General features: G+C 59.5%; 43 protein-coding genes and 1 tRNA gene (2 of these 44 cut by a window edge). 26 read left to right on the top strand and 18 right to left on the bottom strand.

Features of this window, described 5'->3' with window-relative positions:
• The 3 genes in view from ACW9HX_RS07585 to ACW9HX_RS07575 are tightly spaced (at most 10 nt apart) and all read left to right on the top strand, a layout consistent with a single transcriptional unit that may run on beyond the window.
• Positions 1-72: the 3' end of a VRR-NUC domain-containing protein gene (locus ACW9HX_RS07585; RefSeq protein ID WP_457380115.1), read on the top strand. 1,581 nt of this gene lie to the left of the window's left edge; 72 of the gene's 1,653 nt are visible here — the last part of the coding sequence; its start codon lies off the left edge, out of view; the stop codon is at positions 70-72.
• On the top strand, positions 69-2,387 hold the full coding sequence (locus tag ACW9HX_RS07580; RefSeq protein ID WP_457380114.1) for an ATP-dependent DNA helicase: 2,319 nt from the start codon (positions 69-71) through the stop codon (positions 2,385-2,387). Before ACW9HX_RS07585 ends, ACW9HX_RS07580 begins: the two co-directional genes overlap by 4 nt.
• A gap of 10 nt (positions 2,388-2,397) precedes the next feature.
• Positions 2,398-4,317: a PAS domain S-box protein gene (locus tag ACW9HX_RS07575; RefSeq protein ID WP_457380113.1), complete on the top strand. Its 1,920-nt coding sequence runs from the start codon at positions 2,398-2,400 to the stop codon at positions 4,315-4,317.
• Between the two features lie 48 nt (positions 4,318-4,365).
• Here the strand turns inward: ACW9HX_RS07575 and ACW9HX_RS07570 are convergent, their stop codons facing one another.
• Positions 4,366-5,520 carry a MalY/PatB family protein gene (locus tag ACW9HX_RS07570; RefSeq protein ID WP_457380112.1) on the bottom strand — a complete coding sequence of 385 codons (1,155 nt, stop codon included), beginning with the start codon at positions 5,518-5,520 and terminating at the stop codon, positions 4,366-4,368.
• A 220-nt stretch (positions 5,521-5,740) separates the two neighbouring features.
• Here ACW9HX_RS07570 and fdnG point away from each other — a divergent pair, with 220 nt between their 5' ends.
• The 8 genes from fdnG (at position 5,741) to ACW9HX_RS07530 (ending at position 18,514) form a co-directional block, all read left to right on the top strand.
• Positions 5,741-8,806, top strand: coding sequence for a formate dehydrogenase-N subunit alpha (gene fdnG, locus ACW9HX_RS07565; RefSeq protein ID WP_457380111.1), 3,066 nt, complete (start codon positions 5,741-5,743; stop codon positions 8,804-8,806).
• Positions 8,807-9,742, top strand: coding sequence for a formate dehydrogenase subunit beta (gene fdxH, locus ACW9HX_RS07560; RefSeq protein ID WP_457380110.1), 936 nt, complete (start codon positions 8,807-8,809; stop codon positions 9,740-9,742).
• The gene (locus ACW9HX_RS07555; RefSeq protein WP_457380109.1) at positions 9,739-10,392 is read left to right on the top strand and encodes a formate dehydrogenase subunit gamma; all 654 of its coding nucleotides are present in this window, start codon (positions 9,739-9,741) and stop codon (positions 10,390-10,392) included. Before fdxH ends, ACW9HX_RS07555 begins: the two co-directional genes overlap by 4 nt.
• Positions 10,393-10,395: 3 nt before the next feature.
• Positions 10,396-11,322: a formate dehydrogenase accessory protein FdhE gene (gene fdhE, locus ACW9HX_RS07550; RefSeq protein ID WP_457380108.1), complete on the top strand. Its 927-nt coding sequence runs from the start codon at positions 10,396-10,398 to the stop codon at positions 11,320-11,322.
• 47 nt (positions 11,323-11,369) lie between these two features.
• A complete protein-coding gene (selA, locus tag ACW9HX_RS07545; protein WP_457380107.1) occupies positions 11,370-12,776 on the top strand; it encodes an L-seryl-tRNA(Sec) selenium transferase in 1,407 nt (468 codons plus the stop codon).
• Positions 12,773-14,692, top strand: a complete 1,920-nt coding sequence (gene selB / locus ACW9HX_RS07540; RefSeq protein WP_457380106.1) for a selenocysteine-specific translation elongation factor — start codon at positions 12,773-12,775, stop codon at positions 14,690-14,692. Before selA ends, selB begins: the two co-directional genes overlap by 4 nt.
• Positions 14,693-14,698: 6 nt before the next feature.
• Positions 14,699-14,794 (top strand) — tRNA-Sec (locus tag ACW9HX_RS07535).
• A 90-nt stretch (positions 14,795-14,884) separates the two neighbouring features.
• Positions 14,885-18,514 carry an AAA domain-containing protein gene (locus tag ACW9HX_RS07530; RefSeq protein ID WP_457380105.1) on the top strand — a complete coding sequence of 1,210 codons (3,630 nt, stop codon included), beginning with the start codon at positions 14,885-14,887 and terminating at the stop codon, positions 18,512-18,514.
• Here the strand turns inward: ACW9HX_RS07530 and ACW9HX_RS07525 are convergent, their stop codons facing one another.
• A complete protein-coding gene (locus ACW9HX_RS07525; protein ID WP_457380104.1) occupies positions 18,515-19,810 on the bottom strand; it encodes an OprD family porin in 1,296 nt (431 codons plus the stop codon).
• 316 nt (positions 19,811-20,126) lie between these two features.
• Between ACW9HX_RS07525 and ACW9HX_RS07520 the strand changes: the two genes are divergently transcribed.
• Positions 20,127-22,061, top strand: coding sequence for a hypothetical protein (locus ACW9HX_RS07520; RefSeq protein WP_457380103.1), 1,935 nt, complete (start codon positions 20,127-20,129; stop codon positions 22,059-22,061).
• A gap of 121 nt (positions 22,062-22,182) precedes the next feature.
• Here the strand turns inward: ACW9HX_RS07520 and ACW9HX_RS07515 are convergent, their stop codons facing one another.
• The 3 genes from ACW9HX_RS07515 to ACW9HX_RS07505 form a co-directional block, all read right to left on the bottom strand.
• Positions 22,183-23,469, bottom strand: coding sequence for a carbohydrate porin (locus ACW9HX_RS07515; RefSeq protein WP_457380102.1), 1,287 nt, complete (start codon positions 23,467-23,469; stop codon positions 22,183-22,185).
• 84 nt (positions 23,470-23,553) lie between these two features.
• The gene (locus ACW9HX_RS07510) at positions 23,554-25,959 is read right to left on the bottom strand and encodes a glucose/quinate/shikimate family membrane-bound PQQ-dependent dehydrogenase (RefSeq protein WP_457380101.1); all 2,406 of its coding nucleotides are present in this window, start codon (positions 25,957-25,959) and stop codon (positions 23,554-23,556) included.
• A gap of 271 nt (positions 25,960-26,230) precedes the next feature.
• Positions 26,231-27,364, bottom strand: a complete 1,134-nt coding sequence (locus tag ACW9HX_RS07505; RefSeq protein WP_457380100.1) for an aminotransferase class V-fold PLP-dependent enzyme — start codon at positions 27,362-27,364, stop codon at positions 26,231-26,233.
• A gap of 148 nt (positions 27,365-27,512) precedes the next feature.
• On the opposite strand from ACW9HX_RS07505, the gene ACW9HX_RS07500 reads away from it, so the two are divergent.
• Complete coding sequence (locus ACW9HX_RS07500; protein ID WP_457380099.1) at positions 27,513-28,124, top strand: dTMP kinase; 612 nt, start codon at positions 27,513-27,515, stop codon at positions 28,122-28,124.
• A 202-nt stretch (positions 28,125-28,326) separates the two neighbouring features.
• On the top strand, positions 28,327-28,986 hold the full coding sequence (locus ACW9HX_RS07495) for a carbonic anhydrase (protein ID WP_265814443.1): 660 nt from the start codon (positions 28,327-28,329) through the stop codon (positions 28,984-28,986).
• A 324-nt stretch (positions 28,987-29,310) separates the two neighbouring features.
• On the opposite strand, the gene ACW9HX_RS07490 is transcribed toward ACW9HX_RS07495, so the two are convergent.
• The 13 genes from ACW9HX_RS07490 to ACW9HX_RS07430 form a co-directional block, all read right to left on the bottom strand.
• The gene (locus tag ACW9HX_RS07490; protein WP_457380098.1) at positions 29,311-29,826 is read right to left on the bottom strand and encodes a cupin domain-containing protein; all 516 of its coding nucleotides are present in this window, start codon (positions 29,824-29,826) and stop codon (positions 29,311-29,313) included.
• A 131-nt stretch (positions 29,827-29,957) separates the two neighbouring features.
• Complete coding sequence (locus ACW9HX_RS07485) at positions 29,958-31,568, bottom strand: gamma-glutamyltransferase family protein (RefSeq protein WP_457380097.1); 1,611 nt, start codon at positions 31,566-31,568, stop codon at positions 29,958-29,960.
• A gap of 60 nt (positions 31,569-31,628) precedes the next feature.
• Complete coding sequence (locus ACW9HX_RS07480; protein WP_457380096.1) at positions 31,629-32,408, bottom strand: amino acid ABC transporter ATP-binding protein; 780 nt, start codon at positions 32,406-32,408, stop codon at positions 31,629-31,631.
• A 2-nt stretch (positions 32,409-32,410) separates the two neighbouring features.
• Positions 32,411-33,187 (bottom strand): amino acid ABC transporter permease, encoded by a 777-nt coding sequence (locus ACW9HX_RS07475; protein ID WP_457380095.1) that lies wholly within the window; start codon positions 33,185-33,187, stop codon positions 32,411-32,413.
• Between the two features lie 11 nt (positions 33,188-33,198).
• A complete protein-coding gene (locus tag ACW9HX_RS07470; RefSeq protein WP_457380094.1) occupies positions 33,199-34,005 on the bottom strand; it encodes an ABC transporter substrate-binding protein in 807 nt (268 codons plus the stop codon).
• Positions 34,006-34,084: 79 nt separating this feature from the next.
• Positions 34,085-34,753, bottom strand: coding sequence for a GntR family transcriptional regulator (locus ACW9HX_RS07465; protein WP_457380093.1), 669 nt, complete (start codon positions 34,751-34,753; stop codon positions 34,085-34,087).
• A 299-nt stretch (positions 34,754-35,052) separates the two neighbouring features.
• Positions 35,053-35,877, bottom strand: coding sequence for a 3-methyl-2-oxobutanoate hydroxymethyltransferase (panB, locus tag ACW9HX_RS07460; RefSeq protein WP_457380092.1), 825 nt, complete (start codon positions 35,875-35,877; stop codon positions 35,053-35,055).
• 42 nt (positions 35,878-35,919) lie between these two features.
• Positions 35,920-36,714, bottom strand: a complete 795-nt coding sequence (locus ACW9HX_RS07455; protein ID WP_457380091.1) for an alpha/beta fold hydrolase — start codon at positions 36,712-36,714, stop codon at positions 35,920-35,922.
• Positions 36,714-37,916 carry an MFS transporter gene (locus ACW9HX_RS07450; protein WP_457380090.1) on the bottom strand — a complete coding sequence of 401 codons (1,203 nt, stop codon included), beginning with the start codon at positions 37,914-37,916 and terminating at the stop codon, positions 36,714-36,716. The genes ACW9HX_RS07455 and ACW9HX_RS07450 overlap by 1 nt, the downstream gene beginning before the upstream one ends.
• A gap of 6 nt (positions 37,917-37,922) precedes the next feature.
• The gene (locus tag ACW9HX_RS07445) at positions 37,923-39,104 is read right to left on the bottom strand and encodes an acyl-CoA dehydrogenase family protein (protein WP_457380089.1); all 1,182 of its coding nucleotides are present in this window, start codon (positions 39,102-39,104) and stop codon (positions 37,923-37,925) included.
• 39 nt (positions 39,105-39,143) lie between these two features.
• Positions 39,144-40,271, bottom strand: coding sequence for an acyl-CoA dehydrogenase family protein (locus tag ACW9HX_RS07440; RefSeq protein WP_457380088.1), 1,128 nt, complete (start codon positions 40,269-40,271; stop codon positions 39,144-39,146).
• 29 nt (positions 40,272-40,300) lie between these two features.
• Positions 40,301-40,561: an acyl carrier protein gene (locus tag ACW9HX_RS07435; RefSeq protein WP_457380087.1), complete on the bottom strand. Its 261-nt coding sequence runs from the start codon at positions 40,559-40,561 to the stop codon at positions 40,301-40,303.
• On the bottom strand, positions 40,548-42,089 hold the full coding sequence (locus ACW9HX_RS07430) for an AMP-binding protein (protein ID WP_457380086.1): 1,542 nt from the start codon (positions 42,087-42,089) through the stop codon (positions 40,548-40,550). Before ACW9HX_RS07430 ends, ACW9HX_RS07435 begins: the two co-directional genes overlap by 14 nt.
• Before the next feature lie 136 nt (positions 42,090-42,225).
• Between ACW9HX_RS07430 and ACW9HX_RS07425 the strand changes: the two genes are divergently transcribed.
• From ACW9HX_RS07425 to ACW9HX_RS07370, 12 genes are all read left to right on the top strand, one after another.
• The gene (locus ACW9HX_RS07425; RefSeq protein WP_457380085.1) at positions 42,226-43,113 is read left to right on the top strand and encodes a LysR family transcriptional regulator; all 888 of its coding nucleotides are present in this window, start codon (positions 42,226-42,228) and stop codon (positions 43,111-43,113) included.
• Between the two features lie 157 nt (positions 43,114-43,270).
• Complete coding sequence (locus ACW9HX_RS07420; protein WP_457380084.1) at positions 43,271-44,659, top strand: amidase; 1,389 nt, start codon at positions 43,271-43,273, stop codon at positions 44,657-44,659.
• A gap of 83 nt (positions 44,660-44,742) precedes the next feature.
• A complete protein-coding gene (locus ACW9HX_RS07415) occupies positions 44,743-46,080 on the top strand; it encodes a citrate-proton symporter (RefSeq protein ID WP_457380083.1) in 1,338 nt (445 codons plus the stop codon).
• 62 nt (positions 46,081-46,142) lie between these two features.
• Positions 46,143-47,501: an OprD family outer membrane porin gene (locus tag ACW9HX_RS07410; RefSeq protein ID WP_457380082.1), complete on the top strand. Its 1,359-nt coding sequence runs from the start codon at positions 46,143-46,145 to the stop codon at positions 47,499-47,501.
• A 542-nt stretch (positions 47,502-48,043) separates the two neighbouring features.
• Positions 48,044-49,918, top strand: a complete 1,875-nt coding sequence (locus ACW9HX_RS07405; RefSeq protein WP_457380081.1) for a 3-dehydroquinate synthase — start codon at positions 48,044-48,046, stop codon at positions 49,916-49,918.
• Positions 49,915-50,805, top strand: a complete 891-nt coding sequence (locus tag ACW9HX_RS07400; protein WP_457380080.1) for a UbiA family prenyltransferase — start codon at positions 49,915-49,917, stop codon at positions 50,803-50,805. The genes ACW9HX_RS07405 and ACW9HX_RS07400 overlap by 4 nt, the downstream gene beginning before the upstream one ends.
• Positions 50,802-51,557, top strand: a complete 756-nt coding sequence (locus ACW9HX_RS07395; protein WP_457380079.1) for an EboA domain-containing protein — start codon at positions 50,802-50,804, stop codon at positions 51,555-51,557. The genes ACW9HX_RS07400 and ACW9HX_RS07395 overlap by 4 nt, the downstream gene beginning before the upstream one ends.
• A gap of 38 nt (positions 51,558-51,595) precedes the next feature.
• On the top strand, positions 51,596-52,480 hold the full coding sequence (locus ACW9HX_RS07390) for a TatD family hydrolase (protein WP_457380078.1): 885 nt from the start codon (positions 51,596-51,598) through the stop codon (positions 52,478-52,480).
• A complete protein-coding gene (gene eboE, locus ACW9HX_RS07385; protein ID WP_457380077.1) occupies positions 52,477-53,709 on the top strand; it encodes a metabolite traffic protein EboE in 1,233 nt (410 codons plus the stop codon). Before ACW9HX_RS07390 ends, eboE begins: the two co-directional genes overlap by 4 nt.
• Complete coding sequence (locus ACW9HX_RS07380) at positions 53,699-55,144, top strand: alkaline phosphatase family protein (RefSeq protein WP_457380076.1); 1,446 nt, start codon at positions 53,699-53,701, stop codon at positions 55,142-55,144. The genes eboE and ACW9HX_RS07380 overlap by 11 nt, the downstream gene beginning before the upstream one ends.
• The gene (locus tag ACW9HX_RS07375; protein ID WP_457380075.1) at positions 55,123-56,265 is read left to right on the top strand and encodes a hypothetical protein; all 1,143 of its coding nucleotides are present in this window, start codon (positions 55,123-55,125) and stop codon (positions 56,263-56,265) included. The genes ACW9HX_RS07380 and ACW9HX_RS07375 overlap by 22 nt, the downstream gene beginning before the upstream one ends.
• A gap of 10 nt (positions 56,266-56,275) precedes the next feature.
• Positions 56,276-57,671 carry the 5' portion of a hypothetical protein gene (locus tag ACW9HX_RS07370; protein ID WP_457380074.1) on the top strand. It continues 974 nt past the right edge of the window, so the window shows 1,396 of its 2,370 coding nt (coding positions 1-1,396); the start codon lies at positions 56,276-56,278; its stop codon lies beyond the right edge, outside the window.

The raw sequence follows: 57,671 nt of genomic DNA, 5'->3' as shown, positions 1-57,671 counted from the left end.
CTGGACTTCTGTCATACGCATCAGATGCCGGTGGCCGTGTGTTACGTGCAATGGGCGGAGCAGGGCGCTTGAGCTACAGCATTGCGGTGCGGGCGCTGTGCGAATTCACCGCCAAGTGCGGCGACCTCGACCTGCGCTTCACACCGTCACCCACCGCCCTGGAGGGTATCGCCGGTCACCGCACTGTTGCGTCCCGACGCAGCGACACCTATCAGAGCGAAGTGGCGCTGGAAGGCGAATTCCGCACGTTGACGGTCAAGGGCAGGGCGGACGGCTACGATCCGGCGCAGAACTGCCTGGAAGAAGTCAAAACCTACCGTGGCGACCTGAGCAAACAACCGGCCAATCACCGAGCGCTGCACTGGGCGCAGGCAAAGATCTACGGCTGGCTGATGTGCTGCCGACTGCAGCTTGAGCAGATCAATCTGGCGCTGGTGTACTTCGACATCGTCAGTGAAAAGGAAACCTGTCTGGTCGAGGCTTTCAGCGCCGAGGCGCTGCGCGAGTTTTTCGAACAACGGTGCGGCTTGTTCCTGGCATGGGCCGAGCAGGAAATGGCCCACCGTGAAGCCCGCAACCACGCGGCGCAGCACCTGAGCTTTCCCCATGACAGCTTCCGCCCCGGTCAGCGTCATCTCGCAGAGTCGGTATTCAAGGCCGTCAGCACCGGCCGCTGCCTGATGGCCCAGGCGCCCACCGGCATCGGCAAGACCCTCGGTACTCTGTTCCCGATGCTCAAGGCGCTGGCGCCGCAGCAACTGGACAAGGTGTATTTCCTCACTGCCAAGACCCCGGGACGCAAACTGGCACTGGACGCCGCTCAAGTGTTGTTTGATCGCAGCGAAACCCTGCCACTGCGGGTGCTGGAGATGGTCGCCCGGGACAAGGCTTGCGAGCATCCCGACAAGGCTTGTCATGGTGAGTCCTGCCCGTTGGCCCAGGGTTTTTACGACCGGTTGCCGGCAGCACGTGAAGCCGCCAGTCGATTGCAATTGATGGATCAGGCGGCGATCCGCGATGTCGCCGCACAACACTCGGTGTGCCCGTATTACCTGAGCCAGGAAATGGCGCGCTGGGCCGATGTGGTGGTGGCGGACTACAACTATTACTTCGATTTCAGCGCGCTGCTGTTCGGCCTGGCCCAGCTCAATCAATGGAAGGTCGCTGTGCTGGTGGACGAGGCACACAACCTGGTCGAGCGCGGGCGGCAAATGTACAGCGCCACCCTCGATCAGGCGATCTTCAATGGTGTGCGCAAAACCGCGCCCGAAGCCTTGAAAAAGCCCTTGCAGCGGGTCAACCGTGAATGGAATGCCCTGCACAACGCGCAACTGGCGCCGTATCAGGCCTACGACAAGGCGCCGGAAAAACTGCTTCAGGCGATCACTTCGTGCAGCGCAAGCATCGGCGATTACCTCAACGATCACCCCCAAGGGCTGGACAGCGGCTTGCAGAATGTCTACTTCGAGATGCTGCAATTCGGCCGGGTTGCGGAGTTGTTCGACGCGCATTACCTGTTCGACATCAGCAAGCGCGACCTCGACCGCAAACGCCCGTTGTCGCAGCTGTGCCTGCGCAACGTAGTGCCGGCGGCGCTGCTCGGCCCGCGTCTGAAAGCGGCACGCAGTTGCGTGCTGTTCTCCGCGACCCTGAGCCCGCGTCACTATTACGCCGACTTGCTCGGCACCCCGGCCGACACGGTGTGGATCGACGTTGAATCGCCCTTCAGCCCTGAACAATTGCAGGTACGGATCATCAGCCGGATCTCCACCCGGTTCACCCATCGTCAGGCCTCGCTGGAGCCGATTGTCGAACTGATCACCCGCCAGTTCGGCGAGCGCCCCGGCAACTATCTGGCGTTCTTCAGCAGCTTCGACTACCTGCAACAGGTCGCACAATTGCTTGCCGAACGGCACCCGCACATCGCGCTCTGGCTGCAATCGCGGGGCATGGCCGAAGGGCAGCGACAGGCGTTTCTCGATCAGTTCACGGCGCACAGTCAGGGCATCGGGTTCGCCGTGCTCGGCGGCGCATTCGGCGAAGGCATCGATTTGCCCGGCGCCCGGCTGATCGGTGCCTTCGTCACCACGTTGGGTCTGGCGCAGCTCAATCCGGTCAATGAGCAGATGAAACGGCGCATGGCGGCAATCTTCGGTGCCGGCTACGACTACACCTACCTGTTCCCCGGCGTGCAGAAAGTGGTGCAGGCCGCCGGGCGGGTCATCCGTACCCAACAGGACCGAGGCGTGGTCATGCTGATCGACGACCGTTTCGCCGAGAGCCGCATCAAACAGCTGTTGCCGCGCTGGTGGCAGCTCGATCATGAAGACGCAGCTTTCCAATCCGCCGGTTTGACGCATACTCCTGTTATTGAAAATCTGCTTTGAGCCAAGCCTGATGAGCGAGAACAAGAAGTCCGCTGCGATCGAAGAAATGCGCTTTCGCCTGCTGATTGATGCCGTGGTCGATTACGCGATCTACATGATCGACCCCGACGGCATCATCACCAGCTGGAACTCCGGGGCCAAACGCTTCAAGGGTTATGAGGAAGCCGAGATTCTCGGCGAACATTTTTCCCGGTTCTACACCGACGAAGACCGCGCCGTCGGCATGCCGCAACGTGCACTGGATACGGCGATCCGCGAAGGCCGCTTCGAAGGCGAAGGCTGGCGGGTGCGCAAGGACGGCACGCACTTCTGGTGCCACGTGGTGATCGACCCGATTTTCAGCCCGAGCGGGCAATTGCTCGGGTTTGCCAAGATCACCCGCGACCTGACCGACCGCAAGATGGCCGAGGAAACCCTCAAGCAGAGCGAACAGCAGTTCCGCCTGCTGGTGCAGGGCGTCACCGACTACGCGATCTACATGCTCAGCCCGGAAGGCCGCGTGACCAACTGGAACCCCGGCGCGCAGCGGATCAAGGGCTATGCGCCGGACGAAGTCATCGGCAAGCATTTCTCGATGTTCTATACCCCGGAAGACCGTGAGACAGGGGAGCCGCAACGCGCGCTGGAAACGGCTGTGCGCGAAGGACGCTTCGAGAACAAGAGCTGGCGCCTGCGCAAGGACGGCACGCGGTTTCTGGCGCATGTGGTGGTCGATGCGATTCGTGGCGAAACCGGCACGCTGCTCGGTTTTGCCAAGATCACCCGGGACGTTACTGAAGCCCATCAGGCACAGCAAGCACTGGAGCAGACCCGCGAGGCGCTGTTCCAGGCGCAGAAGATGCAGGCCATCGGCCAACTCAGCGGCGGTATCGCCCATGATTTCAACAATCTGCTGACGGTGATCCTCGGCAACCTGGAGATCTTGCGCAAACGTGTCGGCGACGACCCAAAGGTCAGCCGTCTGCTGGAAAACGCCACCCAGGGCGCATTGCGTGGCGTGTCACTGACCCAGCGCATGCTGGCCTTTGCCCGACGCCAGGAGCTCAAGACCGAACCCGTGGACATTCCGAAACTGGTGCAAGGCATCACCGGCCTGCTGCGCAGTTCACTGGGGCCGGGGATTCGTATCGAAACGCAGTTTCCCGATGATCTTGAAGCGGTGCTGGCCGATACCAACCAGCTTGAACTGGCGGTGCTCAATCTGGCCACCAACGCGCGGGATGCGATGCCGGAGGGCGGCAGCGTGGTCATCGGCGCGCAGCCGCAAGTGGTTCAGGAACAGAGCCAGTCGAGCCTGGCCGCGGGGCGCTATGTCTGCCTGAGCGTGACCGATAACGGCGAAGGCATGGACGACGAGACACGGGCCTCGGCGACCGATCCGTTCTTCACCACCAAAGGGCTGGGCAAGGGCACGGGACTTGGGCTGTCGATGGTGCACGGATTCATCGAACAGTTGGGTGGTCGTTTCATTCTTAAAAGCGTGAAGGGGCAGGGGACTTGCGCAGAACTCTGGCTGCCGGTTACCGCCAACGGGACGATGACCGATCCTCCGATCCCACGGCCGTCGACAGCGTCGGTGCCGCGACTCAGCGTTCTGGTGGTGGACGATGACAGTCTGGTGCTGACCAGCACCAGTCTCCTGCTGGATGATCTAGGGCACCGCGTCATCAGCGCGACATCCGGTGCTCAGGCACTGAAGCTGTTCGACCAGGGTGAAGTCATCGACTTGATGATCACCGACATGGCCATGCCTCAGATGAGTGGTGCGCAACTGGCGCATGCCGTGCGCCTGCTCAAACCGGACCTGCCGATCATCCTGGCCACCGGTTACGCCGAGCGCATCGAAGGATTTGCAGCTGGATTGCCACGCCTGTCGAAACCGTTCAATCAGATGAATCTGGTGGAGATCATCGCCCAGTCGATGAAATGACAAAAAGAAGCCCGGCCATGAAGGCCGGGCTTCTTTTTTGCGTCGGTGTCAGGCCTTGCGTTCGGCCAGACTGCGCGCCATCCGAGCAATGCCTTCCTCAAGCAGCGAGCGCGGGCAACCGAAGTTCAGGCGCACGAATTGCTGGCTGTGGTCACCGAAATCCAGTCCCGGGCTGAGCCCGACGCGGGCCTGTTCGAGGAAGAACTGCTGCGGATTGTCCAGCCCAAGCGCCGAGCAATCGAGCCACGCCAGGTAAGTGCCCTGTGGCACGTTGATCTTCACGCCCGGCAAACGGCTGCGAACCGCTTCGACCAGATAATCGCGGTTGGCTTGCAGGTATTGCTTGAGTTCCTTCAGCCACGGGCCGGCTTCGCTGTAGGCCACGCGAGTGGCCTCCATGCCCAGCGGATTGACGCTGTCGACCATGCCGCAACGGGCGTGATTGACCCGTTCGCGCAGGGCAGTGTCCTGAATGATCATGAATGAGGTTTTGAGGCCGGCAATGTTGTAGGCCTTGCTCGCCGACATCAGGGTGATGGTGCGCCGGGCGATTTCCGGGCTCAGGGACGCGGTCGGAATGTGCACGCGACCGTCGTAGCACAGCTCGGCGTGGATTTCGTCGGAGATGATCCAGGCGTCCTGCGCCATGCAGATGTCCGCCACCGCTTGCAGTTCTTCACGGCCGAAGACCTTGCCGATCGGGTTGTGCGGGTTGCTCAGCAGCAGGGCGCCGCCACCGGTCAGGGACTCACGCAACGCTTCCAGCGGCGTTGCGTAGGTGCCGTCGGCCTGGGCGTTGAATTCCAGTTCGACCTTGTTCAGGCCCCAATGACCCGGCGCGTGCCGCAGAGGCGGGTAGTTCGGGGTTTGCACCACGACGTTCTGCTGCGGTTGCACCAGCGCCTTGAGCGCCATGTTGAAACCCGATTCGACGCCCGGCAGGAAGATCAGCTCCTGCGGCTTGACCCGCCAGGCGAATTTGTTCCAGAGGTCGGCGACGATGGCCTCGCGCAGGTTGTCCTGAGCGACGCTGTAGCCGACCAACGGGTGCAGCAGACGCTGTTGCAGTGCCTCGATGACCACCGGCGGTGCCGCGAAATCCATGTCAGCGACCCACATCGGCAACACGTCGGCCGAGTAGCGGCTCCACTTGGTGCTGCCGGTGTCGTGGCGGTCGAATACCTGATCAAAATCGAAAGTCATGCGCGGTCTCTGAAGGCGGAGATGGGTCGTGCCCGCGATGATAAACCTCCATCCCCTGTGGGCGCGAACTTGTGACCGATGAATGGCCGACGGTCGGTTTTCACACTGGGTTGCGAGGTGTTGTCTAGAGTTAGGGGATCGGCAGTTCCCCTGCCGCAACCGTGATTGTCCAGAAAAAACCCGGCATCAGTACCGGGTTCCACCTGATCAGGAGTGCACGATGGATCTCAGCCGTCGTCAGTTCTTCAAGGTCGCCGGTATCGGCCTTGCAGGCTCTAGCCTGGGCGCGTTGGGCATGGCCCCGACGCTCGCCTTCGCCGAGCAGGTGCGCCACTTCAAGCTTGCCCACACCCATGAAACCCGCAACACCTGCCCGTATTGCTCGGTCGGTTGCGGCTTGATCATGTACAGCCAGGGCGATGCCGCGAAGAACGTTGCGCAAAACATCATCCATATCGAGGGCGACGCCGACCATCCGGTCAATCGCGGCACCCTGTGCCCGAAAGGCGCCGGCCTGCTGGACTTCATTCACAGCCCCGGCCGCTTGCAGTACCCGCAGGTGCGCAAGCCCGGCAGCAGCGAATGGACCCGGATCACCTGGGACGAAGCCCTCGACCGCGTCGCGGACCTGATGAAGGCCGACCGCGACGCCAATTTCGTCGAGAAGAACGCCCAGGGGCAAACGGTGAATCGCTGGTTGACCACCGGGTTCCTCGCAGCGTCGGCGGCGTCCAACGAAGCGGGCTACATCACCCACAAGGTGGTTCGCAGTCTCGGCATGCTGGGGTTCGATAACCAGGCGCGTGTCTGACACGGCCCGACGGTGGCAAGTCTTGCCCCGACGTACGGCCGTGGAGCCATGACCAACACCTGGACCGATATCGCCAACGCGAATCTGATCCTGGTGATGGGCGGCAACTCCGCTGAAGCGCATCCGTGCGGCTTCAAATGGGTCACCGAAGCCAAGGCGCAAAACGCCGCGCGGCTGATTGTGGTCGACCCCAGGTTTACCCGGACCGCGTCCGTGGCCGATTACTACGCGCCGATTCGCACCGGCAGCGACATCGCGTTCATGGGCGGGCTGATCAATTACCTGCTGACCGAAGACAAGATCCAGCACGAGTACGTGCGCAACTACACCGACGTGTCGTTCATCGTCAAAGCCGGATTCGGCTTCGAGGACGGACTGTTCACCGGTTACGACGCGGCCAAGCGCAGCTATACCGACAAATCCAGCTGGGGTTACGAACTGGGCGAGGACGGCTTTGCCAAAGTCGATCCGACGCTGCAGGACCCGCGCTGCGTCTATCAGCTGATGAAGCAGCATTACAGCCGCTACAACATCGACCTGGCGAGCCAGATCTGCGGCATGCCGGTCGACGCGATGAAGAAAATCTGGGAGGAAATCGCCACTTGCTCGACGCCGGGCAAGACCATGACCATTCTCTACGCGCTGGGCTGGACCCAGCACTCGATCGGCTCGCAGATCATCCGTAGCGCAGCGATGGTGCAGTTGTTGCTGGGCAACGTCGGCATGCCCGGTGGCGGGGTCAACGCCTTGCGCGGGCACTCGAACATTCAGGGTCTTACCGATCTTGGTCTGTTGTCCAACTCGTTGCCGGGTTACTTGACGCTGCCGACCGACGCCGAACAGGACTACAGCGCCTACATCAAGAAACGCACGCAATTGCCGCTGCGGCCGGGGCAGTTGTCCTACTGGCAGAACTACAGCAAGTTCCACGTCAGCCTGATGAAAGCCTGGTACGGCGCCAACGCGACTGCCGAAAACCAGTGGGCCTACGATTACCTGCCGAAACTCGACATCCCCAACTACGACATCCTCAAGGTGTTCGACCTGATGGGGCAGGGCAAGGTCAACGGCTACATGTGCCAAGGCTTCAACCCGATTGCCGCGCTGCCGGACAAGAACCGGGTGATGGCCGCACTGGCCAAACTGAAATGGCTGGTGGTGATGGACCCTCTGGCCACCGAAACCTCGCAGTTCTGGGAGAACGTCGGGCCGTATAACGATGTGAAAAGCGCCGACATCCAGACCGAAGTCATTCGCCTGCCGACCACCTGTTTTGCCGAAGAGGACGGTTCGCTGGTCAATAGCAGCCGCTGGCTGCAATGGCACTGGAAAGGCGCCGATGGTCCGGGCGAGTCACGCACCGACGTGCGGATCATGACCGAGCTGTTCATGCGCCTGCGTCAGCGTTATCAGACCGAGGGCGGGGCTTATCCCGATCCGATCCTCAAACTCTCCTGGCCGTACAAGGTTCCCGAAGAGCCGTCGCCGGAAGAAATCGCCAAGGAGGTCAATGGCTACGCCACCACTGATTTCACTGACGCCACCGGCGCGGTGATCAAGGGCAACTCGCAACTGGCTGCATTTGCTCAGCTCAAGGATGACGGCAGCACCGCATCCGGCTGCTGGATCTTCTGCGGCAGCTGGACCGAGGCCGGCAACCAGATGGCCCGGCGCGACAATTCCGATCCTTATGGCATGCATCAGCATCAGGGCTGGGCGTGGGCCTGGCCGGCCAACCGGCGGATTCTCTACAACCGCGCCTCGGCGGACGTTTCGGGCAAACCGTGGGACCCGAAAAAACGCCTCGTGTGGTGGAACGGCAAGGCCTGGGGCGGCACCGACGTGCCGGACTACAAGGCCGACGTGCCGCCGGAAGCCGGGATGAACCCGTTCATCATGAACCCCGAAGGCGTGGCGCGGTTCTTCGCCGTCGACAAGATGAACGAAGGACCATTCCCCGAGCACTACGAGCCGTTCGAAACGCCGATCGGTATCAACCCGTTACACCCGGACAACAAGAAAGCCACCAGCAACCCGGCGGCACGGATCTTCGATTCGGTATGGGACAGCCTCGGCGTGGCCAAGGATTACCCGTACGCCGCCACCAGTTATCGGCTGACCGAGCATTTCCACTTCTGGAGCAAGCACTGCCGTCTGAATGCGATTGCCCAACCGGAGCAGTTCGTGGAAATCGGCGAAGTGCTGGCCAAAGAGAAGGGCATCGTTGCCGGCGACCGGGTGCGAGTGAGCTGCAAGCGCGGGTTCATTGAAGCGGTGGCAGTGGTGACCAAAAGGATCCGGCCGTTGCAGGTCAACAACCAGGTGGTTCACCAGATCGGCATCCCGCTGCACTGGGGTTTCACCGGCCTGACGCGCCACGGTTACCTGACCAACACCCTGGTGCCGTTCCTCGGGGATGGCAATACACAGACCCCGGAATCCAAGTCATTCCTGGTCAACGTGGAGAAACTATAAATGGCCAGCCAAGACATCATTGCCCGCTCGGCCACTACGACACCGGCCCCCTCGGTGCGCAATCAGGAGGAAGTCGCCAAGCTGATCGACACCACCAAGTGCATCGGCTGCAAGGCCTGCCAGGTCGCGTGCTCGGAATGGAACGAGTTGCGCGACGAGGTCGGCCACAATCACGGCACCTACGACAACCCGCAGGATCTGAGCGCAGAGTCATGGACCTTGATGCGCTTCACCGAGCATGAAACCGACGCCGGCAACCTCGAATGGCTGATCCGCAAGGACGGCTGCATGCACTGCGCCGAGCCCGGTTGCCTGGCGGCATGCCCGAGTCCCGGGGCGATCATCAAGCACGCCAATGGCATCGTCGATTTCGATCAGGATCACTGCATCGGTTGCGGTTATTGCATCACCGGGTGTCCATTCAACATCCCGCGCATTTCGCAGAAGGACCACAAGGCCTACAAATGCACGCTGTGTTCAGACCGGGTGGCCGTGGGGCTGGAGCCGGCCTGCGTGAAAACCTGCCCGACCGGGGCGATTGTCTTCGGCTCGAAAGAAGACATGAAGACCCACGCAGCCGAACGCATCGTTGACCTCAAGAGCCGTGGTTTCGACAACGCCGGGCTCTACGACCCCGAAGGCGTCGGCGGCACCCACGTCATGTACGTGCTGCACCATGCCGACACGCCGAAGATCTACGCCGGCTTGCCGGACAATCCGGCAATCAGTCCTTTGGTCAGTCTGTGGAAAGGCATCAGCAAACCATTGGGGCTGTTGGCCATGGGCGCGGCGGTGCTGGCCGGGTTCTTCCATTACGTGCGGATCGGCCCGAATCGCACCGAGGAGGATGACCATCCCGAGCCGCCCGACACGTCGGTGCACGTTGTCGACCCGGCGGTGCACACCTTCGATCCACGCGGGGAGGACCGGCCATGAGCAACAAGACGATCCTGCGCTACACCGCCAACCAGCGCACCAACCACTGGCTGGTGGCGATTCTGTTCTTTATGGCGGGGCTTTCGGGACTGGCACTGTTTCATCCTTCGATGTTCTGGCTGACCAACCTGTTCGGTGGCGGGCCGTGGACGCGGATTCTGCATCCGTTCATGGGCGTGCTGATGTTCGTGTTCTTCCTTGGTCTGGTGTTCCGTTTCTGGCGCTCCAACTTCTTTATCGACAACGACTGGAAATGGCTGCGGCGTATCGACCGGGTGCTGGTCAACGACGAGGAAACCGTGCCGCCGGTGGGCAAGTACAACGCCGGGCAGAAGATGCTGTTCTGGACTTTACTGCTGTGCATGCTCGGGTTGTTGTTCACCGGATTGGTGATCTGGCGCGCGTATTTCAGTCATTACTTCGGCATCAGCACAATTCGCTGGGCGATGTTGCTGCACGCGCTGGCCGGGTTTGTGCTGATTCTGAGCATCATCGTGCACATCTATGCCGGTATCTGGATCAAGGGCTCGGTGGACGCAATGCTGCATGGCTGGGTCAGCCGGGCCTGGGCGAAGAAACATCATTCACTCTGGTATCGCGAGGTGGTTTCCAAGGAAACACCGGAGCGACCGGTCACCAAAAAGGGCTGACATTTGCCAACCATTCTTGAACCCGGGGAAATCGAAGCGGCGGCCAGTGCGCCGCCGTTTCTGCATTTGCCGCCGCACAACATGTTCAGTCTGCGCGCCGAGCGTCTTGAACATTTGGCCGACGGGCATCCGCTGGCCGATTATCTGCGGCTGATCGCCGGATTGTGTCGCGTGCAACAGCAGATCCTCGACGATCCGCCCTCGACCGGGCCGATCGATGAGCAACGGATTGAGGTCTGCCGGCAACACGGCATGCCGCCATTCGCCGCCGACACCTTGATTCGTGAGGACGGCTGGCGGGCGTATCTCGATGCCTTGCTGCAACGCTACGGTGTACCGGAACAATCCGCCGTCGCCGAAGCGCTGACAACGTTGCGACTTGCCAGCACCGGTCAGTTGCGGGCCTGGGCCGTGGCGCTGGTCAGCGGCCAATATTCGCTGGTGCCGGCGGCGCTGGTGCCATTTCTCGGCGCGGCGCTGCAAACGGCCTGGAGCCATTGGCTGCTCAGCGCACCGCACCTGCAGCTGGCGCCCGGCAACAGCCTCGGCCAGTGCCCGGCCTGTGGTTCGCCGGCGATGGCCGGCGTGATCCGTCACCGTGGCAAGCACAACGGCTTGCGTTATCTGGTGTGTTCGCTTTGTGCCTGCGAATGGCATGTGGTCCGGGTCAAATGCGTGTACTGCGAGCAGAGCAAAGGGCTTGAGTACTTGAGCCTGGAAGACGATCGCCACGCCGCCAATCAGGCGCCGCTGCGGGCCGAGGTCTGCCCGAGTTGCAACAGCTATCTGAAATTGCTGTATCTGGAAAACGACGGGGAGGGCGAGGCGCTCTCGGCGGATCTGAGCAGTCTGCTGCTGGACATGCGCCTGGCTCAGGACGGCTATCAGCGGCTGGCACCGAATCTGTTGCTGGCACCCGGAGACGAATGAACCCAGCGTCTACACTCTGGCGCAAAGGCCTTTTTCCGGAGTGTCCGATGCCTGCCAGCGTTGCCCAGCGTTTACCTTCCATCGACAGTCTGTTGCGTCACAACGCCTTTCAACCCGTGGCCGAGCGGCACGGGCGCGAGGCGCTGCTGGCGGCTTTGCGTCAGTTGCTCGACGACTTGCGCGATTCGGTCGTGGCGGGGCAATTGTCCGCCGTTGAAATAAGTCCTGAAGCGCTGGCCGGCAGAGTCGCCGAACGTCTTTCGATACAGCAGCGCAGTCAGGTGCGGCGGGTGTTCAACCTGACGGGCACCGTGTTGCATACCAATCTGGGCCGTGCACTGTTGCCGGAAGAAGCCATCGACGCCGTGCAACTGGCGGCCCGTTATCCGCTGAATCTGGAGTTCGACCTGGCCAGCGGCAAGCGCGGTGACCGTGATGACCTGATCGAAGGCCTGATCCGCGAGCTGACCGGCGCCGAAGCCGTCACCGTGGTCAACAACAATGCCGCCGCCGTGCTGCTGACTCTCAACAGCCTCGGCGCACGCAAGGAAGGCATCATCTCTCGCGGTGAGCTGATCGAAATCGGCGGCGCCTTCCGCATTCCCGACATCATGGCCCGCGCCGGGGTGCGCCTGCATGAAGTCGGCACCACCAATCGCACCCATGCCCGCGACTACGAAGCGGCGATCAGCCCACGCAGTGGCCTTGTCATGCGCGTGCATGCCAGCAACTACAGCATCGAAGGATTTACCGCTCGCGTCCCAACGGCCGAACTGGCTGATCTGGCCCATCGTCATGGCTTGCCACTGCTCGAAGACCTTGGCAGCGGCAGTCTTCTGGACCTGACCCGCTGGGGACTGCCAGCGGAACCGACGGTGCGTCAGGCCTTGCTCGATGGCGCGGACATTGTCACCTTCAGCGGCGACAAACTGCTCGGAGGGCCACAGGCCGGGGTGATTGTCGGGCGCAAGGACTTGATCGCGAAGATCAAGAAGAACCCGCTGAAACGCGCGTTGCGTGTCGACAAGATGACGCTGGCCGCGCTGGAAGCGGTGCTCGGGCTCTATCGCGATCCGGATCGCCTGGCCGAGCGGTTGCCGACCTTGCGCCTGCTGACCCGCCCGCAAGATGACATTCTGGCTCAGGCTGAACGCCTGCAACCTTTGTTGGCCAGGGTTCTCGGTGAAGGCTGGACAGTTACTGCCGTCACTGCGCTGGGCATGATCGGCAGCGGCAGCCAACCGGTGGCGCGTCTGCCGAGTGCCGCGTTGTGCGTTCGACCGCAGGTTTCGAAACGCCTGCGTGGGCGCTCTCTGTTGAATCTGCAGACCGCGTTGCGCGAGTTACCGATACCGGTACTCGGTCGGATCGACGATGACGCGCTGTGGCTGGATCTGCGGCAACTCGACGACGAACCGGCTTGGCTGGCGCAGCTCGGGCAGTTGCAGACATGATCGTCGGCACTGCCGGGCACATTGACCACGGCAAGACTTCGCTGCTTCAGGCCCTGACAGGACAGGCCGGCGACCGCCGCCCGCAGGAGCGCGAGCGGGGCATGACCATCGACCTGGGTTATCTCTACGCCGAGCTGGCGCCCGGAGCAGGGCTGACCGGGTTCATCGATGTGCCGGGGCACGAGAAATTCACCCACAACATGCTAGCCGGCGCCCAAGGCATCGATCTGGTGTTGCTGGTGGTGGCGGCGGATGACGGCGTGATGCCGCAGACCCGTGAGCATCTGGCGATTGTCGAGTTGCTGGGGATTCCACGGGGTCTGGTGGCGATCACCAAGTGTGATCGGGTCGAGGCGGGCAGGGTGCAGGAGGTTCGCCGACAAATCGAAAGCCTGTTATCGCCCGGCCCGTTTGCCGGAGCGCCGATGCTGGCGGTTTCGAGTGTGACGGGAGAGGGCATTGATGAACTGCGCCAGGCATTGTTGCAGGCGCAAAGTGAAGTGTTGAAGCGTAGTCGCGAGGGTGGATTTCGTCTGGCCATCGACCGTGCATTCAACGTGGCCGGTGCCGGGATTGTCGTGACGGGCACGGCGCTGTCGGGAGTGGTCGCGGTGGGCGACAAACTGAGCCTCGGGCCGTCCGGCAAAACGGTACGGGTGAGGGGGCTGCACGCGCAGAATCAACCCGCAGAACTGGCGTTTGCCGGGCAACGTGTGGCCCTGAACATAAGCGCCGATCGCCTGGAACTCGGGCACATCCATCGCGGCCAGTGGCTACTCGCCGAAGCGCTGTTTGCGCCGACTCAACGTCTGGATATCGATTTCCAGTTGCTGCCCGATGAGACGCGCACCTTCGAACACTTTCAGCCCGTGCACCTGCACCTCGGCACGCAAGACGTAATTGCCCGTGTGGCGTTGCTCGAAGGCCCACGACTGCGTCCGGGCGAGCGCATGCTCGCGCAACTGCTGACCAATGTCCCGGTGCACGGCGTGAAGGGCGACCGACTGATCCTGCGCGATCCGAGTGCCCAGCGCACGCTCGGCGGCGGTCAATTGCTCGACCCTTTCGCCCCGGCCCGGCAACGGCGCAGCCCCGGGCGTCTGGCGCAATTGCGGGCGCTGGCGATCAGCTCAAACCTGGAGCAAGCGCTGCCAACGCTGCTGGAATACAGCGAAAGCGGCCTCGACCCGCAACGTCTGGAGCGTCACTTCAACCGTCCGCGTGAAGGCTGGTCCCTGCCGGACAACGTCCGTCTGATCGACACCCGTCAGGGGCAGAGGCTGTTCAATGCCCAGCGCTGGGGCATTCTGAAGTTCACGCTGCTGGAGCAACTGGCGCGTTTCCATGAGCTGGAGCCCGACCAGATGGGCCCTGATCGTGACCGTCTGCGGCGTTTCAGCGGTCTGAACATCGAGCACTCGACCTTCATCAGCCTGCTGGAAGAACTGCGCAGCGCCGGCTCGCTCACCGCCAGTGGCCCGTGGCTGCACTTGCCGGAACATCAGGTGCGGCTGAATGCTGACGACGAAACCCTGTGGCAAACATTGCAGCCGCTGTTCGAACAGGCCGGTTTCGACCCGCCATGGATACGCGACGTGGCCAAAACTGTGGGCCAGGACGACGCCACCGTCCGGCTGTTGCTGCGCAAACTGGCGCGGCTGGGCGTGATGCACCAAGTGGTGCGAGACCTGTTCTTCACCGACATCACCGTGCGGCAAATGGCGGCGGTGCTGCTGCGTCTGGGTGAAGAAAATCCGCCGATTCAAGTCACGGCGTTCCGCGATGCGCTAGGCTTGGGACGCAAGCGAAGTATCCAGATCCTCGAATACTTCGACCGCATCGGCCTGACCCGACGCCTAGGCACTGGCCGGCAAATTCGCTTCGACAACGCGCTGGCCAACCCTGGCGCCGATTGAGTTCAAGGAAGGCAATCGCGCCCGGTGGCGCGGCCGGGCTTCAAACCCGGTTGGGGACGGCATCCGTTCCCGGGCAGGTTCGACTCCGGCTGCCTTCCGCCAATTAACTGTTCGAATCAAGCTCGATGGGTGCCATCAATAAGCCACTGTCGTAGAATCGCCCTTCTTTTCGCTTCAGGTTCGGATGGATCAATGCAAGGCAATCAGCAAGACATGGACGTACTTCGCGGATGGTGTGCTTTTGTCGAAGCTATTGGCCTGGCCAAGAGCCGGGTGAAGGAAACCGATGTTTATCAGGAGCAACACGTCAGGCTCTCTCCAGACAATGTCGAAGAGGACTCGACGGGATTCCGGTTTTCACTGTCTGCCGAGCAGACCCGGGTGCTCGCAGAACGCTATGTCAAAGAGAGCGAGGAGGGCACGACTCAGTCTGAAGCCCTGCAACTCGGCTTTCCGCTGCTGCGCGTGGTCGAGGGAAAACAGACATTCTTTGTTCCGCTGTTCCGTTACTCATTACCTGATAACTGGCATGCCCAGTCTGAATTAAGTCTGTGCGTCCCGGTCAAGCAAGGGATCGAAGTGGTCCCCGATATCGACGCGTTTCGGGCGTACCTCGACGTTGATATTCAGGAGTTGGGCGCCGAGCGTCACATGATGAGCCTGGCAGCTGCCTGCACAGGAAAACAGGGAGAAACCTTCGTCGCGGTGTTCCGCACGTTCCTGGCCTGGATCAATCATCGCCTTGCCGGGTTGAAGGCCATCCGCAACGATATTGCCGATGTGCACCTGGAAAAAGCCATTACCGCGCTGATCTGCCCGCCAGTGATCAGCGACTTCAACTCTCGCGAGCAACTCAAGGATTACAAGGTCCTGCTTCAACGCCCCGACCTGAAAACCTCACCGCTATTGCAGCGCTACATATTGCAACGTTCACTCGGCAACCCTGCGCCACGCAATCAATACTCACGTTTTCCGTATGGCCTGTTCGAGAGCAAATACCCTCTGGGCAGGGGGCAGATGCAAACGTTGACCCAGGTTGCCAGCGGCGTACCGCTGGTCGCAGTGCAAGGGGCGCCAGGCACAGGCAAAACGACCTTGTTCAAATCGTTGATCGCCAGCCGGATCGTCGAAAGGGCATTGGCGTGTATCGCCGGGGAAGACCGAAACCTCGGCGTAGTCGTGACTTCGACAGCCAAAAAAGCGGTGGAGAACGTCATTGACGATTTGCGTGACGACCCTTGCCTGAAAGATTTCAAGTGGTTCTATTTCCTGTGCGGGGACAAGGCACAGGTCACCTCTGAAATCGATCGGGTGCACGTGCTTTTACGCCAACTCGACGAGCAATCCTACGACAAGGAAAAGCAGAAAAGTCTGGCGGACCGGATCGTCGCGATCCAGCAAACGATTGATGGTTTTCACGTGAAGTTCCTGCGATTGCTTGCAGCTTTCGGGGAGGCCCGCTCAGCCTTTTCGGAACTTTCGCCCGAAAGCTTTCGCGAGCGACTGGACGCATTGATGCGTAGCGTGCGCGAAAGCAGCAAGGCGTTGGGTTTGATCGACCATCAGGAGTCGTCGCTGGATTACCGAGTTTTAACCAGCCACTGCAACGGCGCACTGGAGGCGCTGGCTGTCGATAAAGTCAGATACACGCGAGCCAAAGATCACTTGTCCCGCAGCTACGCCAAACTCATTGATGCTCCATTTGAGGAGACGGCCTATCAGCCATGGCTCGAGAGCAAACTCAGTGAAACACTTCACCACCATTTTGCCGACTACCCGAGAGGCTTCATGGCATCGCTGCGAGCGTGGATGTCTCGCCGCAAATATGCCCGTGCGCTCGATCACCTGAAGAAGAATTGCCCAGAGGACATGACGGCCTATGGCATCGACGGCCTCGATCATGCACACCTGGCAGAACTGGCGCGCAATCGGGGTGACGTCTTCAGCGCCGGTAATGCTGAGCAAGTATTTCAAACCTTGAGGCAGGGGCCGCCCGAACCCGCGAGGGAGACCTCGCTCAAGCTGCTGGCCAAGGCCATTGCCGAGGTCATACAACGCTCCAGCGAGTGGCATCGTTACGAGGCGGCCCGTGACAGCTTTTACGCTGAGTTTCCGGAAGGCGACTGGATCGAAGTGTTGCGACTGCGCTTCATCACACAACAGCGCTCGCTGTTCGAAGACGCCATTGACTTTCTCTGGCAGGAGCTGCTTCGGCAGAAAGAGGCACTGGGGCAGGTGTTGCCGCTCTGGTGCAATATGCTCGACGGCCAGACCGACAGAGGTTTTTACAAATGGAAGGACAAGCTGCAAGAGTTCTATCGGTTGATCAGCCTTGCTTATCCGGTCATGGCCTCGACGCTGGCATCGGTGCAGAAACTGCCCGGATACAAACTCGCTGACCTCAACGGGTTCACTCCCTACGCACTGAGTCTGGTGGATGAGGCGGGTATGGTTTCCGCGGAGTCGCTGGTGCCATTACTGGCGCGAAGCGAAAGAAGCATCGTCGTGGGCGACCCGCTGCAGATCGAGCCGATACGCACGCTGGGCTCGGCCATGGCCGGCAAACTCAAGGACCAATACTTCGTCGACAATACCCTGTATGAAGCGGTGTCACCGATGCTCGTGACCGCTTACCATCGTGCTGCCGGGACCTTGTCCGGTGCAGTCGACGATATGGGCGATGGCATTGTTCTCGATGAGCATCGGCGTTGCCGACCGGCCATCGCCGAGTTGTTCATGCAAATTGCCGGCTATCGCGGAGTTCAGGTGTGCACGCAGCCTGCAGAACCACGAATCCAGGCGGCATCCGACAACATGGGCGGCTTCAATCTGATGTTCTATGGCGTTGAAGGTCGCAAAGGCCCGATGCCCAATACCAATCAGGATGAAGTCGAGGCAATCGGGCTGTTGCTGGACAAGCTGGAAGGCGCAGGCTATGACCTCACCCGAGACGTTGGCATCATCACTCCGTACTCGAACCAGAAGAACCTGTTGATCAAGGCCTATGGCGAGCGACTCGCCCAGCGCAAGGCGCTGAAAATCGGTTCGGTCCACCAGTTTCAGGGGGTGGGTTTCGAGGTGATCATTTACTCTCCGGTGATTTTTCAACGGACCGATCGCGATCAGTTCCAGAATGGCAAGCCCAACCTGTTGAACGTCGCCGTATCGCGAGCCAAGCAACAGTTCATCGTTGTCGGTAACCAGCATCGCTTGTTAAGCGCCGGCAAATCACTGGAAAAAATGGCGCGTGCCTGTTCTGCCTCGTTTTTCGTCAGCATGGAGCATCAAAGCCCGTCCTTTACCGGCGTCGCGCCGGGTGGCATCCGGCACTATTTCGATTGCGAGCACATCCAGGCATTCGAATCGCTTGTAACGTCCAGTCAGCGCTCTTTCGTTGCGGTGGTGCCGTGGATTCGCCAGGGCATCAGTCCGAACCACCCACCGCTCAAGCTGCTGCAAGCGGCGCAGCAGCGTGGTGTTGAAGTGAAGGTCTATTACGGGCATGACCATATCGAGCATCCCAATGCCGATGACGGTGAAATCGGCTTGATCAAAGCCTATCGAAACAAGCTCGGCGCCGAGAACGTCATCCGCCTTCCCGAAGGTACGCACGAGAAAATCCTGATGGTGGATGATCAGCTCGCGATGGTTGGAAGCTGGAACTGGCTTTCGCACAGTTATTACCGTTACTGCGAAATCTCGACGGGCAAGCCGTTGGCATTGCGCAGGGAAACAAGTGTCGAGCTGCGGGATCCTGCGCTGATCAATCAATTGAAGTCACGCATTGCAAGCCGTAACGAGGGGCTATCGCCGTTGCGCTGATCAGAACCCAAGCGGGTACTGAATCACCACGTAGATCCGGTCAATGTCATCACCCGCCTGGGCGCTGTTGGCCCGGTGCGAGACGTGGGACAGCTGCACCGAAAGATCCTTGGCGGTGCCGGACTGGACGATGTAGCGCAGATCGATGTCGCGTTCCCAGTGTTTGCCGCCATCTCCTTGTTGCGGCTGGTATTGACCGCTGTCCGCGTCGAACGGGTTGTAGGCGCCGCCCTTGGGGGCATGGGTGCCGTCGATCTGGCTGCCGGAGACGTAGCGGGTCATGAATTTGAGGCCGGGAATGCCGAACGTTACGAAATCGAGGTCATAGCGGGCTTGCCATGAGCGTTCGTGGGCGCCGTTGAAGTCGGCGTATTTGATCGAGTTGGCCAGGTAAATCGAGTCGCCACCGACGAAATCGAACGGCGTATCACCGTTGATGCGTTGCCAGCCGAGCATCACCGCGTGGGCGCCAAAGGTGTATTTGCCCGAGAGGCTGAACGCGGTGTTATCGATTTCCCCGGCCAGGGCCTGCCCGGTATCGCGGGTGTGGTAGACGTTGGCGTCGAGCAGCACGCCGGACTGTTTGAAATGCAGGTTGGCGTAGTACTGGTGCCAGGTTTCGCTGAGGTCTGAGGCGTACAGCGCACCACCGACCGGGTTGTCAGTGAACAGGTCAGCGCCGATGAAGCTGATCCCGCCGGCCCTGGTACTGGCGCCGTAGCCCTGAAAATCGCCTTTACCTGAAGAACTGTCCTGGTTCTTGAACGCGGTGAAATGCCCGGCCACCAGATTTACGTTGTCGACTTCGCGGCTATTGAGCAGCAATCCGGTGGCGTATTCCGGTTGCAGGCGTTTGTCCGAGGTGTCGAACACCGGCGTCTCGACGGTCATTTCGCCGAAGGCGAGGGTGGTGCGCGAGGCCTTCAATTTCAGGGCGCCGCCTGCGCTGGAGTAGTCGCTTTCGCTGCGACCGTCACTGTCCACCGGCAACAGACCGGTGCCCGAATGTCCCCGACCGCCGTCCAGTTTTAGGCCATAAAAGGCATGCGCATCAAGGCCGAAACCGATCGTTCCATCGGTGAAACCGGATGCGAAAGTGCCGATAAACCCCTGAGCCCATTCCTGTTTGTAGTTCTTGCCGCTGGGCGAGGGCGAGCGATAGTCGTTGCTCAGGAAGAAATTGCGGCTGAGCAGGTCGGATTTGGCCTCTTCAAAAAATCTACTACCGGAAGCCGCCTCAGTCGTCGCGCAAAATACTGCGGCCAATGCGATACATAATGGTGGATAGCCCTTCATTTCTCAGCAACCAGCAATAGCGGGGAAGTACGTTGATAGTCACAAATCCAGGCATCCGTTGATTGCGCATATGTGCTGAGTTGCTTTGCATGATTGGCAATCATCCGCTTGATATCATCAAGCCATTAACGTTGAATGCAGGCACAATTTACATCTTGAGAATGGAATCGATGTCCTCGACAGGACATCACTACGAAAGGATCGCGAGATGAATCATGCTCGAAAAAAAAATCACAAATCGCAACTCACGCCTTTATTGCCGCGTCACGGCAATGACATCCTCACCTGCATCATCCTTCAGAAAAGCGAGTAGCTAATGTTGACAGCCCCCGTATTCAAACCATGGCGTCCACTTTGGGATACTCAATTTCCAGAGATGATGCAAAAGGTTGATGAGCTCGCAGCCATGCGCCAGGCAGGACGACAATTACCTCCCTCCCTGGCGGATATGGAGGCATTTGTAAACTCCCCAGACGCACTTGAGGGAGCTGTTGGGCAGACGCTCACTCCGGAATTCTTGAAAAACAACCTGGAGCCAATTCTGAACGCCAGCGTATGGCCACGCTGGATTCTTCTGGAACATTTGCTTGAGTACGCTGCAAGTACCGGCGACCTTCATTTGAGTGCTATGGCTTTGCGTACACAGATCGAAGAACTGGATGTTCTGCACGTCGCCGCGACCGTTCTATCGACGCCGAAGGAGAATTGGAACAGTGACGCCATCGAAGAGGCAATCTGTACATTGCAAAGACGGGTTTTGCCTCGCACAGCAACCAAGGATTCCGAACAACTGCAAGAAAAATCGTCGGACAAGGATCTGGCGGATTTACGCCCGGAACCTCTCAAACAAGCCTTCGAGCAGCTCAGCGAGTACGTGCATCCAAATTACGGCAGCCATGTTCTGTCTGTCCGCCCACAGAGCCTGGAAGCTGCTCAAGTCCTGGCCGAGGCGTTCATCGCTGTTTACGATGATTTTTTTACATTGCCTTGGGCCCATGAAAGTGGGGAGGAGGCTACACAAGATCCGTATTTTACGTTGGCGGACAAGACGGTCCCTGGGTTGAATGACAAAAAAATACTTGAGGAGGGCTGGGAAGAAGCACTTGAAAAGGCAGCAGATACATTTCGTCACCTGGGTAAATGCGAAAGTAACTGGAATATCAAAGCACCTTGGCCAACGGACGTGGAAGCGATCCACGTACTGAGCACCGCTTCGATTGCTCCACAGCATTGGCCACAAGCTTTCCGTACATTATCGGGAGTAAACAGATATTCCCATCTTGTAATGCAAGAGCATCAACTGACCGAACTGGTAGCCTCACTGAATGTTGACGTTGAGAATAGCCAAAGCAAAACAAGCCTACCCGTATTGGTTTCGGGGCTTTGCTTCAGCATCAATTTGATTGAGTACAAGGTGACTGTAATGTCACGCCATGCTGCTCATTTGATCAACACGCAGAATGTGTTGGGGGCCGCACTCGTGGTGCGCTCGATACTTGAGCACCATGCGCTGGCGGTCGAGCTCAGCAAAAAGTTGCGAGTCATGTGGAATGATGTTCAGAAGCAAGCGCCCAATGACGGAAAGATCGCGACTGCAATCACTAGTGCTGTGAAACAGCTGTCTCGTGTATTGGCGGGGACTTCAGAATCTGGAGGTATACCTTCCGGATGGCGGACCTTATGGAAGGACACTGTCAAAAAACACTACAACGTGATGCTTCCGATTGAGGCGCTGGAGTCAAGACACCCTGGTACTTTGCAGGTATACGGGCTCTTGTCCCATATCATGCACGGAACAGTAGCTACAGGCGGCGACTTGCTGGGGGCCGGAGGCGAAGGATGGAAAAACAGCCACAAAAAGTTAGAGGCGCAATTGACAATCATGCTTTCTGACTACTGCGGTTTCGATGCAATGATGGAGCGGCAGGTAGAGGTGATAATCATTGGGCCACTTCTCCAGACCTTACAGATCAAGGAACAAAACCTCGGTGAAAGCATTAAATCAATGCGAATCACGGATGGACAAAAGCTGAAAAACGGGCGAGATATCTTCGGCGACGGGACTGAAGAAAGCCCTTACTTCTTCCGCGAAGGGCTCGACTATTATCACGCCTATCACTGTTATCTGAAGCAGGAAGGTATCAAAGTGTTGAAACGCACCCCTACGATACTTGCTTCTGGAATGGCCGATCGAGTTGAGATAGCAGGGGGTAAAACGCTGCATTTTTTGGCCCCGCGATTTTCGGAGTAACTGTCTGTTGTTATCCACTTCTGAACAGATTCAGTTTCCCGTGGCAGATGCATCGGTCTGATTCTGACTCGGAAAAGCAGATTCCCACCCGCGCGAAGATTTCACCGAGTGGGTCTCGATTTCAGAACGCCGCTTTTACCTGTAGGCCCACCACCAACGCATTGTCGATGTCCTGCCCGGAAAACGCGCCCGGCTCGATGATGTACTGCAGGTTCGGGCGCAGGGTCAGCCATGGCGTGGCCTGGTAGCCGTAACCGAGTTCGATCAACTGTTCAGCGCCGTCCAGATTGGACAGCGGCGTGCCGTTGGCCAGCGCGGCGTCTTGTTGTACGTCGCGGCTGCGCGGGTTTTGCACGGCCCGGCCGTAACCCAGGGCGACGGTGTCACGCGGGCGGCCTTCGAACGGTTTGTACAGGACTACGCCGGTGCCGTACCACTTGCTGAACGGTGACGCCGCTTCGCTGGCTGCCGAGTATTGACCGAAGGCGTGCAGGCTGCGGCCCTCGGACGTTGGCGAACTCCACACCGCCTGATCGATCAGCAGGTAATGGCCGCCTCGACCTGACACTTCCTTGTCGCTGCCGATGCGTTTCACGTCGGAGCTGTCGTAGTAGTAGCCGAGTTTGTATTCGCCGGGCAGGGTGCCTGCATGTTTGTAGACCAGTTCGACAGGCACCACGGTGCCGGTGGTGTGTTTCGGGCCCAGGTGCCAGGCGCGGCTGGAGTTGCCGTTGCTTTCGGGATCGACGTTGAACGCGGCGACGCGCAATTGCCATTCTGGCGACAGGTCGTATTTCACCCGCACACCCAAGTGCGCGTTGGGGTAGTTGGTCCAGCCGCTGCCGCCGGACATGTTCAGCGGATGCCCGCAGAAACCGGCGTTCATGAAGTTGCACAGAATGCCGCTGTCGAGGCCGCCGAGGTCGTTGCCCATGGCCATGTAGCCGAGTTTGACGTTCAGCGCCGGAGTGAAGAGGGTGCGCTCGTAGCTCAATTCGGTGAGGCGGGTGTAGAGGCCGCCGTAGTTTTCCTGGATCGGCAGACGGTTGCCGACCAGATCTTCCGAGGCGCTGTTGCCGCGACGGTCGTTGATCGTCAGCTGGACCTTGCCGGCGTTGTCCACGCCATAGATCTTGCTCAGGTCGAACTGCGCGCCGAGCTTGATGTTCTGCGAGTAACGGGCGGATCGGTGCAGGCCGCCGTCGGCGTTGTAGGCGGTTTCGCCGGTGTAGTCACCGGTGAACTTGATGCCGTCTTCGTCGAGCTGGTGGCGCAGACCGCCCCAGTCGCCGGTCAGGGTGTTCCGGGTGAATACATTCGAATCGGTGTCGGCGAAAGCGGGCAGGGCGGTGCTGCAGGCAAGAGCGAGCAGTACGCCAGTGTGGGTAAAGCGAACAACGAATGACATTGCTGAAATCCAGAGCCAAGAACATGAAACGACGCGACACCCGAAGGTGTCGCGCACAAGTATTGTGAAGGAGGGCGCAGCGGTTTACGGCAGGGCGTAAGCCATTACGTAGTCGCCACGATCGGTCGACTGACGGGCACCGCCGGCGGTGATGACGACGTATTGCTTGCCGGTTTTCGGCGACACATACGTCATCGGGCCGCCCTGGCTGCCCACCGGCAGACGGGCTTTCCAGATTTCTTCACCGTTGCCGCTGTTGTAGGCGCGCAGGTAGAAGTCCTGAGTGCCGGCGATGAAGATCAAACCACCTTGAGTCGACAGCGTGCCGCCGAGGGTTGGCAGGCCGATCTTGATCGGCAGGTGCATGCGAATGCCCAGGGGACCTGTGTCTTCAACGGTGCCGACCGGCACCTGCCAGGCGACTTTCTGGGTCTTCATGTCGATGGCGGTCAGCGTGCCGAACGGCGGCGCCTGGCACGGAATGCCGGCCACCGACAGGAAGCGGTTCTTGTTCACCGCGTAAGGCGTACCTTTCAGCGGAACAGCGCCCATGCCGGTGTTCAGCGCTTCGCCGCCGGAGGTTGCCTGGCCTTTGTTCTGCGACGGAATCATCTGAATCCACAGGCCCAGACGCATGTCGTTGACGAAGATGAAACCGTGCACCGGGTCAGTGGAGATGCTGCCCCAGTTCATGCCGCCGAGCGAACCCGGGAAGCTCAGGGATTTGTCAGTGCCCGGCGCGGTGTACAGGCCGTCGTAACGCATCGACTTGAAATCGATCCGGCACAGCAACTGGTCGTACGGCGTGGCGCCCCACATGTCCGACTCGGTCAGGTGCTGGGCACCGATCTGCGGCATGCCCACGGATTTCGGCTGGGTAGGCGAGTAGGGTTCGTTCGGAATGTTCGACGCCTTGACCGGGACTTCTTTAACGTCGGTCAACGGTTTGCCGGTGGCGCGGTCGAGCACGTAGATCTGCCCGGCCTTGGTGCCGATCACCAGCGCCGGCACGGTTTTGCCGTCCTTGGTGAAGTCGATCAGGCTTGGCTGCATCGGCAGGTCGAAATCCCAGAGGTCGTTGTGCACCGTCTGGTAGACCCACTTTTCTTCGCCACTGTTGGCGTCCAGCGCCAGGATCGACGCGCCGTAGGTGTGATCGAGTTTGCTGCGTTCAACACCGTAGATGTCGGTGGACGAACTGCCCATCGGCAGGAAAACGGTGTTGGTCGCCGGGTCGTAAGACATCGGCGCCCAGCTGTTCGGCGTGCTGCGAACATAGGTCTTGCCATCGGCCGGAGCCTTTTTATCCTGCGGGTTGCCCGGGTCGAACGCCCAGCGCATGGCACCGGTCATCACGTCGAAACCACGGATCACGCCGCCAGGCATGTCGGTCTGCACGTTATCCGCCACGCGACCGCCAACGACCACGGTGGTGCCGGCCATCAGCGGCGCGGAGGACAGTTGATAGTAGCTGTCCGGCACATCACCCAGACCTGCCTTCAGATCAACCTGGCCGTTGTTGCCGAAACCCTGGCAGAACTCGCCGGTGTCGGCATCGACCGCGATCAGGCGGGCGTCGATGGTGTTGGTCAGCAAGCGGCGCGTGCAGTTGGCGGCGGGTGCTGGTTGAGTTTCTGCAACCGGCGAACTAGCCGGTTTGGCGACTGCCGCCGCAGCGTCGAAGTAGGCCATGCCACGGCAACGCTGCCAGACTTTGGACTTGGCGTTGATCGCGTTTTTCCAGAGTTCTTTACCGGTGTCGGCATCCAGCGCAATCAGGTTGTTGTGCGGGGTGCAGATGAACACCTTGTTGCCGATCTGCAGCGGGGTGAGCTGATCTTCAGCGCCATTGCCGTCGCTCTCGGCGACATCGCCGGTGTGGTAGGTCCACGCGACTTTCAATTTGTCGACGTTGGTGCGGTTGATCTGATCCAGCGCGGCGAAACGGCTACCGCCTTCGGTATTACCGTAGTGCGCCCAGTCTTTCTGCGCTTTTTCCGGTTCCACCGGCGTGAGGCCCGGGCCGGTGCCGGTTGGAGCGACCGTCGGGTGCGCAACGAACATGTTGCCGGCAGCTACGGCCAGGCCAACCGCCAGAACAGCAGCAACGCCGTACGCACCACGCCCCGGAACGCCGCCATCGGCGCGCTTGAGCATTGGGTAAACCAGCGCAACTGCCAGGCCGACGGCGCTGAACATGAACAGACGCGAGAACACAGGCCAGAACACCAGGCCTGCGTCAATCACGGCCCAGATGGCGGTTCCCAGCAGAAACGCGGCGAACAACCAGGCACCGGCAGACTTGCGACGGGCGATCAGCAGACCGGACAGGGCCATGACCAGACCACCGACCAGGAAGTACCAGGAGCCTCCCAGGCTGACCAATTTCACGCCGCCAAAAGCAAGCGCCAAGCCGAGCAGGGCGATGATCACGCCCAGCCCGACCAGAATGAATGTTGATATGCCCGAGAGGCGTTGACTCTGCTTCACGTTGAATGTCCCGTTGAAATGAGGAGGGCATTATATAGTTAGGTAACTACCTAGTTAAATCACTAATTCAGAATGAATGCGGTTTTGGCGCTCAATGGTGCGACGGATCGACGCTGGCCTTTTCCTCGCGGATCCTCAGGGACTATTGGAACGGTGGAAAAGTCTTTTATTTGCCAGCAGATATGGAATTTATGACAGGTTGATCACGGCTTGGTGGTTCCCGCCGAACAGGATCGGCGGGAACAGTGTTTGCTGTGGGCGTGATGAGGACTTAATCAGCCATCACCTCATCCAGTGCCTGCTCGAGGGTGCTGACCGTACGCTCGATGTTGTGAAGCTTTTCGAGTCCGAACAGACCGATACGGAAGGTCTGGAAGTCGGCCGGTTCGTCGCATTGCAACGGCACCCCGGCGGCGATCTGCAGGCCGTGGTTGGCAAATTTCTTACCGTTTTTGATATCAGCGTCATCGGTGTAGCTCACCACGACGCCTGGGGCCTGAAAGCCGGCTGCGGCCACGCTTTTGAAGCCTTTGCCGGTCAACATTGCTCGCACCCGATCACCCAGAACCTGCTGTTCGCCGCGGACCTTTTCGAAACCGTAGGCTTGCGTCTCTTTCATTACGTCGTTGAACCGTGCGAGGGAATCACTGGGCATGGTGGCGTGGTAGGCATGTCCGCCCTGTTCGTAGGCCTGCATGATCTGCAGCCACTTTTTCAGGTCGCAGGCGAAGCTGCTGCTTTGCGTTTGCTCGATGCGCTCGAGGGCCAAGGCACTGAACATCACCAGGGCACAGCAAGGCGAGGCGCTCCAGCCTTTCTGCGGTGCGCTGATCAGCAAGTCGACTGCGCATTTGTGCATATCAACCCAAAGTGTGCCGGAAGCAATGCAGTCCAGCACGAACAGGCCACCCACCGCATGCACGGCGTCGCCGACGGCCCGCAGGTACTCGTCAGGCAGGATAATCCCTGATGAGGTTTCAACGTGGGGGGCGAAGACAATCTGCGGCCTCGAAGCCGCAATGGCTGCCAGCACTTCGTCCAGAGGGGGTGGGGCGTAGGCTGCCTGGCGACCCGTTTCGACCGGTCGGGCTTTCAGCACCGTAGTGGCCGCCGGGATGTTGCCCGTCTCAAGGATCTGGCTCCAGCGATAACTGAACCAGCCGTTGCGTATCACCAGACATTGCTGGCCGGTGGCGAATTGTCTCGCAACCGCTTCCATGCCGAATGTGCCGCTGCCCGGAACCACCGCAACAGCGTCGGCGTTGTAGACCTGTTTCAGGGTCTTGGAAATGTTCTTCATCACCGCCTGAAATGACTGCGACATGTGGTTGAGCGAGCGGTCGGTGTAGACCACGGAGTACTCGACAAGTCCTTCAGGGTCGATTCCGGGATATAGCTTTGACATGGGGTGACTCCTTATGTGATTCCCTGGCAGTCAAAAGGTCTGGCGAACATCATCGGGAAGCAAGTCTAGGCAAAGGGCAGGGATGAGCTGATTGAATTGCAGAAATGAGGATAGAGTGCTCATCAATGCCCCAATCGTTGTGTGAAAAATGAATCGTCCGCTGTTTATCTCTCTGGATGGGCCAAAAGGAACCGGCAAAACCACATTGTTGGAAACGGTTACGGCAGTACTGAGGGCCGACAACAAGAAAGTCATCCGGCTTTGCGAGAGAAAAAGCGATCCTTACCGGGGAGACACCATGACCCTCGTCAACGAACTGGCCAGAAATCACTCCCGGGACCTGGAGTGGGCTGTGTGTCAGCGCTTTGCTGATAGCCGGAGCTGGATTTCCCGTCACGTGCTGACTAAACAGCCGTTGGGCAGCATTATTTTGATCGATCGCTGGTATCCGTCTGACGCCGCGTTTCGCCATACCGTCCCGTTTGCAGAGATTCTCCAGTTGAATCTCGATCGAAACGTGCGGGTGCCAGACCTGCATGTCGGAGTCGTCACCGCGCCGGATATTTCATGGGCCAGGGCAACGGCACGATCCAGAGGACTGGGCGGTACGGTGATCCAGAAGCACGCAGAGCATGTGGCGTGTACGGAGATGTTCGAGCAAGCGGCTGCCGATCATGGCTGGGTGTTGTGCCGTAATGAAGGAACGATCGAGGATGCGACGATGCAGGTGGTTTCCGAGATCCATAAATTGTTTAGCTGATCAAGAAAGGCGCCGGTAGACGAGTAGCCAGCTTGAGCGTCGCACGTGGACGATCAACGATGGCAAGTGCCTCCACAGGCACCGCGCACCGTTGATTGAGTACATCCAATGCGCGCGAGGTCTGCAATAATGACCACCATTGCGGCGCGAGGGCATGTCGAGTGCTCGTGTCGGTATCCGGCATTTTGATTTGGAGGATTCCATGCGTGACATCATTGATGGCTTTCTGCGTTTTCAGCGCGAGGTCTATCCGCAGCGTGTCGAGCTTTTCAAGCAGCTCGCCACAGAGCAAAACCCCAAGGCGTTGTTCGTCACCTGCTCGGACAGTCGTGTAGTACCTGAACTCCTCACACAGCGTGAACCGGGCGAGCTGTTCGTGATCCGCAACGCCGGCAACATCGTGCCGTCCTACGGTCCCGAACCAGGTGGTGTCTCGGCCACCGTCGAATATGCGGTTGCCGTGCTCGGCGTAAAGGACATCGTGATCTGCGGCCACTCGGACTGCGGAGCCATGGGCGCGATTTCACGCTGCACGTGCCTGGATCATCTACCGGCCGTTGCCAACTGGCTTCGCCACTCGGACGCCGCGAAAGCGATCAATGCGGCACACGAGTTCGATACGCCGCGTGACAAACTCGATGGCCTTGTTCGTGAAAACGTGATTGCGCAACTGGCGAACCTGCGGACTCATCCATCGGTGGCGCTCGCGCTCGAGCAGGGGCGCTTGAATCTGCATGGTTGGGTCTATGACATCGAGGCGGGTTGCATCGACGCACTGGATGGCGCGACTCGACGCTTCGTCAAACTTTCTGAATCACCGACCACCGTTGCCGTTGCCGCGCGCAACGTTGATCAGGTGTAACGGCGGTCGACGAGGCAGGACGGAGATATCTTCGTCCTGGCCAACCAGTCACAGGCCCGAAGCAAGGGAACCACCGAATGCAGCGCTTTTGATAGCTGGCCCGATCAGACCGTCGGGGTGGGCGAGGTTCGAGAAGGATGAGTGACAGCCACAAGCAGGATTCGTAAAGTTTCGTCCTGACACATCATTTAACATAATATACATTACACGTAACAAAGTATTACGGAGTCAGCCTGGTTACGCACACCATTTAAATCTCCAGCATCGCTCTCAAAGGATCTGATCCTCGATGCATGCTGATACCTCATTTGAAAAGCGCCGTGCTCAACCCTCGTCACGCGTCAGCTTTTCAATCAGCGCTCGATGTTGTGGATATTCCGCCGAGAGTTTCTGCCGATTCCCCATTTCCATATCAGCGAAATCAAATCCTGGTGAAACCGCTTCGCTGATCAAGCCAAACCCTTTCGAACCATTCAGCAGCCTGGATGCTTTCCAGATTCCGCCCGGTACGTGCAGTTGCAGTTGCTGTCCAGCCAGAACGTCGCTACCCATCACCAGAGTCTGCAACGAGCCGTCAGCGTGAATCAGGCTGTACTCGATGGCGTCGCCCAGATGGAAATAATGCAGGATGTCTGACTGGTTGAAATGAAACTGGCCGACCGGTGATTGCTCGGTCAGCAAGTAATAAATCGACGTCATCAGGTAACGTGGGCCGCCCTCGGTTTCGAGCATGTCTCGATGGTCTGCCTGAAATGTCCTGCGGAAATAGCCGCCCTCAATATGAGATTCAAGTTTCAGGGCTGCGATGACGTCTTTTGCGCTCGCCTGGTGTTTCGACATTGCCTTCTCCAATGACTTCACAGTAGATTTTTGCATAGCTCAACTAAAGGCTCATTTAGTGTAGTTAACCTAAAATGTCGACACATTCGAAGATGTTAGCCTCATTTTTCGCTCTCTTCGTTAACGTGTTTTTACCAAACTGCAATATGCGAATCCGCCCTGGGCTCAGTCCCGCCACAAAGCACACCACTGACCGGATCACGAAGAATAATCTGTCCCCGGCCGTAATCCGTCAGGTCACAGGCGATCTGTACTTCATGTCCCCGCCGCGCCAAGGCATTGGCCAAATCCCTCGAAGCCCCCTGCTCGATCCCCACTTTCATCCCTCCCAGCCACTGCCAGCGCGGAGCGTCAAGCGCCGATTGCGGGTTGAGACCGAAGTCCACCAGGTTCATGACCATCTGCACATGTCCCTGAGGCTGCATATAGCCCCCCATCACACCGAACGGCCCAAGCGCCTGGCCATCCCTGGTCAGGAAACCGGGAATAATCGTATGGAACGTCTTCTTGCCCGGAGCCAGGCAGTTGGCGTGTTCCGGATCAAGACTGAATTCCTGCCCCCTGTTCTGCAACGCGATGCCGCTGTCAGGCAGCACCACGCCCGAACCAAAGCCGTGGTAATTGCTCTGGATGAACGAAACCATATTGCCTTGCCCATCGGCCGTCGCCAGATACACGGTACCGCTGGCGTGAGGATCACCAGGCTTGGGTGGCTGAGCGTGCTCACCGATTTGCCCACGGCGCCGAGCGCTGTAGTCATCACTCAACAGATCGGCCACCGCCACACGCATGTGCAGTGGATCGGTGATGTAGTGCAAGCCATCACTGTAGGCCAGCTTCATGGCCTCCAATTGACGATGCCAAGTCTGCTGGCTGTCACGATGATCAAAGTCAAAACCCTCGAGAATTTTCAGCGCCATCAACGCGACCAGACCCTGTCCACTCGGCGGAATTTCCCAGACATCCACACCGCGATAATTGACATGGATCGGTTCCACCCACTGCGCACGGTAATGCGCCAGATCCGTAGCGCGCAGATACCCGCCCGTAGCCCGCGAATGCGCATCCAGGCGCTGAGCCAAAGCGCCGCGATACAAACTCTCGCAGCGGCTTTCAGCCAGCTCTTCGAGCGTCCGAGCTTGAGCTGGATTACGAAAGATCTCCCCTGCCCTCGGTGCGCGGCCGTCAATCAGGAAAGTGTCGAACCAGGCGTCCAGCACCTCGTTGCGATGAGGACTGAACTCGCCCAGAGCAACCTGCCATTGATGGGCAACCACTGGCGACAGCGCAAAACCATCCCGCGCAAGGCTGATGGCCGGTTGCAGCAAATCAGCGAACGGCAGTACTCCAAAACGTTGAGAAAGCTCGGCCCAGGCCGATGGGCAGCCGGGCACCGTCACCGGCGTCCAGCCATACAGCGGCATTTGTTCGTGGCCGGACGCCTTGACTGCTTCGATGCTCAAGTCAGCAGGCGCATGACCGTTGGCATTGAGGCCATGCAACTTGTCCTTGAACCAGACCAGGGCAAAAGCATCGCCGCCAAGACCACAACCGGTAGGCTCGACAACGGTCAACGCAGCCGCCGTGGCGATGGCGGCGTCGATCGCATTGCCACCCTTTTGCATCATCTCGATACCGGCCTGAGCGGCCAGAGGCTGGGACGCCGCCACCATGCCGCGACGGGCAAAAACACTTTGACGCTGCGACGGATAGGGATACTCATGAGCAGAAAATTTCAGCATGGCAAAGGCTCTTCAAAACAGGAATTCATTGACCGGACTTGATCCGGTTCCACGCAGGTCTCAAAGCACACGGCTGAGAAAGGCTTGGGTACGCGGATGAGTGGGGTGACTGAAAATCTGTTCGGGCGGTCCCTGCTCGATCAGTTCACCCTGATCGAGCACCACTACGCGGTCCGCTACCTCACGGGCAAACCCCATTTCATGGGTGACCACCACCATCGTCATCCCCTCCTCCGCCAGCTCCTTCATCACCTGCAGAACCTCACCGACGGTTTCCGGATCAAGGGCGCTGGTGGGCTCGTCGAACAGCATCGCCTGAGGCTTCATGGCCAGGGCCCGGGCAATCGCTACCCTCTGTTGTTGACCACCGGAAAGCATCGAGGGGTAATGACTGGCCTTCTCCGCCAGCCCGACACGTTTGAGCAGTGCCCGCGCTTGTTCCTCCGCAGCCTTGCGCGGCACACCCAACACCTGAATCGGTGCTTCGATGATGTTTTCCAGCGCGGTCATGTGCGGGAACAGATTGAAACGCTGGAACACCATGCCGATGTCCCGCCGCTGACGGGCGATGTTGCGTTCCGAATCCCGCACCAGGCTGCCATCGGCCTTCGTGCGATAGCCCATGGACTGGCCATTGACCCGGATCTGCCCGGATTGAATGTCTTCCAGCAAATTGATGCAGCGGATAAACGTGGTTTTGCCAGACCCCGAGGCGCCAATCAGCACCACCACTTCACCGCGCCGGACTTGCAGGGAAATCCCTTTGAGAATTTCGAGGTTGCCGAACGACTTGTGAATGTTCAGCGCTTCGATGATCAGCTCGTCACTTTGGTGCGCCATGATTAACGTCCCCTCAGCAGTTTCAGCGTGCTGCGACCGAACATCCGACTGGAAGCCGGCGGCGGCGACGACGGTCGATCCGACTGACCGAAACGTGTCTCCAGCCAGCGCTGGAAGAACCCCCACAGCGTCGTGAGCAACAGGAAATAGATCGCCACCACGAGATACAACTCGAACACCCGAAAGGTCGCCGAAGTCACCATCTGCGTGCTGAGCAGCAGCTCTTGCACACCGATCACACTGACCAGCGTGGTGTTTTTAAGCATCACGTTGAACTCGTTGCCCAGCGGCGGAACGATGACCCGAAACGCCTGCGGCAGAACGATGCGGCGCATCAGTTTGGCGAAGGTCATGCCCAGGGAGCGCCCGGCCTCGTACTGACCTTTGTCCACGGCGCCGATACCGGCGCGAATAATCTCGGCCATGTATGCGCCTTCATTAAGGCCCAGGGCGATGATCGCGGCCTGGATGTTGCCGGGGATCACCAGGCCGAACAGTTCAATGTCTTCGAAGCGGAAAATCCCGCCCGCCGCCAACGCCGTGTAGAGGAAGACGATCTGCACCAGCAATGGCGTCCCACGCATCAGCCACACATAAAAACGCACCGGCAGATGCAGCAATGGGTTCTTCGATAACCGCAGCAGCGCCGCCGCCAATCCCAAAACACAACCCAGCAACATGGCCAGCACACTGATCAGGCAAGTCAACCAGAGCCCGGTGAGGTAGACCCCGCTGGGCTGCAACAGGTACTGCCAGAACACATCCCAATTGAAATTCATCAACGGTTACCTCAATCGAGCGTGTCGCTGGAGACGTGCCATTTACTCAGGAGCTGGCTGTAGCTGCCATCGCTGCGCATGTCGGTGATCACCTGCTGCACGGCGGCACTCAGTTGCGGATCGTCCTTGCGAATGCCCAGACCGGTGAGGATCCGGCTGAAGGCTGGAACGCCTTCCTCGAACAGGTCCGGAGCCATGGCGGCGTAATACCCGGCGGTTTCCACCGTGGTGCCGTAAGCGTCGACCTGACTGATACGCAGGGCCTGGAATGCATCGGTGTCGGTGTTGTAGACCACCAGTTTCATCGGCGGCTTGCCGGCCTTGGCCAGGTTTTCATTCTCGGTATCGAGCAAGGTCTTGATGGTCGAGCCGTTGAGCACCGCAATCTTGTGTCCGCTCAGATCAGCCAGGGTCTTGAGCCCTTTCGGGTTGCCCTTGGGCACCACCACCGCCTGGCTGGAATACATGTAGTTGACGATGTCGATCACCTCGCGGCGCTCGGGCTTGTCGAACAACTGGTCGACGATCATGTCGCACTGTTTGGCCAGCAACGCCGGCAGCAGTCCGGAAAACGGGATCACCCGCCACTCGACCTTTTTGTCCCCCAGACGCTTGGCAACTTCCAGCCCCAGGTCGACGGTCAGGCCTTTGGGCTTTTGCGCTTCATCGAAGGAAACAAGGGGCGGCGAATCCATGCCCGAGCAATAGGTGAGTTTGTCGACCTTGAGCAAGCGCTCCGGCACAGCAGGTGCGGCGACCGCACACTGCGTACAGAGCCCCAGGGATATTGCAGCCAACAACAGGCGAGACGTATGCATGACCAGACACTCCAGTTCGGTTAGTAACGGGGCAGTACTCAAAGTCAAAACATCGGCGGGTTCGGTGCCCGCTCTGTGGTTATCTTTCCGATTGCAGAAACTTGATCAGCTCGGGGACCGTACCTTCGATGTGCTCGCGCACCACCGCTTCTGCCTTCGCGGCATCACCGGCGCGAATCGCGTCGAGGATCACCACGTGTTCCTCGCGTGCACTCAGCGGCTTCTCTCCGTGTTGTAGCCAAAGACGCATGGGGGCTTCGATCAGCGAGTAAAGCGCGCTGATCTGTTTCACCAGACGAGGTCGTCCGCTGAGGCTGCACAGGTATTCATGGAACTTGCGGTGACGACTGACCCAGGCCGCACTCTCGTCGCGGTAGTCATCCATTTCATCGAGCAGGCGTTCCAGCGCCAGCAACTGACGCTCATCGATCTTCGGCACGGCGACTCGAATCGCCAGCCCCTCCAGGGCGCTGCGCATCTCGAAGACTTCGTGCATTTCCTCGATATCCAGACCGCTGACAATCGCACCGCGATTGGGCCTGAGCGTCACAAGGCCCTGAGCATCGAGACGGCGAAAGGCTTCGCGCACGGGCATCCGGCTCATGCCGATTTCACTGGCAATGTCCTCGGCGATCAGCCGGTCACCTTTGCGATAACGACCGCCGCAGATGCCTTCCAGAAGAAAGTTGTAGGCCTCCTCCTCGGCAGTCATCGGTTGGCGCTGGTCGTAAGCGGGAGCGAATTGCATGGCGGCACCTTTTGTCTTTTTGTATCCAATTATTCACGGATACATAAAAGCAGAATGCATGCCAAAACCCGCAGCAATGCGCCAAGCGTTTGATTTGAGTGAATTAAGGAGAAAATGCGCCGTGCGCAGCCATCAGGTTTGCCCGCACGAAGATCGGGATCTGCTACCTAATGGCCCATTGCGAGACCGGAAAAGGTGCAGAACGGTAGCCGAGTAACACCCCTTGAAAACGCTTCAGTCAGAACCCACTCGCCTGCCAACGCAGCAGGCGAGTGGAATAAGACATTGCGCAGTCTCAATCAGCGCTTCACACCAAAACAATGCGAAAGCTCAGGGAAACTGCCCTCACGAACATCCGATGCGTACTGCCCCACGGCATCGCGGATCACCGCATGCACATCGGCATAACGTTTCGCGAAGCGCGGTACGAACTCACCACCCAGCCCGAGAATGTCTTCGATCACCAGCACCTGGCCATCGCACGCAGGCGAGGCGCCGATTCCGATGGTGGGCACGCGCAGGACCTCGGTCAACTGGCGGGCCAGCGGCTCTGCCACCCCTTCCAGCACGATGCAAAAAGCACCGGCTGCTTCCATCGCCAGGGCGGCCTCGCGGATAGCGTCCGCCGATTGTTCGTCCATGCCCTGGGCCTTGAAACCACCCATGGTATTGACGAACTGGGGCATCAACCCGATATGCGCCATCACTGGAATGCCCCGCTCCACCAGAAACTGCACGGTGGGCGCCATGACCGCACTGCCTTCCACCTTTACCGCTGCGACATTCGCCTCTTGCATCAGCCGCGCGGCACTGCGAAAAGCCTGAGCCGGCGACTCCTGGTAGGAGGCAAAGGGCAGATCAGCCACCACACACGCTCGCTGAGTGGCACGCACCACCGCACGACTGTGCTGAATCGTCTGGTCCAGTGTGAAATCCAGCGTGTTGGGCTGCCCGTAGGCAACCATCGCAGTCGAATCCCCCATCAGGATGACGTCGACAAACTCGTCAACGATCTCGGCGAGCGATCGATTGTGTGCGGTCAACGATACGATCCTGCGTTTGCCCTTGCAGGCCCTGATATCCGGTACGGTTAGACGGCGGGTTTCACTGACTGCGGTACTCATGAAGTTAGCTCCTCGCAAAAATAGCGTTGAAGGAAGGACCTCTTAAATCGACGCAAACGCCAATTCGGCTTTGGGCGATATGCCCGTCATCTGGTCAAGGAATTCGACTATCAGATCAAGTGTGTGACCTGTCTGATCAAGATGCGGCGAGTGTCCGCAATCGATCAGGCAGTACTGGGTGACTACGGCTGGAATCTGGCGTTGAATCGCGCTCAACTGCGCCAGCGTTCCGTACTCGTCCCGATCGCCCTGCAACACCAAGGCAGGGCTGCGGATATCGGCCAGGCACTGCTCAATATTCCAGTCAAGAAAATCATCGGACCGCCAGACACTGCTCCACCCCTCGAAGACGGCTTTGGGGTCGGGGTGAAACAGCGCGAGTTGGCGTTCCAGCGTTCCGGCCAGGAACGAATTCCGCGCGGCGTCGATACCGCTCAAGGTGATGTCCTCGACGAAAACATGTGGCGCAAACAGCACCAGCCCGGCCACGGGGAATTGGCTCGCGTGGAGCAGCGCGATGGACGCGCCGTCGCTGTGCCCTACCAGCACTGGATTTCGAAGCTGCAGTTTTTCCAGCAGCTCAGGCAATACCTGCCGCCCCTCCACGTGCATATAGTCAGAACGACGTGGCAGCTGCGCCCGGGACGAGTGACCGTAACCATAGCGGCTATAAGCGAGCACCCGGCGTCCGGTCATGGCTGCCAGTCGATACGGGAAACGCCGCCACATCGCAACGCAACCGAGCCCCTCATGCAGCAGCACCAGCGGTGGAAGATCTGACTCGCCGTCGATCAGCAAGTAATCAATGTCTCCGCCCTTCAGCGAAATCGTCGCCATCATTCACCCCTTACCGCAATCGACAGACCGGGTTCCGGGCCAAGCCCCAAGACCGCGCGGCTGCTGAAAATCACCAATATCGTCACCAGCCCGCCGAACAGGCCAATGGTTGAAGACATGTCCCAGACGGACAAAAGCAGCCCCACACCGACCACGGGCACAATCAATCCAAGGTAAGCCGCGACGAAAAAGCCCGAACTGACTTCCGCGATACGATCGGCAGGCGACAGCATCGTCACCAGTCCCAGTCCTCCGCGCAGCACCATGCCCGCCCCCATCCCCCCCAGCACCGCGCCCCCCAGAAACAGGGACAAGGATGCAAAATGAAAGGCCAGCCAGACACAGGCCAATGCCACGGGCAGTAGCCAGACACCTGCGGGAACCACTCGACGGGGCGCCAATCGCAGCACCAGCAACTGGCCGACGGCAGCGCTGCCAAACGTCAGAAAGACAATACCTCCGCTCAACAACAGGCCAGTGTGGTGCAGCCCTACAGCGAGGAAACGACCTGCCAGTGCGGCGAACAGGCCAAGGAAACTGAAGCCACACAGCACCGACAACGCTACGGCCATAAAGGCCTGCCGCATCTCGCTCGGTATCCTCAAACGCTGCAAACGCAGCGCCGGGCGAGGACCTCCGTGGATTACGGTTTCGGGTAGCCATGGCAACAGCAAACCTGGCAACAGCATGAACAGCAGCACGATATAACTGGCGTGAAGTGGCTGCGCGGCACCCTCTGCCACCCAGCCAGACAGTAACGCCCCGAGCCCCAGGCCACTCATGTTGCTCAAGCTGGAGATCAGCGCCGCGAATGACCGATTGCTCAGCAACTCGGCCAGATAGGCCGTCGTGGCACCCACCATCAACCCGACTGCCATCCCGGACAGTATTCGCCCGACGAACAGGCCGGCCAACGTGGGCCAGAGCAGGAAACTCAACAGACTGGCGAAAGTCAGCCCGATCCCGAGTCCGAGCACGGCCCGTCGGCCCAGCAAATCAGACAATCGACCAAACACCATCAGTTTGAACAGGATCGCCAGTGCGTAGGACGCGAATACCAACGTCACCATAAACGGCGACAAGTCCAATTGCGCGGCATAGAGCGGATACAACGGCGTCGGCAACGTGCCCACCATCATCACCACCAGCAACAGATAAGTGCTGAGCCAGGCGGCGCGTGTGTATCGGGCCGAAATTCGCATGGGCCGCTACCAGTCAATCTGTCGCGTATCGAACAGATTGACCCCCAGTTGCGCTTTGCCCAGATATTCCAGACAGTCCATCGGTTTGGCTGGCATCACACTGCAAAAGAACGATTCACGCAGCAGTCGCTCCAGTGGTCGGCTGCGGTTCAACGTGCTTGCACCACAAATCTTCACCGCCGCCATGGCCATCTTCGGCGCAAGCTCACCGATGAAGTACTTGGCGGCATGCACAGCGGCATTGGCCTCTATCGTTCCGCGCCGTTGCTCGATAAGTGTGCCGGCGTGATTGAGCAGCGCTCGTCCCGCTTGTAACTCAGCCGAGAGCCTGCCTATTTCCTGTTGGACTGCGCTGGATTCCTTTTGAGAAGGCGTGGCGCGCACGGCTTCGGTGATGTGTTGCAGCAGCGCCGTCGCAATCCCGAGATATACACCGGTGTAGCCGGAAATCATCCAGTGCGGCTCACGAACCAGCTTGAATAACGACATCCCTTCAACTGCCAGAAACAAACGCTGGCGAGTCAAAAGCACATTTTCGAACGTCATGCTGGCGGTCTGGGTGCCGTTCATTGCAAACCCGTCCCAGATCTGCCCGCATTGCACGCCTTCGTCATTGCGACCGACCACGAAGTGGCTGATCTCACTGTCACTGTCATTACCTTCGGGCCTTGCCGTGACGACGATGTAATCGGCAGCGCCGGCCAACGACACGAAAGACTTGCTGCCATTGAGCAGGAAGCCACCCTCATGCGGTCGGTAATGTGTCTGGATGCCGCGCAACCGCGCACCACTGCCCTGCTCCGACGTCGCCGATGCGAACATCTTGTTGTGCGCGATCACCTCATCAAATACCCAGGCACGAAAGGCATCCGCCGCCGCTGACAACGACTTCCCCGCCGACTCACACAACGAGCCAAGCGCCACGTTGTGCATGTTGAATCCCAGTGCAGTGGCCGCGTCATACTGGGCCAGTCGTGCCAGAACCTGGCTGTATTGCAGATAACTCAGACCTGCGCCTCCCGCCTCGCGAGGGATCAACAAGCCCAACAGACCCGATTCCTTGATCAGTCGATAGCTCTCGCGACTATCCGATTGTTGGTTATCCACCAACGGGGCCAAGTCGACCAGCTGTGTACCGATGCGGTCCACCAACGAGAGAATTTCATCGATTTGATGTGGCAAAGCCATGTGCGTTGACCTTATAAATTATTCAAAAAACGCTGACGCTCAGTTCTCGACGGGCAACCCTGCCTGACGTGCCACGCTGATACGCAGCAGGTCGTTCACGCCGGCATAGGTCATTGACGCCAAGGGGCTGATGAGATCTATCGCCCGACCGGAATCGGCGATGTAAGAACGCACACCACCCAACTGGGCGGCCACCTGCGACAGCCGCGTAAAGTCTTCGGAAACCGAAATCTTTACCATCGCGGCCTCACCACTCAATTGACGGATCGTCACCCCGGCATCGATTCGCCGTGCGATGCCGTAGAGCAGTTTGCGCGATCGGTACAGGTACAGACTCATGTCAGCCACATGCCCCGCCACCAGGTGACTGGAACTCATGGATCTGCCGAAGTGAGTTCGCTCCCGGCTCCATTCCACCGTCTGATCCAGCATCCTGCGCATGGGGCCCAGCGCATACCCCATCAGCAGCGCCCGCTCCCAGGTCGTGGTCGCGGTCATGACAGAGAAACCCGCGCCCTCGCCGCCCAACAGGCTGTGCTCTTGCAGCCGCACCCCGTCAAAGCTCAACACCCCCATCGGAACGCCGGGCAACGCGGTCTTGTCCAGCGGTTCGCTGCGCACGACGCCCGCATCCGACAGATCAACCAGCGCAACAGACAAGTCGAAAGGTGATCGGCCCTTGCCGGTGCGCACGAACACCAACGCGTGATCGGCTACCGGGGCGGCAGTAATGAAGCGCTTCTCGCCCGTCAAACGGAAACTTCCGTCCGCCTGACGTTCAGCCACGGTTTCCATCGACTTCGGATCACTGCCGCCCTGCACTTCAGTCAGTGCATGACACAACAGCGTCTCTCCGGTTTCCAGGCCTGCCAGTTGTCTGCGCTGCTCGGCATTCAACCAGGGCTGCATGGGCAATTGCATACCGAACAGTTGTGAAGCCAGCGCATAGCAAAGGGCAGGACTCAGACCACTCATGCCCAGTCCTTCCACCATCGCCAGTTTGTTTGTCACGGTGCCATTGGAGGTGTGCAGCAGCCCTGTCGCCGCAGCCAGCTGCCATTGCTCGCGGAAGGTCTTTCCCTCCAGTTCGGGCAGCAAAGCCTGCCCCTGAAGGCAACTTTCCTGCACCGTCTGTTCAACTAACTTGTCTTCGTCTGCGAACAACATCACTCGCCCTCTCTGTTATCGGTACAGGTTCAAGCGAGTTCGACCAGGTTGGCCTCAATGACCGCCCATAGTGCGGCCGGCGTGCGAAATGAAGCCGCAATAACTTTGTCTTCGGGGAACGCTATCCCGAACTTTTTCTCAACGTCGGCAACGATGGATATGATCGTCAGAGAGTCCAGCCAGCCTTCTTCCAATAGCGCCGTATCCGGTACAACAACAAGGTCAGCACCTTGATATTGAGTCAGCAGATTCGAATGAATCAGTGTGCACAGCGTTTCAATGTTCTTCATTACTTGTCTCTTCCATGTTTACACTCAACATGCTCAAGGCACGTCGATCTATTTTGCCGTTGGCAGTCGTCGGCAACTTTCGCGCCATAGAAACACCATCCGGTTGCATCCTCTTTGGCAATGCTGCGCTCAAGCCGCGAACAATCTCATCACGACCTGTCGTTGCACTCACCACATATACCCAGATCTCGCACTCCGGCTCTGTGCCATGGCGAGCGACAACGGCGGCGGTTTCAACACCAGGCAATGCCAATACCGCACTTTCTATGTCCAGCAGATCAATGCGATGGCCTCGACGTTTCACCTGATGGTCACGTCGACCCTGCAGATGAAAGCGACCATCCGCCGCCTGATAACCGATATCCCCCGTCCCATAGGCCAGCCTTTCCAAGCCATCGCGGAAGTACACCGCACGGCGGGCATCGCGACAGATGCCATCAACCAGATAACCGGCAAATACAGTCGGCCCCGAGACGAAAATTTCACCCTCCGACGCCGCGCATCCATCGTCACCAATGATGTCGACTTCCACGCCGTCAATCGCCCAACCGATCGATGGCAACGCCGTCTCGATATTCGCCAGACTCACCTGTTCCGCGGTGCACACATTGGTTTCCGTTGGCCCATACAGGTTGTAGAACGGCAAATCGGGGAATGCCGTCAGATAGCGCTTGAGCAGTTGTGGCGGGAACGGTTCGCCGGCGTACATCGCAGCGCGCAGTGCAGACGGCCTTGCTTGCTCGATCCCGCCCTGCTGAAGCAGCATCTGATACAAGGTGGGTACTGCGTAGAACACTGAGATACACTGCTCGCCCAGCCAGCGCGTCACATCGCGAGGAAAGGCCTTGAGATAGTCTGGCAACAGACAAAGGCAGGCGCCGGCCAGTGCGGTAGAGAACAGATCGAAAGTCGTCAGATCGAAGGTGAGCGCCGCTTGTGATCCGACACGATCTTCACAGTCCAGAGCAACTTCGCGTGCCGCCCAGGCCGCAAAATGCAGGACGTTGGCGTGGGACAGGCATACACCTTTGGGGGTGCCGGTGCTGCCAGAGGTAAACAGAACATAGCCACCCTCGCATCCGGCATGTCGACGGGATTGTCCTCGCAAGGGGAACAGCCGAAGGTCGCCTACTGCGCGAGCGTCGCCAGACTGGCCATGAATGGAAACCAGCCTGTTTGCGGCTGTCAGGCTTGCTGAACTAGCCAATAAAAAATCGAGATCGGCGTTGGCCAACATCTGTGCGCCCCGTTCAGCGGGGTCTTTTACATCCATCGGAGCAACTAATGCCCCCAACCTCAATGCGGCATAAATGGCGACAACAGCGGCTGCGCTCTTCGCAATATAGATGCCTACCCGATCACCGGCGTGCACGCCTTCTGCGCGCATTAACTCGCATAACTTATTAACCGCTTCGTTCAATTGTTGATAGCTGAATGATGCATCTTCCGCTTGTAACGCGGGCCGCTGTGGATAGCGCTGTGCAGCTTCAACCAGCGCCTGATCAAGCCGAATACAATCACTGAACAAGGTTGGCCTCTACTTCTGGTTTAATGTTCCCCGTCTTTGTATCCGGACGTTTTTTCGGGGGGCGATAGTAGAAGCATTTCTCCAACCGGAGTGAGTGAACAATTTTTATAAACTCTATGCGGAAATGGAATACAAGATGGACCTGAAGAACTTGCGCTACTTCGTGGAAGTGACCGAGCATGGAAGCTTTTCGAAGGCATCCCACACTATTCACGTCACCCAGTCGGCACTTAGCAAAGCCGTTCAATTACTCGAAGAAGAACTGGGTACAACGCTATTGGTTCGCAGCCGTCCAGGCGTACCGTCACGCCTGACCCCGTCGGGTGAAGTGGTCTTCCGTCACGCCAAGGGATTGCTGAGCCGCAGCAAGCAAATGCTGACTGACGTAAACCTGCTCAATAGCCTCGTTTCCGGTGTCCTTCAGTTGGGATTGCCGCCGTTAGGCAGTACCGATCATATAGCGGTCGTGTTGACCGAGTTTCGGCGACGCTTTCCCCAAGTGGAGCTTCAATTGCGTGAGCAAGGAGGCCTGGCCCTGGAAGAGGCCGTTCGCAAGGGCGAGATAGAACTGGCTATCAGTCTGCGACCCGACGGAGATGACCTGGCCTGGTTGCCGATTTGTGAGGAACCACTGGTTGTCGTCCTGCCGCCTCGCCACCCGCTCGCCAACCGCCATCGACTGACGTTGCCGGATCTGGCGCATCACCCATGGGTGCAACTGCAGGGCGCCTCGATCCTCAATCACCGCATCAAACTCTGCTGCCCAGCCGTGGATGTCAGTCGCCTGCAGGCTGCCAGGAGCGACAATCTGGCCTTCTGCCTGTCATTGGTGGCCGCGAACGCAGGCCTGTTGGTATTGCCCCGACTATTGGCCCAACACCATATTCCGCCCGGTGTGGAAATCGTCCCGCTCGAATGCGCCGAACTGCAATGGCAACTCGTCGTCATCTGGCGCAAGACCGCGCAACTGTCGGTCGCGGCACAGCAATGGCTCGAACTCCTGGCAACCGACGCTGGCCAATAATCCGGCATTTCTTCGCCGCCGTTCCCTGCGCCAATAAACAAAGGTCTGAACAGAAATGCCCCTGCGCTTTTGCTGAACAGGTGTTGGCCGATACGCGGCGGGGTGTATATAGTCGCCCCCCATTGCAACCCACCGGCCCATTCCAAGGAAGAGAATGATGAGTGACCTGCACACCCTTACGGCCGCCGAATTGCTGGCCCGATTCGCCAGTCGGCAACTCACTCCAATCGACTATTACGACCAGCTACTGAACCACATCGACCGCTGGGAGCCACAGATCAACGCGCTCTACGCCTTCGACCCGCAACACGTGCGTCAGCAGGCCCAAGCCTCCACCGAGCGCTGGAACAAAGGCCAACCCAACGGCGCCCTCGACGGTGTGCCGGTGACCCTTAAGGAGCTGATCGCCACCGAGGGGCAGCCCATCCCGCTGGGTAGTGCCGCCACCCGACTGACCCCGGCGCGCCAGGATGCACCGCCCGCCGCGCGCTTGCGTGAAGCCGGGGCAATCATCCTGGCCAAGACCACCGTCCCGGATTTCGGCATGCTCTCTTCGGGCCTTTCCAGTTTTCATGGCATCACCCGCAACCCCTGGAACCCAGCCAACAACCCGGGCGGATCGAGTGCCGGGGCTGCCGCCGCAGCCGCCGCCGGTTACGGGCCTCTGCACGTCGGTACCGATATCGGTGGTTCGGTGCGACTGCCCGCAGGCTGGTGCGGGCTGGTCGGTTTCAAGCCGACGCTGGGGCGCATTCCCATCGATCCTTATTACACCGGCCGCACTGCCGGCCCGATGACCCGTACGGTCGACGATTGCGTGTTGTTGATGCAACACCTGGCCCGCCCCGATTCGCGCGACGCGACCAGCCTGCCACCGCTCACCACACCATGGAGTAATCAGCCGCTGTCGGTGAAGGGACTGCGTATCGGCCTGATGCTCGAGCCCGGTGCAGGCCTCGCCCCTGAGGCGTTCGTCTGTCAAGCCGTGGAGCAAGCCGCTCGGTTGTTCGAAGCCCACGGCGCCAGGGTCACAGTGGTGGCGCCGATCATGGACCGCGCCCAGCTCGACGGCCTCGACCAGTTCTGGCGCGCTCGCCAATGGGCTGAACTGTCGACCTTGAGCAGCGAGCAATTCGACAAAGTCTTGCCGTACATTCGCGACTGGGCCGCCCCGGGCGCCGATATCTCCGGCGTGGAAGCCGTAAGGGGCTTCAATCAGACCTTCGAGATGCGCCGCCGCGCCGCTCAATTGTTCGACACAGTCGACCTGGTGCTCTCCCCCACCAACCAGGTCAACGCCTTTGCAGCCGACTGGCCGTCACCGAGCAATGACCCGCAGCAACCGTTCGAACACATCGTGTTCACGGTGCCGTGGAACATGGGTGAACAACCGGCACTGTCGATCAATTGCGGTTTCGCCGCCGACGGCATGCCCATCGGACTGCAGATGATCGCCCCGCGCTTCGCTGATCAGTGGCTGCTGCAAATCGCCAAAACCTACGAAAACTGGCGTGGCGCAATCCATTGCTGGCCGAATCCTGCCTGAATCCGCTCCTTCAGGATTCTCCTTCCCACCTTGTCGCTCCGGACCTTCCCGGCCGGAGCGCTATCGACCTGAAAGGCAACGGAATGCCCGTACAACCATTGACACAACCCGATCCTGCGCGCGGAACACCCACGCCCGGTGTCGGCAAGAAAAGCATCTTCGCTGTCATCCTGGGTAACGCCGTGGAGTTTTTCGACTTCGGTGTATACGCAACGTTTGCAGTGATGATCGGCCACACGTTTTTCCCGTCCGACAGTGCCTTCGTCAGCCTGATGCTATCGGTCATCGCGTTCGGCACGGGTTTTATCGTCCGGCCGCTTGGCGCGGTACTGATCGGCGCCTACGCCGACCGCATCGGGCGCAAACCGGCGATGCTGATGAGTCTGGTGATGATGGCAGTGGGTACCGGCAGTATCGCCATATTGCCCGGCTACGAGACCATCGGCATCGCCGCGCCGATCCTGCTGGTGGTCACCCGCATGATCCAGGGCCTGGCCTGGGGCGGTGAAGCCGGCCCCGCCACCACCTACATTCTTGAAGCGGCGCCTCCTCACAAACGCGCAACCTATGCCTGCTGGCAAGTGGTTGCCCAGGGTGTCGCGGCCATGGTCGCCGGGCTGGTGGGTTTCATCCTGACCAAAGTCCTGTCCCCGGAAGACCTCAACAGTTGGGGGTGGCGTGTGCCGTTCGTGTTCGGTCTGTTGGTGTTGCCGATCGGTATCTACATCCGCCGCAATCTCGCCGAGACCTTCCACGGCCATAGCGAGCCAACCGGCACGGGCGAACTGATACGTGAAGTACTCGGCAAACACCGGCGCGCGCTGGTGTTGGGGCTGCTGATTCTTTCCGGCAGCACCATCACCCAGTACTTCCTGAACTACATGACCACCTTCGCCCTCACCGAACTGAAGCTGCCCACCAGCATCTCCATGCTCTCGACCCTGGTGGCCGGCGCTGCCATGGCGGTGTGTGCGGTAGCCGGCGGCATGCTCAGCGACCGCTTCGGGCGTCGGGTAATACTGATGACGCCCCGAGTGGTGCTGCTGTTGATCCTGTTTCCGGCCCTGCAACTGATGACCGAACACCCCAGCCCCGCAACCTTCCTGCTGACCCTCGCGGTCCTCTCGGGCCTGCATGGCATGAGCGGCGCAGCGTTGATCGTGTTGCTGGTGGAGAGTTTCCCGAAATCGGTGCGTTCCACCGGTTTCTCCATCGTCTACGCCTTTGGTGTCGCCGCGTTTGGCGGTACCGCGCAGATCATCATTACCTGGCTGATCGGCATAACCGGTGACCCGATGTCACCGGTCTGGTACCTGCTGATCGCTAACCTGGTGTGCCTGACCGCCGCCGGGCTCGCCAAAGAGACACGTCCGTCGCTGCCCGCCCACGCACCACGGTTTGCAGAAGCCCCGGCCAACTGACAAATACGTCCCTGGATCATCCCGGGACGCTTGCCTTACATCCGATCTATATGGGATTTACCATGTACCCACGTATTTTGCTGGCCGTCACTCTGGCATCCGGCACCCAGGCTTTCGCTCAGCCATTCGCTCCAGAACAGACACAGGCCAACGCGCCGGGCTTTCTGGAAGGCAGCACCCTGGACCTGAACCTGCGTCATTACTATTCCAACCAGCACACCAAGCGCACCACGCACCTGATCATCAAGAAACCCGGCGGTATCGAACCCACCCGCATTCGCGAGACGTGGGTACAGGCGAGCATGCTCAAGTACAGCTCCGGCTATACCCAGGGTTTGATCGGTGTCGGCATGGATGCAGGAATCTTCAGTGCCGTAAACCTGGAGCGCGGCCATGGGAAAGTGGCCAACGGCGGCGACCGGGTATTGGTAGACGGCGACGGCGATGCGATTCCCACCTGGAGTCGCCTGGGTGTCGGTGATGTGCGTTTACGCCTGTCCAACACCGAGCTCAAGGCCGGCCGGCTGATGACCGAGAATCCGATCCTGCGCTACAAGGACAACCGCGCCCTGCCCTCCAGTTTCCAGGGCGTGGGCCTGTTCAGCAACGAACTTGACTGGCTGTCGGTGCAGGGCGGCAGCTTCGAACGGGCGATTCCGCGCACCGGCACCGGCGCCGAAAAACTGACCACCACCTTCGGCAACCGCGCCTACAGTGGCGCACGCATCAGCTACCTCGGGGCGACGGTCAAACCAGGTTTCGGGCTGGAAGCCAGTGTCTACGCCTCGCGTTTCGAAGACATGTGGGACCAGACTTACGTCGGCGTGACGCATCGCATGGGCGACTCAGGCAATCTGGCTCTAAAGACCGCTTTCAACTACTACCACACAAGCGATTCGGGCGAGAAAAACCTTGGCTACATCGACAACAACGCCGCCAGCCTGGCCTTCACCGGCACTCACCTGGCCCACAGCCTGACGCTTGCCTGGCAGCAAATATTCGGCAACGAGTACTTTGACTATGTGTGGGAGTCTACGGGCAACTACATGGCCAACTCGTTGTACGCGGACTACAACGGCCCCAACGAAAAATCCTGGCAGTTGCGCTACGACCTGGATTTCGCGGCCTACGGCGTCCCAGGCCTTACCGCCAGCCTGTGGCACGCCAAAGGTTGGGGCATCGACGGCACTCACTACGACGGCGACCGCAACGGCCACCATACCGGCTACAACGTGCGCAGTCTGGACAACGCGAAACACAACGAAAACGGCCTGATGCTGGCATACACCATTCAGTCCGGAAAACTCAAAAACTCGGTGCTGCGCACCATCGTTTACAACCACCTCGCGAGTAGCGGGCAGATTGACGGCAGTTACGACGAGTTCCGTGTCGTCGCCAATGTGCCGATCAACCTGTTCTGAAGATCAGAGAATTCCGCCACCGAAAGCAGCGGTGGCGGTAGACACAAGGCCTCTTTCACTCAATCACGCATCAGAACTTCAAATTTTTACTTGGGCCCACTCAATCAATGATTCAAGGAACAGATCGTCTTATAGCCAGCGGCAATAACTCAAATAACAAAAAATAATGCCACATGGCCACCATCTAAATAGCTTGCTAATTAATCTCGTTGAAAACCCTTCTCATTTCGCCAATCAAACAGTGTTTAAGGTACTGCAACAAACTCACTCATTCCGTTGAATTTGTTGAATAAATCTACGGCCTTCAAACACCTGCGTCCGACACTTCCACACCCACTAAACAATCCCTGAAAAACGCCATTACTCGATCGACTTGCAAAACCACAACAACCGTCTAGGTTCATGAATATCTTCACAGGCACCATCAACCGAACAATAAAAACAGCCTTCAAGGCGGGAGTATTCATTCCCCTGAAATAATTCAGACTCTGCTTTTTGTTGCTGAACGGAACTCAGTCATAACAATTCAAGAGGGATGCTTGATGAAGCACAGCCGTTGGTATCGTGCGCTCTCGAAAAAGGCGCCAGCCGAACATTTTTGGCTGTCACTGTTTTGCTTTGCAGGTCTTGTGATCGCCAGTTTTCTGTTGTTCGAACAGCAGATCCAGGACTTCCTCACTCATCTCGACCTGTACCAGCCCTCTTCCCCCACCCAACAGCTCAACCTGGCGCTTTTGTTGATCGCTTTGTTGGCGCTGGACGTTGTGCTGCCCGTGCCTTCCAGCGTGGTCGCGCTACTGGCCGTGGCCATGCTCGGCAGTGTCGGCGGTTATCTGGTGATTTTCATTGGCCTGTGCCTGGGTGCCGGATTGGGTTATGCGCTGGGTGCCGGTTATTTCCGGATGCTCTCCGGCCGCCTCGGCCTGCATCAGCGCCGGCCCGGGCAACTCGGGTATCGATTGGGCACGTTGTCGTTGATCTGTCTGCGCGGCGTGCCGGTATTGGCTGAAACCTCTGTGGTGGCGGCGGGCATGCAACGTTATCCGCTGCGCTCTTTCGTTCTGGTCACCACCTTGGCCAACGCCGGTCTGGCGCTGGCTTACAGCGCCATTGGCACATTCCTCGTCGAAGAGAACGCGCTGCTGGTGACCATTCTCGCCAGCATGGTGTTGCCGGGGCTGTTCATCGCGGGGTACAGCCTGTTCAAGGCCTTGCGCAAACGCAGCGCCGATCAAGCGCTGCACGGGCGTTTCGAGGTCAGTTACGACTACCCGGTGGTGTTCACCGATCATCTGTTCGACCCGCTCAACCCTTGCCTGCATCAGCAACTCACCGCCCGGCAAAACGGCCGAGTGACGGTGATGCTGTTCGCTGATGAACAACTGCTCAAAAGCACCCCGCCACTGCTGAAGCAGATCGATGACTACTTTGCCGCCCATGCAGCGGACCTGCATTTGCAGGCGCCGCCGATTGCCGTTCCGGCCGGTGAACTGAGCAAGCATTCGCAGGTGTTGCAGCAGCTCTACGCCGACATGCTGCACCATGGGCTGGACCGGCATTGTTATGTCCTGGCCCTGGGTGGTGGCGCGGTGCTGGATTGTGTGGGCTACGCCTGCGCCACCTTCCACCGTGGTATCCGCCTGATCCGCGTGCCGAGCACCGTTCTGGCCCAGAACGACGCGGGCATCGGGGTGAAAAACGGCATCAATGCCTTCGGCCAGAAGAATCTGCTCGGGGCCTTCTACCCCGCCACGGCCGTGATCAATGACTTCCAGTTGCTGACCAGCCTTACCCGTCGCGACCAGATCGCCGGGCTGGCCGAAGCGGTGAAAGTCGCGCTGATCAAGGATCAGGCGTTCTTCGAATGGATGGAGCAACAGGCCGACGCCCTCGCTCGCTTCGATCACCCGGCCAGCCGCTATGCGATTCGCCGCTGCGCAGAATTGCATCTGGCGCACATCACCGGCGCCGGCGATCCCTTCGAACGCGGTAACGGCCGGCCACTGGATTACGGGCACTGGGCCGCGCACAAACTGGAAAACCTCAGCCACCACCGGTTGCGCCATGGTGAAGCCGTCGCAGTGGGCATGGCCCTCGACGGGCTCTACGCCAATGCCCTCGGCCTGTTGAGTGATGCTGACACTGACCGTGTGATGAACCTGTTGACCAGGCTCGGTTTCAACCTGTGCCCGCCGGAACTGACCCTCAAAGATGCGCAAGGTCGCTCACCGCTGTTGCTTGGGCTGGAGGAGTTCCGCCAGCACCTCGGCGGGCAACTCTCGATTCCCATGCTCAGTGGAATCGGCCAGTCGCTGGACTTGCATGAAATCGACGACGCGCAAATGGAACAGGCGCTGCTGAAGCTGTCCGCCCGCAACGCTCCGGCGCTCGACCTGAGCGAGGGTTTCGCGAAATGAGCCAGACCCCGCAAAGCCTCAAAACCTGGATGACCCTGGGCCGGGTCTCCAACCTGCCCACGGTGTGGACCAACACCCTGGCCGCCGCCCTGCTGGCCAGCAGCGCCGGAGCCCTGGCACCGCCCTCGTCACTGGTGTGGATTCTGCTGCTGTTCACGCTGTCGTTGCTGTATCTGGCCGGCATGTTGCTCAACGATCTTCTGGATGCCGACTGGGATCAGCAACACCAGAATCCGCGCCCCATCACGCTGGGGCTGGTCAGCCGCCAGCAAGTACGCCTCGCCACCGTGCTGCTGCTGACACTGGCGGCGGCTTCGGTGCTGGGCCTGAGCCAACTGATCGATCAGCCGCATTGGCTGCTGGCCAGCGTCACCCTGTTAGTGGCCTGCATCATTGGCTACAACGTGCTGCACAAAAAATACGCCCACAGCGTCTGGTTGATGGGCGCCTGCCGCTCGGCGCTGTACCTCACGGCGGCAGCCAGTCTGGCAGTGCCACCGGAGCCGATCTGGCTCTGCGCAATGTTGCTGGGGGTCTACATCAGCGGGCTGACCTACCTGGCCCGCAATGAGCACAACAACCAGTTGCTCAGCCGTCTGCCGTTGCTCCTGATGCTGAGCCCGCTCGCATTAGCGATCTACTCCGACAACCTGTGGTTCTGGCCGGTGTTGCTGCTCTGGCTCGGCTGGCTGGGCTGGCACTACTGGCGAAACCTGGCCAACCCGCAGCATCGAAAAGTCCGCGCCTTTATCGGGGCCGGTCTGGCGGCGCTGCCACTGTTCGATGCGTTGGTGATGGCCGTGGCCAACCAGCCATTGGGCAGTCTGCTGTGTGTCCTGGTGTTTTTCCTGCTCCCACACTTTCAGCGCTGGATCAAACCGACATGAACATGGACGTCACTGCGCCGCCGACGGCGGCCCTCGGCATGCGCCACGATTGCCTCGCCGAACACCTTCAGGTCTTGACCCGACAACTGGATGACACCGAGCTGTACTGGTGGCGTCTGGCACAGGCGCAACTGGCCCGGCAGCCGGACGCCAATACTGCGGCGCTCTTGAGCGGCCAGTGCAAGCGTCATCTGCGTGACCGTGCACTGCCCGACAGCCACTGGAGCCTGATCCAACTGGCTCGCGCGTTGTTGCTGGCGCAGGTCCTTGAACTGTCCTCTGAGGACGGACAATTGTCCCTGCTGCGCCAGCTTTTTCTGTGGGGTGATGATCAGGAAAAGATCGCCACCCTCAAAGCCCTCGACTGGTTCGACAGCCACGGGGTATGCATCGAACTGGCATTGCAGGCCGGTCGCACCAGTAACAGCCAGGTGTTTGCCGCCCTCGCCCTCGACACGCCCTATCCATCGCGTCACTACCCGGAACGGGCCTTTCACCAACTGGTGCTGAAGGCGCTGGGGATGGGGCTCGACGTGCGTCGCCTGATCGGGCTGGCGCAGCGACACAGCGCCACGCTCAACCAATTGGCCCTCGACCTGCTGGAAGAACAGCTCGCCGCTGACCGAACGGTGTCCGCCGGATTGCCCCTGGCGATTGCCTTCGACCAGCTCGGCCCTGCGCAACGCCAGCGACTGGTCAACCTGGACCGACAACAACGCTTGCCGCCGGAATGGCGCGGCCACCTGAACTGATGCCCAACGATTCCTTTTTCCCCTGACGAGGATTCACCATGTCCAAATACTTCGATCCGCACATTCATATGGTCAGCCGCACCACCGACGACTACCAGAACATGGCCGCCGCCGGCATTACCGGGGTGATCGAGCCGGCCTTCTGGCAGGGTCAGGCCCGGACCAGTGTCGGCAGTTTCATTGACTACTTCGACACCCTGCTGGGCTGGGAGCGCTTTCGCGCCAGCATGTTCGGCATCCATCACTTCTGCACCATCGGCCTCAATCCCAAGGAGGCCAATGACTTGTCGGTGGCCAACGAAGTGCTGGAAATTCTGCCGCGCTATCTGGTCAAGGACGGCGTCGTGGCGGTCGGCGAAATCGGCTACGACGACATCACGCCCGAGGAAGATCGCTTTCTCGCCGCGCAACTGGAACTGGCCAGACAGTTCAACCTGCCGGTGCTGGTGCACACGCCGCACCGCGACAAGATCGGCGGCACCAAACGTACCCTGGCGGTGATTCGCGAGGTGGGGATCAACGAGAACCTGGTGATCATCGACCACCTCAACGAACTGACCCTGCCGCTGGTGCTGGACAGCGACTGCTGGCGCGGTCACTCGATCTACCCCAACACCAAAATGTCGGAACAGCGCATGGTCGCGCTGCTCCAGGAATACGGCACCGATAAGATGGTGGTCAACAGCGCCGCCGACTGGGGCATCAGCGACCCGCTCAAGGTGCCGAAAACCGGTCAGGCGATGCTGGCGGCCGGCTTCAGTGAAGCTCAGGTCGAACAAGTGCTGTTCCACAACCCGGTCGATTTTTTTGCCCAGAGCGGTCAACTGGACAAAACCCTGATCAGCACCCCGCTGCCCATCGATCAGCGCCGGCAATGGCAGGAAAACTCCGCCCTGCGCGGCCAGGAACCGGTGATCAAATGAATACCGGCATGGGCTGGACGCCCGGGCAGATCGGCTATTGCAGCAATGTTCACCCGACCCGCGACCTGGCCGGGTTGCAGTCTTCGATCGAGCAGCACTTTCAGGGCGTGCGGGCCCTGCGCGGATTGCAAGCGCAGGACAGTGGGCTGTGGATCAGTGCCCTAACCGAATCCAAGCTGCAGCAGAAAGCGGCGCGTTCCGAGTTCTTCAGCCTGCTGCAACGCAGCGGGCTGCGGCTGACATCGCTGAACGGCTTTCCCTACGGTCAATTTCATGACCGGGCGGTGAAAGCCGAGGTCTACCTGCCCAGTTGGGCCGAGCCGAAACGGCTGGATTACAGCCTGAATCTGGCACACATCCTCGCGCAGGCCCTGCCGCCAGACTGTCATCAGGGCGTGATCTCTACCGTGCCGCTCGGCTATGCCGCTACCTGGAACCCGACGTTACAGCTACGGGCCGACTATCAATTGCGCGAGCTCACGGCTTCACTGGCGCGGTTGCATCGGGAAACCGGCAAGAAGATCGTGTTCTGTCTGGAGATGGAACCGGACTGCGTACTGGAAACCACCGACCAGGCGATCGCCTTCTTCCGCCGCTGGCAAATCACTGACCCGAACCATGCCTATCTGGCGCTGTGTTTTGATGTCTGCCACCAGGCGGTGATGTTTGAAGACTGTTATCAGTCGCTGGAAAAACTGCGTCAGGCGCGGGTCCCCATCGGCAAGATTCAGCTGTCCAACGCCTTGATCTGTCGCCTGCCTCGCGATGACGACAAGCGCCGTGAGCAGGTCCTCAAAACCTTGAGTGACTTCTGCGAAACCACCTACCTGCATCAAGTGAAGGCGCGCGACGAGCAGGGTCTGTTGGTGGCCTGGGCGGATCTTCCCGCCGCGCTCGTCGAATGCGCCAAGCACCCGGAGCGTTATCCGGAGCTGAGGATTCATTTCCACATCCCGTTGTTCAGCGAACAACTGTTGTTGCCTGAGTTGAGTGGCAGCCAGGTCGCCCTGTCGCAGACCTTCGACTTTCTCGCCAGCCATGAGGATTTCAGGCCCGTGCTCGAGGTGGAAACTTACAGTTGGGGCGTCCTGCCCGCGCCACTGCGGCCGACGACCGAAGCCGCCCAGCTTCAGGGAATCGCCGCAGAACTGAAGTGGGTTGAGGATCAACTTCGCCAGCGTCGATTGCTGCAACCACAAGCGCAGGAGGCGTACGCCGATGCGCTCTGAAAAGACTCGTCAACCGCTGTTGTTGATCAACGTCGTCGGGCTGACTCCATCGTTGCTTGGGGACGCGACGCCGCACATCAATGCCCTGCTGAAAACCGCAAAAATGGCCAACCTGCAACCGGTATTCCCAGCGGTCACGTCGTCGGTTCAGGCTTCGATCCTCACCGGGCGACCGCCGTCCGAGCACGGCATCGTCGGCAATGGCTGGTATTTTCGCGATCAGGCCGAAGTGCGTTTCTGGCTGCAACCCAACGCGCTGATCCAGGGTGAAAAGGTCTGGGAGACGCTCAAGCGCGAGCTGCCAGGGTTTCGCTGCAGTCAGTTGTTCTGGTGGTACAACATGTACGCGGACGTGGATGCCGCTATCACCCCGCGCCCTCACTACCCGGCCGATGGCCGCAAGATGTTCGGCTTGTATTCGTCACCGGCCTCGTTGCACGAAACCATCGAACGGCAGATCGGCGAGTTTCCCTTTCCGGGCTTTTGGGGACCGGCTGCCGGCATTGCGTCGAGCCGCTGGATCGTCGATTGCGCCATTGCCGAATTTCAGCTCAATCAGCCCGACCTGCAACTGATCTACCTGCCGCACCTCGACTACAGCCTTCAGCGTGTCGGGCCCGATCATCCGTCGATTGCCGACGAGGTTCGGGCCATCGACAAAGAAGTCGGTCGTCTGCTGGCCTTCGCCGAGGAACAAGGCGCGGCGGTGATGCTGTTGTCGGAATACGGAATCGAAGCGGTCAATCAATCGGTGTCCATCAACCGCTTGCTTCGCTCGGAAGGTTTGCTGGAAGTACGCCAATCGCTGACCTGGGAATTGCTCGACCCCGGCGCCAGTGCAGCGTTTGCCGTGGCCGATCATCAGATCGCCCATGTCTACGTGAAGCGGGCCCGGGACATCCCCCGCGTCAAAGCACTGTTGCAGCGCCAACCCGGCATCGAGCAGGTGCTGGACAAGGCCGAACAACACGCGTTTGCGCTGGACCACCCGCGCAGCGGCGAGCTGGTAGCCGTGGCCGCAGCGGGTTACTGGTTCGATTACTACTACTGGTTCGACGATCACAAGGCGCCCGACTTTGCCCGCACCGTGGACATCCACCGCAAGCCGGGCTACGACCCGCTGGAACTGTTTATCGACCCGGCCATTCGTTTCCCGAAACTGCGAGTCGCGCGGCGGCTGCTGCAGAAGAAACTCGGCTTTCGCTACTACATGGACCTGATTCCACTGGACACCGGATTGGTCCGTGGCAGTCACGGTCGCCTGCCCGAGCGCGAGGAAACCGGCCCGCTGCTCATCACCAATTGCGATCTGCCGTTGCCGCAAACCCTTGCGGCAACGGCTGTGAAACAACTGCTCCTTGAGCATTTTCTGGGGCACTCATACACCCACTCGGCCAATGCCAAGGAGCTTCCATGCGGCGAGCCATTTCTATAACTGTTCTCAGTGCGCTGGCCGGTTTGGCTCAGGCACAGGACACCAATAATTTCGATTGCAACCAATTCCTGAAGTTTGGGACCGATATCACCAAGACCCGGGCCGCGTTCAACCAGAGTCCCGAAACCATGGCCTGGAACTGGTTCGTCTGTCTGAACCAGCCCAGCACCGCCCAGACCAGCAACCGGGTGTGGGAAACCATGAAGCCTTCGGACCAGGTCTACCTGCCCGATGGCGCTGCGCCCGGCGCCTATGCCAGCTCCGCCCCGCTCCCGGCCGACGTGACAAAACAGGCGACAGCACTGGGAATGGACCTGAGCCGCACCTTCCACAACATCAATGCCACGCAACAGGTCGATGGTCTGGCGCTGCACATGGGCGGTGCCGTGCCTGCCTCTCAGAAAGGCAACCCGGTGCGCTTTCAACTGTTGATGGGTGAAGACACCTTCGACTACATCGTGGCGCGGCAGGTCTACAACATGAACGGTCAAGCCGCGCTGCCGGATAACCTGAACTTTCCGGCCACCGCGTGGGAATTGAAGGCAGCGTGGCTATGGATCGGCTCGGATACCACCTACCGACAAACATTGGTGAATGACGGCTACTACGTTGGCCAGGCCTATTACCAACAGGACGACGGCACCTATCAGGTCGGTTATGCGGCATTGAGCGGGCTGCACGTGGTCAACAAACTGGATGACAGCTGGGTCTGGACCACCTTCGAAAACGTCAACAACAGCAAGTACACCGTAACCAACGCACCTACCCCGACGCCCATGACCAACACCACGGGTCCGACCCCGGCCGCCAAACCGGTGAACGTCAGCTTCCAGGCTGGCAACCCGACGCTGTCGAAGTACGAGTTGATCGGTGTCGAGTACCAGCCGATCACTCAGGTGCTGGCCAACTCGCAGCTGGAATCAGCGTTCCAGAACACCTCGTCCTGCCTGGCCTGCCATGGCACCGCCGCCTACTCGAACGACAAGGGCTACTTCAACTTCGCCATCAAAAAGGATGGCGGCATCGTCTACCCGACAACCCCGCTGCCGCCGTCCGCTTTCGACGGCTACAAAAAACTGGACTTTGTCTGGTCGCTGAAGCGCGCCCAGTGGCAACGCTAAGGAGCATGACATGAGCGTATTGAACTTCCCCCGGATCTACCTCAACGGCCATATGTTCTGGAACCCGCCGACGGCCAACAACAACGATGTGCTGCCGCTGTATGACGCGGTGAAGATGGATATCAACTGGCCGTTTACCAGCTACTACGACATCACCCAGGCGAACGCTTCCACCACTCTGATGCCCTGGATCATTTCACCCGTGCAGCAGAATGATCTGCCGCCCTATGTGCAGCAGGTTCCGACCAACGGAGGCCCGAACACCTTCCCGTTCATACCCGCCGAATGGGACCTGTTTGGCGACAACGCCTGCGGGACAGTGAGCTACCAGAGCACACGCTCGACCATTATTGGCGGCGAGTTGCAGGCCAACACCTACGTCACTCAGGACGCGCTGGTCGGCAGGGACTTCCAGTTGCTCGGCAATCCTTTTGGCAGCAATACCCCGACCGCCGCTCGATTCGTGGATATCAGCCCGTGGCAGAACACCTTCACGGCGCTGTACTTCGACAAGTTGCAGCTGGGAGATGCCACCTGTGGCCTGACGTTGAACCGTCAATACCGGATGCTCGACCGCTTCCTGACGTTCAATTGGGCCGGCGACTTCGGTGGTCTGGCGTATGTCACCACCACCTGGCAGACCTGCTTTCCCCGGGACAATCTGGAATGGGTCATTGGCGATTCCGTCCTGCTGAGCAATCTTCAGCAACAGATGGAGGCTCAAAATGCTCAGGGCCTGATGTTCAGGTTCGCCACGTACCTCACCTGTTACGACAGGAACGGTGTGTTCAACGACTTCCCGTACGTCGACACCCGCGACAATGACAAATCGGCGCAGGCCCGTTTGACGGCGATGTATCAGAAGGGGCTGGACAACGTATCCGATATTTTCTTCAACCCCGCCTACAACCGTACCGTAGCGACCCTGGGTCTGTGGTTCGACCACGAATACCCTACGGCGCCCGCCGGCCCGCGTCTGGTCACCGACCAGAAGATCATGGTCACTCGCCCCGGCATGTCTCAGCCGACAAGCACTAATCTGGGTGTGACCTCGGCGCAGATCACCAACAACACGCTGTCGCTGGATCTGGCCAACACGTTTCCGTTCTATCCGCTGGACAAGAACGCTGACGTCCTGACTGCCGAGAAATTCCAGGCCGGCGACTTCAAGCTGGGCGTATCGCAGAACGGGAATTTCGTGCCGGTGGTCGACATCGGTTTCGATCAGTACCGACAGTCGGCATTCGACAAGCGCTCGGGGCTGCTGGATATCCCGCTCAGCGCCACGCAAACGGCCACCCTGCAATCCGGCCCGCTGGAGTTGCAACAACAGAACTCCACTGGCCCCGTGAAGGCCGCGACCCAGCAAGTCTGGACCGCCGAGGTGGTAGAGAGTGGCACCTTCG

It is taken from the genome of Pseudomonas sp. SDO52101_S400 (assembly GCF_054071635.1).
The sequence above is the reverse complement of the archived record's forward strand: the minus strand, read 5'-3'. Positions and strand labels throughout refer to the sequence as shown.

Bases quoted from the DNA above. Each gene is read 5' to 3' on its own strand.
- ACW9HX_RS07575 (WP_457380113.1), top strand. From the start codon at position 2,398: ATGAGCGAGAACAAGAAGTCCGCTGCGATCGAAGAAATGCGCTTTCGC.
- ACW9HX_RS07570 (WP_457380112.1), bottom strand. From the start codon at position 5,520: ATGACTTTCGATTTTGATCAGGTATTCGACCGCCACGACACCGGCAGC.
- fdxH (WP_457380110.1), top strand. From the start codon at position 8,807: ATGGCCAGCCAAGACATCATTGCCCGCTCGGCCACTACGACACCGGCC.
- ACW9HX_RS07555 (WP_457380109.1), top strand. From the start codon at position 9,739: ATGAGCAACAAGACGATCCTGCGCTACACCGCCAACCAGCGCACCAAC.
- selA (WP_457380107.1), top strand. From the start codon at position 11,370: ATGCCTGCCAGCGTTGCCCAGCGTTTACCTTCCATCGACAGTCTGTTG.
- selB (WP_457380106.1), top strand. From the start codon at position 12,773: ATGATCGTCGGCACTGCCGGGCACATTGACCACGGCAAGACTTCGCTG.
- ACW9HX_RS07530 (WP_457380105.1), top strand. From the start codon at position 14,885: ATGCAAGGCAATCAGCAAGACATGGACGTACTTCGCGGATGGTGTGCT.
- ACW9HX_RS07525 (WP_457380104.1), bottom strand. From the start codon at position 19,810: ATGAAGGGCTATCCACCATTATGTATCGCATTGGCCGCAGTATTTTGC.
- ACW9HX_RS07520 (WP_457380103.1), top strand. From the start codon at position 20,127: ATGTTGACAGCCCCCGTATTCAAACCATGGCGTCCACTTTGGGATACT.
- ACW9HX_RS07515 (WP_457380102.1), bottom strand. From the start codon at position 23,469: ATGTCATTCGTTGTTCGCTTTACCCACACTGGCGTACTGCTCGCTCTT.
- ACW9HX_RS07505 (WP_457380100.1), bottom strand. From the start codon at position 27,364: ATGTCAAAGCTATATCCCGGAATCGACCCTGAAGGACTTGTCGAGTAC.
- ACW9HX_RS07500 (WP_457380099.1), top strand. From the start codon at position 27,513: ATGAATCGTCCGCTGTTTATCTCTCTGGATGGGCCAAAAGGAACCGGC.
- ACW9HX_RS07495 (WP_265814443.1), top strand. From the start codon at position 28,327: ATGCGTGACATCATTGATGGCTTTCTGCGTTTTCAGCGCGAGGTCTAT.
- ACW9HX_RS07490 (WP_457380098.1), bottom strand. From the start codon at position 29,826: ATGTCGAAACACCAGGCGAGCGCAAAAGACGTCATCGCAGCCCTGAAA.
- ACW9HX_RS07485 (WP_457380097.1), bottom strand. From the start codon at position 31,568: ATGCTGAAATTTTCTGCTCATGAGTATCCCTATCCGTCGCAGCGTCAA.
- ACW9HX_RS07480 (WP_457380096.1), bottom strand. From the start codon at position 32,408: ATGGCGCACCAAAGTGACGAGCTGATCATCGAAGCGCTGAACATTCAC.
- ACW9HX_RS07475 (WP_457380095.1), bottom strand. From the start codon at position 33,187: ATGAATTTCAATTGGGATGTGTTCTGGCAGTACCTGTTGCAGCCCAGC.
- ACW9HX_RS07470 (WP_457380094.1), bottom strand. From the start codon at position 34,005: ATGCATACGTCTCGCCTGTTGTTGGCTGCAATATCCCTGGGGCTCTGT.
- ACW9HX_RS07465 (WP_457380093.1), bottom strand. From the start codon at position 34,753: ATGCAATTCGCTCCCGCTTACGACCAGCGCCAACCGATGACTGCCGAG.
- panB (WP_457380092.1), bottom strand. From the start codon at position 35,877: ATGAGTACCGCAGTCAGTGAAACCCGCCGTCTAACCGTACCGGATATC.
- ACW9HX_RS07455 (WP_457380091.1), bottom strand. From the start codon at position 36,714: ATGGCGACGATTTCGCTGAAGGGCGGAGACATTGATTACTTGCTGATC.
- ACW9HX_RS07450 (WP_457380090.1), bottom strand. From the start codon at position 37,916: ATGCGAATTTCGGCCCGATACACACGCGCCGCCTGGCTCAGCACTTAT.
- ACW9HX_RS07445 (WP_457380089.1), bottom strand. From the start codon at position 39,104: ATGGCTTTGCCACATCAAATCGATGAAATTCTCTCGTTGGTGGACCGC.
- ACW9HX_RS07440 (WP_457380088.1), bottom strand. From the start codon at position 40,271: ATGTTGTTCGCAGACGAAGACAAGTTAGTTGAACAGACGGTGCAGGAA.
- ACW9HX_RS07435 (WP_457380087.1), bottom strand. From the start codon at position 40,561: ATGAAGAACATTGAAACGCTGTGCACACTGATTCATTCGAATCTGCTG.
- ACW9HX_RS07425 (WP_457380085.1), top strand. From the start codon at position 42,226: ATGGACCTGAAGAACTTGCGCTACTTCGTGGAAGTGACCGAGCATGGA.
- ACW9HX_RS07420 (WP_457380084.1), top strand. From the start codon at position 43,271: ATGAGTGACCTGCACACCCTTACGGCCGCCGAATTGCTGGCCCGATTC.
- ACW9HX_RS07415 (WP_457380083.1), top strand. From the start codon at position 44,743: ATGCCCGTACAACCATTGACACAACCCGATCCTGCGCGCGGAACACCC.
- ACW9HX_RS07410 (WP_457380082.1), top strand. From the start codon at position 46,143: ATGTACCCACGTATTTTGCTGGCCGTCACTCTGGCATCCGGCACCCAG.
- ACW9HX_RS07405 (WP_457380081.1), top strand. From the start codon at position 48,044: ATGAAGCACAGCCGTTGGTATCGTGCGCTCTCGAAAAAGGCGCCAGCC.
- ACW9HX_RS07400 (WP_457380080.1), top strand. From the start codon at position 49,915: ATGAGCCAGACCCCGCAAAGCCTCAAAACCTGGATGACCCTGGGCCGG.
- ACW9HX_RS07395 (WP_457380079.1), top strand. From the start codon at position 50,802: ATGAACATGGACGTCACTGCGCCGCCGACGGCGGCCCTCGGCATGCGC.
- ACW9HX_RS07390 (WP_457380078.1), top strand. From the start codon at position 51,596: ATGTCCAAATACTTCGATCCGCACATTCATATGGTCAGCCGCACCACC.
- eboE (WP_457380077.1), top strand. From the start codon at position 52,477: ATGAATACCGGCATGGGCTGGACGCCCGGGCAGATCGGCTATTGCAGC.
- ACW9HX_RS07380 (WP_457380076.1), top strand. From the start codon at position 53,699: ATGCGCTCTGAAAAGACTCGTCAACCGCTGTTGTTGATCAACGTCGTC.
- ACW9HX_RS07375 (WP_457380075.1), top strand. From the start codon at position 55,123: ATGCGGCGAGCCATTTCTATAACTGTTCTCAGTGCGCTGGCCGGTTTG.